The 57,671-nt window shown below is 41.8% G+C and carries 32 protein-coding genes and 1 pseudogene (2 of these 33 cut by a window edge); 5 read left to right on the forward strand and 28 right to left on the reverse strand.

Translation table 11 applies throughout. The features are described from left to right. From NBH01_RS13730 to NBH01_RS13770, 9 genes and pseudogenes are all read right to left on the reverse strand, one after another. Positions 1-575, reverse strand: the beginning of a protein-coding gene (locus NBH01_RS13730) for an alpha-L-rhamnosidase-related protein (protein WP_062695108.1). Its footprint begins 1,630 nt before the window's first position; the window shows 575 of its 2,205 coding nt (coding positions 1-575); the start codon lies at positions 573-575; its stop codon lies off the left edge, out of view. A 5-nt stretch (positions 576-580) separates the two neighbouring features. After that, positions 581-2,440 (reverse strand): right-handed parallel beta-helix repeat-containing protein, encoded by a 1,860-nt coding sequence (locus tag NBH01_RS13735; protein WP_011107562.1) that lies wholly within the window; start codon positions 2,438-2,440, stop codon positions 581-583. 19 nt (positions 2,441-2,459) lie between these two features. After that, positions 2,460-4,556, reverse strand: a complete 2,097-nt coding sequence (locus tag NBH01_RS13740) for an aceric acid hydrolase (protein ID WP_011107563.1) — start codon at positions 4,554-4,556, stop codon at positions 2,460-2,462. A gap of 135 nt (positions 4,557-4,691) precedes the next feature. Next, positions 4,692-5,426 (reverse strand): DUF5131 family protein, encoded by a 735-nt coding sequence (locus NBH01_RS13745; protein WP_062695943.1) that lies wholly within the window; start codon positions 5,424-5,426, stop codon positions 4,692-4,694. 539 nt (positions 5,427-5,965) lie between these two features. Beyond that, positions 5,966-6,155, reverse strand: a pseudogene (locus NBH01_RS13750) (PD-(D/E)XK nuclease domain-containing protein); the annotation flags it as partial. Between the two features lie 7 nt (positions 6,156-6,162). Then, on the reverse strand, positions 6,163-6,891 hold the full coding sequence (locus NBH01_RS13755; protein ID WP_011107566.1) for a nitroreductase family protein: 729 nt from the start codon (positions 6,889-6,891) through the stop codon (positions 6,163-6,165). Between the two features lie 233 nt (positions 6,892-7,124). Further along, a complete protein-coding gene (locus NBH01_RS13760) occupies positions 7,125-7,916 on the reverse strand; it encodes a head GIN domain-containing protein (RefSeq protein WP_011107567.1) in 792 nt (263 codons plus the stop codon). Positions 7,917-7,982: 66 nt separating this feature from the next. Then, on the reverse strand, positions 7,983-8,771 hold the full coding sequence (locus NBH01_RS13765; RefSeq protein WP_011107568.1) for an alpha/beta hydrolase: 789 nt from the start codon (positions 8,769-8,771) through the stop codon (positions 7,983-7,985). Positions 8,772-8,776: 5 nt separating this feature from the next. Next, positions 8,777-9,775, reverse strand: a complete 999-nt coding sequence (locus NBH01_RS13770; protein ID WP_062695115.1) for a quinone-dependent dihydroorotate dehydrogenase — start codon at positions 9,773-9,775, stop codon at positions 8,777-8,779. 228 nt (positions 9,776-10,003) lie between these two features. Here NBH01_RS13770 and NBH01_RS13775 point away from each other — a divergent pair, with 228 nt between their 5' ends. The 5 genes from NBH01_RS13775 (at position 10,004) to NBH01_RS13795 (ending at position 20,104) form a co-directional block, all read left to right on the forward strand. Next, positions 10,004-12,472 (forward strand): glycoside hydrolase family 95 protein, encoded by a 2,469-nt coding sequence (locus tag NBH01_RS13775; protein ID WP_225680188.1) that lies wholly within the window; start codon positions 10,004-10,006, stop codon positions 12,470-12,472. 13 nt (positions 12,473-12,485) lie between these two features. Beyond that, positions 12,486-13,688 (forward strand): glycoside hydrolase family 88/105 protein, encoded by a 1,203-nt coding sequence (locus NBH01_RS13780; protein WP_011107571.1) that lies wholly within the window; start codon positions 12,486-12,488, stop codon positions 13,686-13,688. A gap of 36 nt (positions 13,689-13,724) precedes the next feature. Beyond that, positions 13,725-15,176, forward strand: coding sequence for a glycoside hydrolase family 140 protein (locus NBH01_RS13785; protein WP_195567976.1), 1,452 nt, complete (start codon positions 13,725-13,727; stop codon positions 15,174-15,176). Next, the gene (locus tag NBH01_RS13790) at positions 15,169-19,041 is read left to right on the forward strand and encodes a family 78 glycoside hydrolase catalytic domain (RefSeq protein WP_195380431.1); all 3,873 of its coding nucleotides are present in this window, start codon (positions 15,169-15,171) and stop codon (positions 19,039-19,041) included. The genes NBH01_RS13785 and NBH01_RS13790 overlap by 8 nt, the downstream gene beginning before the upstream one ends. A 175-nt stretch (positions 19,042-19,216) precedes the next feature. Next, positions 19,217-20,104: an SDR family NAD(P)-dependent oxidoreductase gene (locus tag NBH01_RS13795; RefSeq protein ID WP_055217745.1), complete on the forward strand. Its 888-nt coding sequence runs from the start codon at positions 19,217-19,219 to the stop codon at positions 20,102-20,104. Here the strand turns inward: NBH01_RS13795 and NBH01_RS13800 are convergent. From NBH01_RS13800 to NBH01_RS13890, 19 genes are all read right to left on the reverse strand, one after another. Beyond that, positions 20,092-20,874: a patatin-like phospholipase family protein gene (locus NBH01_RS13800; protein ID WP_055217742.1), complete on the reverse strand. Its 783-nt coding sequence runs from the start codon at positions 20,872-20,874 to the stop codon at positions 20,092-20,094. The genes NBH01_RS13795 and NBH01_RS13800 overlap by 13 nt on opposite strands. A gap of 169 nt (positions 20,875-21,043) precedes the next feature. Then, a complete protein-coding gene (locus NBH01_RS13805) occupies positions 21,044-23,005 on the reverse strand; it encodes a 6-O-methylesterase (RefSeq protein WP_055217740.1) in 1,962 nt (653 codons plus the stop codon). 37 nt (positions 23,006-23,042) lie between these two features. Then, positions 23,043-24,380, reverse strand: coding sequence for a glycoside hydrolase family 28 protein (locus NBH01_RS13810; RefSeq protein ID WP_055217737.1), 1,338 nt, complete (start codon positions 24,378-24,380; stop codon positions 23,043-23,045). A gap of 36 nt (positions 24,381-24,416) precedes the next feature. Further along, on the reverse strand, positions 24,417-27,278 hold the full coding sequence (locus NBH01_RS13815) for a glycoside hydrolase family 78 protein (RefSeq protein WP_195380430.1): 2,862 nt from the start codon (positions 27,276-27,278) through the stop codon (positions 24,417-24,419). A gap of 32 nt (positions 27,279-27,310) precedes the next feature. Then, positions 27,311-30,640, reverse strand: a complete 3,330-nt coding sequence (locus NBH01_RS13820) for an MGH1-like glycoside hydrolase domain-containing protein (protein ID WP_195380429.1) — start codon at positions 30,638-30,640, stop codon at positions 27,311-27,313. A gap of 51 nt (positions 30,641-30,691) precedes the next feature. After that, positions 30,692-31,621: a glycoside hydrolase family 43 protein gene (locus NBH01_RS13825; RefSeq protein ID WP_055217731.1), complete on the reverse strand. Its 930-nt coding sequence runs from the start codon at positions 31,619-31,621 to the stop codon at positions 30,692-30,694. Between the two features lie 243 nt (positions 31,622-31,864). Continuing rightward, positions 31,865-32,533 (reverse strand): DUF3826 domain-containing protein, encoded by a 669-nt coding sequence (locus tag NBH01_RS13830; RefSeq protein WP_008765811.1) that lies wholly within the window; start codon positions 32,531-32,533, stop codon positions 31,865-31,867. Between the two features lie 73 nt (positions 32,534-32,606). Then, a complete protein-coding gene (locus NBH01_RS13835; protein ID WP_008765812.1) occupies positions 32,607-34,346 on the reverse strand; it encodes a thrombospondin type 3 repeat-containing protein in 1,740 nt (579 codons plus the stop codon). 226 nt (positions 34,347-34,572) lie between these two features. Beyond that, positions 34,573-36,840 (reverse strand): RagB/SusD family nutrient uptake outer membrane protein, encoded by a 2,268-nt coding sequence (locus NBH01_RS13840; protein WP_195380495.1) that lies wholly within the window; start codon positions 36,838-36,840, stop codon positions 34,573-34,575. A 16-nt stretch (positions 36,841-36,856) separates the two neighbouring features. After that, on the reverse strand, positions 36,857-40,165 hold the full coding sequence (locus tag NBH01_RS13845; protein ID WP_195380428.1) for a SusC/RagA family TonB-linked outer membrane protein: 3,309 nt from the start codon (positions 40,163-40,165) through the stop codon (positions 36,857-36,859). A 32-nt stretch (positions 40,166-40,197) separates the two neighbouring features. After that, entirely contained in the window at positions 40,198-41,643 is a 1,446-nt protein-coding gene (locus NBH01_RS13850) for a DUF4992 family lipoprotein (RefSeq protein WP_195380427.1), read from the reverse strand. A 503-nt stretch (positions 41,644-42,146) separates the two neighbouring features. Beyond that, positions 42,147-44,360: a RagB/SusD family nutrient uptake outer membrane protein gene (locus NBH01_RS13855; RefSeq protein WP_195380426.1), complete on the reverse strand. Its 2,214-nt coding sequence runs from the start codon at positions 44,358-44,360 to the stop codon at positions 42,147-42,149. Positions 44,361-44,374: 14 nt separating this feature from the next. Beyond that, positions 44,375-47,683 carry a SusC/RagA family TonB-linked outer membrane protein gene (locus tag NBH01_RS13860; protein WP_195380425.1) on the reverse strand — a complete coding sequence of 1,103 codons (3,309 nt, stop codon included), beginning with the start codon at positions 47,681-47,683 and terminating at the stop codon, positions 44,375-44,377. Positions 47,684-47,712: 29 nt separating this feature from the next. Beyond that, a complete protein-coding gene (locus tag NBH01_RS13865) occupies positions 47,713-49,188 on the reverse strand; it encodes a DUF4992 family lipoprotein (protein ID WP_195380424.1) in 1,476 nt (491 codons plus the stop codon). Positions 49,189-49,715: 527 nt separating this feature from the next. After that, positions 49,716-50,609, reverse strand: coding sequence for a sugar phosphate isomerase/epimerase family protein (locus NBH01_RS13870; RefSeq protein ID WP_195381092.1), 894 nt, complete (start codon positions 50,607-50,609; stop codon positions 49,716-49,718). A 299-nt stretch (positions 50,610-50,908) separates the two neighbouring features. After that, positions 50,909-53,179 (reverse strand): GH92 family glycosyl hydrolase, encoded by a 2,271-nt coding sequence (locus NBH01_RS13875; protein WP_195381075.1) that lies wholly within the window; start codon positions 53,177-53,179, stop codon positions 50,909-50,911. 7 nt (positions 53,180-53,186) lie between these two features. Continuing rightward, a complete protein-coding gene (locus NBH01_RS13880) occupies positions 53,187-54,155 on the reverse strand; it encodes a 1,4-beta-mannosyl-N-acetylglucosamine phosphorylase (RefSeq protein ID WP_195381076.1) in 969 nt (322 codons plus the stop codon). Positions 54,156-54,207: 52 nt separating this feature from the next. After that, the gene (locus NBH01_RS13885) at positions 54,208-55,539 is read right to left on the reverse strand and encodes an MFS transporter (protein ID WP_008765822.1); all 1,332 of its coding nucleotides are present in this window, start codon (positions 55,537-55,539) and stop codon (positions 54,208-54,210) included. Positions 55,540-55,637: 98 nt separating this feature from the next. Continuing rightward, positions 55,638-57,671, reverse strand: the 3' portion of a protein-coding gene (locus NBH01_RS13890; protein WP_250700156.1) for a DUF4838 domain-containing protein. 171 nt of this gene lie beyond the right edge of the window; only the last 2,034 of its 2,205 coding nucleotides appear in the window; its start codon lies off the right edge, out of view; it ends in the stop codon at positions 55,638-55,640.

Genomic DNA, 57,671 nt, shown 5'->3' on the forward strand with positions numbered 1-57,671 from the left:
TGTTCTGTTTTAGCGACAGGTTGCTGAGGTTCACGCATCAGGCTGAATTGGGAAGGACGTTGAGTGGCACCGTCAAAGTTCCAGCATCCGGCATCCATATAGATGGTGGCAGATGTGTCACTAGCCTTACCGCTTTCATCGATCCATTCCTTATCTTCATAAGTTACCCGCCAGGACGAATCAGAGTTTACCGTCTTTCCTTTCACATAGATAGTGGGAGGCGTTGCCTGATTCCATACTTTAATATTTAGGCTATGTTTTCCTGCCGGAAGCAGCAAGGTTTCAGGCATTCCGAACTGAAGTTTCCCGTCCAGCTTCACATTATATGTTCCCTCGGCAGCAATAAACACTTCTTCTGGTTCGGAAAGATTCAATACTTTGCTGAACTCTACGACTACATAATGACTGTCTGTTTTCCAAAAAGGAGGAAAAAAAGCACCACGTTCCGTACGTCGGTTGTTCATCTGGTTGCCCAACCAGATTTCATAGTCCCCCGGATACCATATCCAAGTTTGGGCAAAGGTGCTGCTTGCCAATGACAAGGCACCCAAAAGTATCATGCATTTCTTTTTCATTTTTCTTATTTCTTCAAGTCCCTATATTCGGCTTCCAACCCTGCACGTTCACGAATGACTGTATCTACCTGCGGACCATTGTTCTCCCATACATTTCCGGGACCGTTCGCATTTTGCAGATACTTCTCCCCTTCCGTCCAGTTATCGCGTACAGTGATAAAAGAAGAGCCTTCGTCCGTATAGAGATAAAACCAATGATTGGGATCGTGTACATAACCTGGCTTATAAATGCTATGTACGCAATTCTCAGTTACATAACTTTTCGGCTGCGAGCCCAGTGTATAAACTCCGGCTACGTCATACATATGCTTTGCATAGTGATGAATCAGATTCGCGTGCACTCTGTTGTTACGCATACAGTTCACTGTCTGCGTCCAGCCCCAGCCAAGGCTGATGCCGCTATAAGGAACTTCGCAGATTTCATTGTGTTCTATATTAATATCTTTCACATAGCCCGCAAGGATTGCAAGACATCCCCAATCTTCATTACCCACTTCGGTAAAGTAGCAATTACTGATTTGTTGATGCGCGCATACTTCCCGAAGGTCGGTAGGGTCATAAGGTAAATGTGTTTCATGGGCAGCCGGAGAGAAACTGCCGACCACCAGTCCGTTCCCCGCAATATCACGGAAAAGACAGCCACGAACGACACCGCCCTGCACGGCTTCTTCATAATCCAGCCCGGTTGAGCCTAAATGATCGAACCGACAGCGCTCAAAGTCGATCTGATTGGCAGCAGCCACGCTTACAGCCGCGGCAGGACGTCCCAGCCATCCTTGATTATCCAAGGGATGATTCAGATAGTCCCGTTCCATTTTCGGGTCAATACGATAACCGTCTGTCAGATACATTCCCGCCTGAAGAGGAACATGGCCTTTCTCAGACGGACGCATCCAAGTCGTATGAGAGAACGTGATTTTCTCAAAACGGATATGTGAAACAGGACGGTCGAACGTCCCTTTTACTTGTATCAATGTCTCTATGGCAGGCACTATCACTTCCGTGCCGGCATCCTGCAACTTCTCTCCTTCCCGAGGATAATAATAGACTTTACGGGCATCTATGTCGTGATACCATTCTCCCGCTACATCCAGTAGTTCACGGGCATTCGTCAGATAAAAAGCAGAATTATGCCCATCTGTCGTTACCATCGGACGTGGCCAGGGATGCTCAAACTGAATCCGGCTCTCCGGCTGATGAAAACGTATTGCGGCACTGTCTCCAGCCAGTTCGACAGAACGAATACGAAGATTGGCCACACACCACATCTGATGCAATACCATCTCTGCATATTTGGCCTTCAAAGCCCCTTTTCCGTCTACCAGTCTGCGTATGGCAACCGCAGGAACATAAAGAATCTCATTCTTCTCGTCCACACTGCAAATGCGGTTCATCTTCTCAAAATCCTCTACGTCACGGGCACGGACAGCTTTCTTACCATTCACCCATAACTGACGGAAATCCAGTGGCCGCCCGTTGAACATGGGCACATCCGCTACCCAGAGTTTTCCCTGCTTCTTCCATCCACCGATCCGGATGCCGCCACTCAATACCACTTTTTCATCAGCTACCGGGCGGATCACCGTGGGAGAATCCTCCGTCCCGCTGTCTTCCGGACGAATAAACACCGGTTCATAGAGTGCATACGTACCGCCTTCCATACAGATCGTAATTCCTCCCCGCACCCGTTCATCATCTGTCCGGCGCCATTCGCGTGCCTGACGCAAAGCAGAAGTCAACGTCGCTTTCGGAGATGGACGTGTACCGTCATTGAGATCATTCCCCTGCGGCGAAATCCAGATTTCACCTGCTGACAGCAGATGTGCACCCAGCAGGCATATAGTTGTTACCAATAACTTTTTCATTTTTCTTTTTTACAATGGGTTATCTTGCTAGCGGCATCCAGACTGTCATCTCTCCTTTACCTCTGTTTCCCCATGCATAATAAGGAATCAGACGAATATCCACAGTTTTCTCTGCTTGGACAACCGGACGATAAAGCACGCCTTCCCAAGACTCAGACGATGCCAGACGCGCTTTCCCTTCCAGGGCTACTATCGAACTGCCTTCAATCGTCGTTTTCTTCGGAATCAGCTTTATGTCGGCAGGAATCAAGATGTTATCGATCTTTTCTCCATTTGCAATGTCCATACTCTCCAAGCAGTAAACCAACGGACCACGTTTCACTACCACCTGATTACGGATTTCTTCTGCCAACGGATGAGCTTCGAGCAGACAAACAGGCATATCCATGACCAGTTCTACCACATCTCCTTTCTTCCATGTACGGTTCACTTCCGCATAGGTATTTGCCTTGGCATTCATGGATACCGGTTGACCGTTCACTGTCAACGCAGCTTTCCCGCACCATTCCGGAATACGGAAGAAGAGGGAGAAAGCACCTGCTTTACGGGGCACTTTGTTCAACGTTACACGTACATTGCCTTCCCAAGGATAGTCCGTTTCCTGCACCAAAGCAAGTTCCCCCTTGTCCTTCCAGTTTGTAGTCAATGTATTTGCACCGTACAGGTTGCAATAAATCCCTTCCGGACTCAATGTATAAGCATAATTCTGCGCCTGACAAAGCGTACGCAATGTATTGGGCGGACAACAGAAACAACTGATATATTCCGTCCGTTCTTTCGGCCAACGGAGTGTATAAGGCAGATCGGCACTGATACGAAGAGGATTCGTATAGAAATACTTCTTTCCATCCAGACTTATGCCACTCAATACACTATTATAAAGGCAAGTCTCCACAAGCTCCGCATACTTGGCATCTCCCGTCACTTCCAGCATACGCCAGTTGAACAGCATATTACCTATGTTGGCACAGGTTTCATTATGTGCCGTACTGTTCGGTAACTGATACGGACGACCATAGCTCTGATGCACTTTCTGAATGCTATCCGGTTCATAGCACGTTCCATCCGGTGAGGTGCCGTCATACAAAGCACCGCAAGCTCCGGTCACGTACATCTTTCGGGTGACAATATCGTTCCAGATACTAGTCAGGTTCTTCATCAGTTGTTGTTCACCCGTCTCCGCATACACATCTGCCACACCTGCATACAGGTAATTGGCACGTACGGCATGTCCCATTGCACGATATTGGTCACGGAAAGGGATACGGTCCTGATTATCATCCGTACCACTTTCTACCATACCGCGAATGTCAATCAGGTTTTTTGAAAGTTCCAGATAACGGGGATTTCCTGTAGCACGATACATCTCCACCACTCCCATATAGTGTGAAGGGCAAATAGCATTGCGTGCCAACTCGGCAGAAGCCGTCTCATAGAAGTGACAAAGGAAATCTGTAGCTTTCACGGCAGCATCAAAAAGAGTCGTTTTTCCGGTAGCACGGTGGTGAACGATACCTGCCATCATCAGGTGTCCCAAGTTATACGTTTCAAAATTCAACCGATTGGCAAATGCACCTTTTTCGTCCTCGGAGCCTACTTTCGTACCAATCACTGTCTGTTGTTGGGAATCAGCCAGCGTATGGCTGTCTATTCCCTTATTCAGTTCTTCTATAACAACCGGCGTATGTATATAACCATCTGCACGTTGGGCTTTTACGACACAAGCAATAAAGTTGTCCATTAACTTGTCCAATTCCGGATCTTTATTGACAGCATACACAGAAGCGACTCCTTCCATCCACTTGTACATATCTCCATCATGGAACGGAGGCCCCCAATGTTCTCCCTTGCATACACCGGCAGCAATCTCAAAATTACGGAAACCATGAGAAACTTCCGGCGTGTTCCATGTATTCCACATACTCTGCAAGGAAGTTCCGCTAAATACATTAAAACGCTCTCCCCAGAATCCATTCGTCCAGTGTACGGCATCAATTCCGGTATTTGCCATCTTTGCATAACGGCTCTGACTCATATCCGTCAGCCCATTGCTCTGCGCAAATGCTCCCGTGACGGAGGCGGAAGCTAAAAGAAATAACAGCTTTATCTGTTTCATTTAATATGGATAATTTTAAAATTTACACACTATCTCTTTAAGGAGAGACGTGATTATCCATATTTTGTACTCAATAAAGGGATGTGAAAGCTGTCCGACAGCCTTTGCATTCCCTTATTCCTGTTTGTTCTTTCGTTATTTTTCGGGAGTATAATTCAGTTCCGCTTTCCTCGCCTGTGAGTGCTGGAACTGTCGGGCGACTTTATACTCATGTCCGTCTTTCAACAGATAACTTCCTGTCTGCTTGAACCAGAAACCGACATGAGCTTCCACACATTGACGGCGAATGTCCAACACCCAGTCATAATTGCAAACGCGGGCTTCCTTACCGGACTCTCCTCCTGCCACTACCTGCTCTACCCATCCTTCCAATTCTCCTCTGAAATCAATCTGACTAAGAAGGGGTTCACAGATAATAATTTTATGTTTAATAGGACTTTCTTTATAAATAGGTAAGCGATAATCGACTCTGTCCTGATTCTCCATTGTACAACAAATTGTCACATTGTCGTATCCATCTCCCCAATCCGGTGGCAGGCACTGTTGCAGTCTGTCTATCCGCTTCGTAATAAACATAAAATGAAGGTCCTGCCGTATCCGCATCATTTCCCATGCTTCGGCACGCCATTCATCCACATCTTCAATCAGAAAATCAGAGGTAAAACAGGTATATACCAGATTTCCCGAGGGTATCTTATATTCTCCATTCTTTTTCTTCTGCAAAGGCAAACCGAACTTTTCCGTCTTTGTCACCACCGAACTGTCTTTTCCGTATTTGCCATCCGTACGATATACATAGCAGTGGCGGCAGCCTTCACTCCATTTGTGACAGCCGTGCCATAAGTTCCACATTGATGCTTTCCCGCCCATTTTCTTTTTTTCTTCAAATGTATGCTTTATCTGTTTCATAGGCAAATTTTCATTCAATATCCGATAGTCAGGGTAGATAGATATAAATAGTGCATCTTCTTTCTCGCTTGAAAAAAGATGCACCAAACACAAACAAAACAAACAATAGAGCTACCTTCACAGGCGGCCGGTCCGAAAGGACCAATACTTTTGATAGTGAAATCTCACTTCACAAATATCCGCATATTTGGGGACTAGCCAAACTCCATCCATGTCGGATACAAACAATAAATGTTTCGAAGGTGACTAATACTATGACACAAAGGATGAAATGTTGCGGAATATAAAAAACAAGACCAGACAAGAAGATTCTTTTGTACTATTTGTATAATCAGGAAAAAATAAATTTCATTTATTAAAAAACGATTAAATCACGTCGGTAAGCATCATTCATCCCTTTACTCCGGCGGATTATGTCAATTAAAACGGAGATATGCCAAGCATATCTCCGCACATCTGATTATCTAATAGGATTCACTTTAATATTAATTGTTATCTGGTTAAAGCAACCATCGTCCAATATTCCTTTTCTCCGCACTGAACTCCACTCCTACTTTCACGACTTCACGTCCGGCTGTCTGATAAGGAATCAGATAGCCTTTTTCATCAATCTGCTGCAAATCCTGCTCGGCAGTCCCATTCAGTTTGAATTCGAATACATATATATTTAGGCGTTTTTACTACTGCGTCCGTGCCATCAAATCTTACGATAAACTTCCTCAAACGGTACCCTGCACCGTTCTCCCCAAATTCCTTTATTTCCATTCCGGATTCCACAAGAAACTACCATATTTATTTCAGCACCATGAGGCAACTTAAGCAACCTTTTGAGCCGTCGGCTATCCAAGCCTTCCAAGGGACAGGTATCATATCCTTCGTTCGCCATAGCAATCATAAATGTTTGAGCAGCAAGCGCACAGGATTTATGTACTACCACACGCACATCACCTTCAGATACTTCGAGCATCATAGGGCGGAAAATGCTGATAACATTAGCAAGTAGTACTCTGAAAAGTCCTAAGATACCGCAGAAACGGGCATAAACAAACGGCATCAATATCCCATAGTACAGTTTTCTGTCTTTAATACGTTTCTCCTGCCTGTCTATAGGACTATTCCGCCGTATATTTCCTGTCTCGAAATCAAGAACGAATTTCGCCCGCTTCCGATACAAGTCACGACGTGTGACGAAAACAACAATCTGCGAAGCTGTGGAAGTTGCTTTTTGATCAAGACAAGCTCTTGATACCTTTGCCATCAATTCAGGCTGTGTGATGTGATAAAACTCCCATAGTTGCATATCAGAACTATTGGGAGCCAAAGTTGCCAATTCCAGGCAATGCTTTACTTTTTCTATATCTATTTCCTTTTCTTTATCATATACCCGTACAGAGCGACGATAATTTAAAACTTCATCTAAATTCATATACTACTTGACTTAATTGAATAATATTTCATAATGTGCAATATCAGAAAATACAGATAAGCCCATATAAATAAAACAGATCTGCAAGTTAATTGTATCTTGGCTAACTATATTTTTAACATATTGTCATTGCATATACTTCGATAGAGATCTATGAATGTCTAAATAAAAGCGGGCAAATATGTGATAAATAACATATTTGCCCGCTTTCTATAAAAAATAAGATTCGTATCTTACTTACCGGTAATCGAATTTTTCTTCCCCTGCTTATTTACAACTGAAGGGCTTCCTTTATATTCAATATCACCACTACCACTAACTCTCGCATCCAACTGTCTGGAAGCGTAGCATACTATATCACCCGAACCTGCAACTGTAGCAACGACATTAGTTGCAGCCAGTTTTTCAGCACTAATATCTCCGGAACCATTTACTGTCAGTGTCGCCTTCTGTGCAGAACCTTTAATATTGATATCACCGGAACCATTAACTTCTGACATCACAGTAGTCGCTTTCACATTTTTCAAATCAATGTCCCCGCTTCCTTTCACCAAAGCAAATATATTAGTATATTGCAGATTCTCCGCTTCGATATCTCCGGAACCGGCTATATTCAAATTCAGGTCATTCCCTTTGATTGCACCTTTCAGATATACATCTGCCGAACCTTTAATATTTACCTGATTCAATGAAGGGGAAGAGGCTATCACTTTCAAACGACGCTCTCCACTAAGAATCTTGACACCCTTTTTGATATTCACCTGCAATACTCCATTTACTGTAGAAACTTCCAGCAAGTCTACCAAATTATCCGAACCGTATATAGAAACTGTCGTTTTAGAACCATTACTCTGACGATACTCAACATCAGGACTGCCTAATACGCTGATTGAGCTGAAGTTGCTTACGTTATTCAGTTCTTTTGTGATATATTTCTTACTGGGAGTAACGGTCTGCGCCTGTATTCCTGTGACCAACAGAAACATTAGCACTACCAACATAGATGTAACCTTTGAATTTCTCATAATTTCTTTTCATTAAATATTTTAATGACAAATATAGGAAGTATATTTCGAATTACAAGAAAAGAATTACAATTTTGCCAACCATTCTCCAAGTTCCTGAAGCCACTCCTGCTTATACACAAAACTATCATTATAACCGAATCCATGTCCTCCCGCAGGATAGATGTGCAGAGAAATGGGGATATCTGCTTTCTGTAGTCTGGCAGCATACATAATACCATTCAGAGGGCTTACCACAGCATCATCTGCAGCTGCTACAATGAAAGCGGCAGGTGTGCCGGAAGTAATATGCTCAATCGGTGAATACTGCTCCATCTTATCCGGTGAATAGGAATGACCAAACATTCGTTCACGACAAGGAAAATGTGTCAAACGATCATCGACACTGACTACCGGATACATCAATATCTGAAAATCCGGCTTCTCATCATCAGGCAAAAGCGTAGCTGAAAAAGTTGCCAGATATCCTCCGATAGAAGCCCCCATCACTCCCAGTTTATCACAAAACTCCGGAAACTTTTCTCGCACAACCTTCAATGCCAACCGGGTATCTTGTTCGGGAACATCAGGATTACCATGAGGCATTCTATATTTAAAGACGATATATGTAATTCCCAGCTTCGTAAACCATTCGGCAAAATCAATACCTTCATTCTCCAGATTAGTCTTCAGAAATCCACCTCCGGGACACATAATAACACTGCTTCCATTGGGCCTGTCACAAGTAAAAACAAATAAAGTTCCTTCGGAAGCATTTTCTACGATTCCAATCAGTTCGGCATTGTCCACTTTCGACAAATCATAGGTCGTCATGGATAAGTCCTCATACAAGCTAATACAAATTAATTTCTTCATATCGATTAATGTTTAAGTTTCTTCCCTATTTTATGAACAACAGAAGGACCGGAATAAATAAATGCCGAATAAATCTGTACCATATCGGCCCCTTGGGAAATCATATCGGCTGCATCCTCTGCTGTCATTATTCCTCCTGCCCCGATAATCAGAAAGTGGCGGTCGGTGTGCTCGGACAGATAATGCACTACCTTCTGCGATTTCTTTCCGATACCCCGACCACTGACGCCACCGTTACCGATCTTTTCCAACTGTTTTGTTTTTGTCTGATGCAATTCTGAGCGGTCCATCGTCGGACCCGTGGCTATAAAGCCTTCTATGGAATATTTATATGCAAGGGAAATGACCAGATCCAATTCCTTCTCATCAATATCCGCCGGGAGCTTAATGAAAATACTGCACCGTTTGTTCACTGCCTCACGGAATGTTGTGAAGTTTTCTAAAACTTTAGCAAATGATTCTTTATCTATACTACCCCAGTTCAACGTAAAATAATCTACACTTTCATATAAACGAGTGAAAACCAGCTCAAAATCTTTGATGATCTGCTCACCGACAGAAAGCGGATTCTTATTGATATTTACTCCGAGTATGTAAGAATGTTTTCTGTGTCTTCTGATATGCGCCAGAGCTACATCGACACCGCAATTATTGAACCCTGTACGTGAGATCAGTGATTCGTCTTCTACCAGCCTGAAGATACGGGAAGAAGGATTTCCCGGTTGATAATCAGGAGTTACAGTCCCCACTTCCAGAAATCCGAAACCAAAATCTGCCAACTCATCAAATGTTTCCGCATTTTTATCGAATCCGGCAGACAAGCCTATCCGGTTTTTGAATCGCAGACTTCCGTATGAAAAAGGTTCGTCCACTTGATAGTGTCCTCTTACGCATGCACGAACCGGAAGCAGATAGCGATAGATTCTTAACCAGTTCAAGAGCATCCGATGTACTTTTTCAGGATCAATGAGAAATAATAACGGTCTAACGATTAAATTATACATTTTCAATTATCTGTTTTTTAGATTAAAGATATGAATCCACACTCAGGAAATAACTTCTTCCTAGTGCTCTTACGTATGCAAAGTAAGACCTTTTTGAGCAGATATTGAAGTTCATTTTTTTTATACCCGATAACTTTTGATTATCCCTGCTTCTTATTGCCTGTATATTGGGTACAAAATTCCTTTTTAATCGTCCTCCTATAAAAGTATAAAAGCGATTAGATGAAAATGAATAAAAAGAGATTAATCGGATATCTGTTTGTAATGGTCTCTGCAGGATGTATTCATGCGCAGGAGAAAAAAGTATCTGCACAGGAATATAAGCTATGGTATGACCGTCCCGCACAGGTATGGACCGAAGCTTTACCCTTGGGAAACGGGCGTCTGGGGGCAATGGTATATGGAACGCCGGGAACAGAACAAATACAACTAAACGAAGAAACCATTTGGGCAGGACGCCCCAACAACAACGCAAACCCGAACGCACTGAAGTATATTCCGAAGGTACGTGAACTTGTTTTTGCCGGAAAATATCTGGAAGCACAAACGCTCGCTACGGAGAAAGTGATGGCAAAAACAAATTCGGGAATGCCTTATCAGAGTTTCGGCGACCTGAGAATTGCTTTCCCCGGACATACCCGCTATTCCGATTATTATCGGGACCTGAGTCTGGACTCGGCACGTGCCATCGTCCGTTATGAAGTAGACGGAGTGCAATATCAACGTGAAACGATCACCTCATTTACCGATCAGGTAGTTATGGTACGACTGACCGCCAACCGTCCGGGACAAATTACCTTCAACGCACAGCTCACCTCCCCTCATCAGGATGTAATGATTCACTCTGAAGAAGGGAACTGTGTGACCCTTTCAGGGGTGTCTTCCTTGCATGAAGGACTGAAGGGAAAAGTAGAATTTCAGGGAAGGCTGACCGCCCGCAACCAAGGAGGAAAAATAGCTTGTACCGATGGCGTCCTCTCTGTAGAAGGAGCTGACGAAGCCACAATCTATGTGTCTATAGCCACTAACTTCAATAATTATCTGGACATCACAGGCAATCAGACAGAACGTGCAAAGAGCTATTTGTCCGAAGCGCTGGTTCGTCCATTCGCAGAAGCCAAAAAGAATCACGTAGAATTTTATCGTCGATATCTGACCAGAGTATCTCTGGATTTAGGGGAAGACCAATATAAAAATGTGACAACCGACAAACGTGTAGAGAATTTTAAGGACACACATGATGCGCATCTGGTTGCCACTTACTTCCAGTTCGGCCGTTATCTGTTAATCTGCTCGTCACAACCGGGCGGGCAACCCGCTAACTTGCAGGGTATCTGGAATGATAAACTTTTCCCTTCCTGGGATAGCAAATATACCTGTAATATCAATCTGGAAATGAATTACTGGCCATCGGAAGTGACTAATTTAAGTGACTTGAACGAACCACTTTTCCGGCTGATAAAAGAAGTGAGCGAAAGCGGAAAGGAAACGGCAAAAATCATGTATGGAGCCAACGGATGGGTATTGCATCATAACACGGATATATGGCGTATCACAGGAGCACTGGACAAAGCCCCTTCGGGTATGTGGCCGAGCGGCGGTGCATGGTTATGCCGTCATCTATGGGAACGATATCTGTACACCGGAGACACAGAGTTCCTGCGTTCCGTTTATCCGATATTGAAAGAATCCGGACTGTTCTTTGACGAGATTATGGTGAAAGAACCTGTACACAACTGGTTGGTAGTCTGCCCAAGCAACTCACCCGAAAATGTACATTCCGGCAGCGACGGCAAGGCAACTACAGCCGCCGGATGCACGATGGACAATCAGTTGATATTCGACCTTTGGACAGCTATTATTTCAGCTTCCCGAATTTTGGATACGGACAAAGAATTTGCCGCTCATCTGGAACAACGCCTCAAAGAAATGGCTCCTATGCAAGTAGGACATTGGGGACAATTGCAGGAATGGATGTTCGACTGGGATGATCCGAACGATGTACACCGCCATGTATCCCATCTATATGGATTATTCCCCAGCAACCAGATTTCTCCTTACCGCACTCCGGAACTATTTGACGCTGCACGCACTTCTCTGATTCACCGTGGAGATCCGTCCACCGGATGGAGCATGGGATGGAAGGTTTGCCTGTGGGCACGCCTCCTTGATGGTGACCATGCCTACAAACTGATAACCGACCAATTGACTCTGGTACGTAACGAAAAGAAAAAAGGAGGTACCTACCCTAACCTGTTCGATGCTCACCCGCCTTTCCAGATCGACGGAAACTTCGGTTGTGCTGCAGGTATAGTCGAAATGCTGATGCAAAGTTACGATGGCTTTATTTACCTGCTTCCGGCACTTCCGACTCTCTGGAAGGACGGTTCTGTCACAGGTATCATCGCCCGTGGAGGTTTCGAACTTGATTTAAACTGGAAGAATGGAAAAGTAAATCGCCTGGTCGTGAAATCTCATAAAGGTGGTAACTGCCGTCTGCGTTCACTCAACCCGCTGAACGGAAAGGGCTTGAAACGTGCCAAAGGAGAGAACCCGAACCCTCTCTATGCAGTCCCCACGATTCCCCAGCCATTGGTGAATGAAAAAGCCAGCCTAAATAAAGTGGAAATTGCAAAGACTTACTTGTATGACCTGCCTACCAAAGCAGGGCAAGAATATATATTGATTGGAAAATAATAACTCTACCTATATGAACAGAAACTTGTTAAAACTGATTGTTGCTTGCGGAGCTGCTTGCTTCATCGCCTGCACAGCACCTCAAAAAGCAGAAACAGAAAAATGGAGCGAACGTATGGCACGCTCTGAGATGAAACGTTTTCCCGAACCCTGGATGATTGAAAAAGCAAAAGTACCCCGTTGGGGATATACCCACGGACTTGTTGTAAAGTCTATGCTGGAAGAATGGAAACATACCGGAGACAGCACTTACTATGAATATGCCAAAATCTACGCAGACAGTCTGATCGATACGGACGGCCATATCAAAACGATGAAATATCTTTCATTCAACATTGATAACGTCAATGGCGGCAAGATTCTTTTTGATCTTTATGCACAATCAGGAGATGAACGCTATAAAATAGCTATGGATACCCTACGTAAACAGATGGCAGAACAACCCCGCACAAGTGAAGGAGGATTCTGGCATAAGCTAAGATATCCCCATCAGATGTGGCTGGATGGCATCTTCATGGCTTCTCCTTACTTGGTACAGTACGGCAGTACTTTCCAGGAACCGGCACTATACGATGAAGCTGTGAAACAGATTCTTCTGATAGCACGCAAAACTTACGACCCCACCACAGGACTTTACTATCACGGATGGGATGAAAGCCGCGAACAGAAATGGGCAAATCCCGAAACCGGTTGTTCTCCTAATTTCTGGAGCCGCAGTATCGGATGGTATGGAGCAGCCTTGGTAGACGTACTGGATTATCTCCCTCAGGAAACGACCGGACGAGACAGCGTAATGCAGATTCTTCAGGGATTGGCAAAAACTTTAATGAAATATCAGGACCCTCAGTCCGGCACCTGGTATCAGGTAACAGATCAGGGAGCGCGTGAAGGAAATTACCTGGAATCTTCGGCAACCGCCTTATTTATCTATACACTTGCCAAAGCTGTCAATAAGGGATATATCAGCAAGGATTACATCGAACCTACCCGCAAAGCTTTTGATGGAATGGTCAAGACATTTACCCGTCTTGAAGAAGACGGTAGCTATACCATTACGAATTGTTGTGCGGTAGCCGGACTGGGCGGAGACTCCAAAAGATACCGTGACGGTTCATTCGAATATTATATCAGCGAACCGGTTATAGAGAATGACCCGAAATCAGTAGGATCGTTTATTCTGGCGGCCATCGAATATGAGAAAATGACAGACAAATAAATGTAAAGATATGAACTCCAAAAACGATAAAGTACAATGAGAAAATTTAAGATTCTTCCTCTCTTATTGCTGCTGTTGACATTGGCAACTTCTGCCGCAGCACAAAAGAAAACACAAAAGACGTATATCCCATGGAGCAACGGCAAACTCGTCGTTTCTGAAGAAGGACGTTATCTGAAACACGAAAACGGCACTCCTTTCTTCTGGCTGGGAGAAACCGGCTGGCTGCTGCCTGAGCGTCTGAATCGTGACGAAGCCGAATATTATTTGGAACAATGCAAACGCCGCGGATATAACGTGATTCAGGTTCAGACATTGAATAATGTCCCGTCTATGAATATCTACGGACAGTATTCCATGACTGACGGCTACAACTTCAAGAATATCAATCAGAAAGGCGTATATGGTTATTGGGATCACATGGATTACATTATCCGTACCGCAGCAAAGAAAGGTCTTTATATCGGCATGGTCTGCATCTGGGGAAGTCCGGTAAGTCATGGCGAAATGAATGTAGATCAGGCAAAAGCATACGGCAAGTTCCTGGCAGAACGCTATAAAGACGAACCTAACATTATCTGGTTTATCGGTGGGGATATCCGTGGTGATGTGAAGACTGCCGAATGGGAAGCATTGGCAACCTCCATCAAAGCAATCGACAAGAACCATCTGATGACATTCCACCCGCGTGGCAGAACGACTTCTGCTACTTGGTTCAACAATGCACCGTGGCTGGATTTCAATATGTTCCAGAGCGGACACCGCCGTTATGGACAACGTTTCGGTGACGGAGATTATCCCATCGAAGAAAATACGGAAGAAGATAACTGGCGTTTTGTAGAACGCAGTATGGCTATGAAACCGATGAAGCCCGTTATAGACGGTGAACCCATCTACGAAGAAATACCGCACGGTCTGCATGATGAGAACGAATTACTTTGGAAAGATTATGATGTACGCCGGTACGCTTACTGGTCTGTATTTGCCGGTTCTTTCGGACATACGTATGGTCATAACTCCATCATGCAGTTTATCAAACCGGGTGTAGGCGGTGCTTATGGTGCTAAAAAGCCTTGGTATGATGCTCTGAATGATCCCGGATACAATCAAATGAAATATCTGAAGAATCTGATGCTGACCTTCCCATTCTTCGAACGAGTACCGGATCAGTCTGTCATCACCGGACAGAATGGCGAACGTTATGACCGTGCCATCGCAACACGCGGCAATGACTATCTGATGGTATATAACTACACCGGACGCCCGATGGAAGTTGATTTCAGCAAAATCAGCGGTGCCAAGAAGAACGCATGGTGGTACACAACCAAGGATGGTAAACTGGAATATATCGGTGAATTTGACAACGGTGTGCACAAATTCCAGCACGACAGCGGCTACAGCAGCGGAAACGATCATGTCTTGATTGTAGTAGACAGTAGTAAGGATTATGTGAAGAAAGACTGCTATCAAATTGACACTCATGAATAAAAAGATACTTATATTATCATTCTTATCTGTTCTGTTTCTTGCAGCAGGTCCGATACGTGCAGCCATAGACGTAACCAACCTGCGGACAGAGCAGCTAAAGAATCCGTCGGGTATCGATACGCGCCAACCCCGTCTGGGTTGGCGTATCGAATCGGACGAACAGAATGTGATGCAAACCGCGTATCACATTCTTGTTGCATCTTCCCCCGAGCTATTGGCACAAGGGAAAGGAGATATGTGGGATTCCGGAAAAGTAGAAACAGATGCTTCCCAATGGATAACCTACCAGGGAGAAACTTTGAAACGCAATGCTCCCTACTTCTGGAAGGTGAAGGTTTACACCAATAAAGGTGAAAGTGATTGGAGTAGTCCGGCTTTCTGGAGCATGGGACTATTCAATGAAGCAGACTGGCAAGGTCAGTGGATCGGTCTGGACCGTGCAGCTCCGGGGGACAGTGAAACTCAATGGAGCCGCCTGGCAGCCCGTTATCTTCGCAAGGAATTTGCCTTGAAGAAAGAAATAAAGCGTGCCACAGTGCACATTGCCGGAATGGGATTGTATGAACTGTTCATCAACGGACAACGCATAGGTGATCAGGTACTGGCCCCCGCTCCTACCGATTACCGGAAGACAATCTTGTATAACACATATGATGTCACTTCCCAACTTCAGCAAGAGAACGCCATCGGTGTTACTTTAGGTAATGGTCGTTTTTATACCATGCGTCAGAATTACAAGCCATACAAGATTCCGACCTTCGGATATCCCAAACTGCGCCTGAATCTGATCGTTGAATATGCTGATGGCAGTAAGGAGACAATCGCGACGAATACTTCATGGAAACTGACAACCGAAGGTCCTGTCCGCAGCAATAACGAATATGACGGCGAAGAATATGACGCCCGCAAAGAACTGGGAAACTGGACGCAGACAGATTATGACGATACAAAATGGATGCCGGCAGAACGCGTCAGTATTCCTTCGGGTACACTTCGTGCCCAAATGATGCCGGGGATGAAAGTAACGGAAACGCTGAAACCTGTTTCTATCCAAAAAATGGGTGACAAATACATTATGGATACCGGTCAGAATCTGGCAGGATGGGTACGTTTCCGCATCAAAGGTCAGGCAGGCGACAGCATTCGTCTTCATTTTGCAGAACGTCTGGAATCAGATGGAGAAATCTTCACGAAAAATCTGCGCGACGCACATTGTACGGATATATATGTAGTTAGCGGACGTGAACCGCAAGGTGCCACCTGGGCTCCCCGTTTTGTGTATCATGGTTTCCGTTATGTGGAAATCAGCGGATATCCGGATGCCAAAACCGAGGATTTCGTAGTGGAAGTCGTAGAAGATGAGATGGATCATACAGGCTCTTTTTCCTGTTCGGACAAAACATTGAACCAAGTTGTACGTAATGCATTCTGGGGGATTCGGAGTAACTATAAAGGTATGCCGGTAGACTGTCCCCAGCGTAACGAACGTCAGCCCTGGCTGGGAGATCATGCAATGGGCTCTTGGGGAGAAAGTATGTTCTTCGACAATCATGCCATGTACAACAAATGGGCACGTGATATCCGCGAAGCACAGCGCGAAGACGGCTGTATTCCTGATGTAGCTCCGGCTTACTGGAACTATTATTCGGATAATGTCACATGGCCTGCTACCCTGCCCTTAGTCTGCGATATGCTCTTCACTAATTATGGAGACATACGTCCGATAGAAGATAATTATCCGGCTATCAAGAAATGGATATCGCACATCCGTGAGTATTATATGACAAAGGACTACATCATCACCAAAGATAAATATGGAGACTGGTGTGTTCCACCCGAATCGTTGGAAATGATTCACAGTCAAGATCCTGCCCGCAAAACGGATGGTGCCTTGATCGCTACCGCCTATTACCTGAAAGTGTTGCAACTGATGCATCGCTTCGCCAGTCTTCAGGGATTGACTGCGGATGCAAAAGAGTGGGAAGACCTGGAACATAAAATGAAGGATGCATTCAATGCACATTTCCTGCATATAAAGGAAGGTACTTCACTTGTACCCGGTCATACTCTGTATCCGGATAGTGTTTTCTACGGGAATAATACTGTAACAGCTAATATTCTGCCACTTGCCTTCGGTCTCGTGCCCAAAGCGCATATCAAAGAAGTAGCAAAGAATGCAGTAACCACCATTATTACAACGAACAAAGGGCATATCAGTACCGGAGTAATCGGTACGCAATGGCTGATGCGTGAATTGAGTCGTCGGGGGCATGCAGATGTAGCTTATCTGTTGGTCACCAATGATACATATCCTTCATGGGGATATATGGCAGCACAAGGTGCCACCACTATTTGGGAACTTTGGAACGGTGACACGGCAAATCCCGGAATGAACAGCGGAAATCATGTTATGTTATTAGGAGACTTACTTCCCTGGTGTTTCAACAATCTGGCAGGTATCCGTGCCGACCGTTGGAAATCCGGTTACAAACATATTGTTTTCCAGCCTGCTTTCGAAATTCAGGAATTGAGTAATGTGGATGCTTCTTATATGAGTATCTACGGAAAGATTACCAGCCGATGGAAAAAGACTCCTATGCATTTGGAATGGGATATCGAACTTCCTGCCAATACTACAGGAGAAGTACATCTGCCGGATGGACGAAAAGAAAAAATAGGTTCCGGCAAATATCATTTCAGCGTAGATATACCGACACGGAATGCTGCCATCATCAGCGATGAATTTCTATACGAGAAAGCTTCTTTCCCGGAATGTCACGGGGCGACCATTGTAGAACTGAAAAACGGTGACCTCGTTGCTTCTTTCTTCGGTGGAACCAAAGAACGTAATCCGGATTGCTGCATCTGGGTTTGCCGCAAGCCCAAAGGTGCCAAAGAATGGACGGCTCCCAAGCTGGCTGCCGACGGAGTTTTTTCACTCAAAGATTCGCAGGCTGCTTTAGCCGGCATAGATTCGACCTGCACTCCTGTAGTGGATGCCAAAGGAAAACTGACTGCCCGCCGGAAAGCTTGCTGGAATCCTGTACTTTTCCAGATACCGGGAGGAGATTTAATTCTGTTCTACAAAATAGGATTAAATGTAGGCGACTGGACCGGCTGGCTGGTTCGTTCAAAAGACGGTGGGAAAACTTGGGGCAAACGCGAAGTCTTGCCGGAAGGATTTCTCGGTCCTATCAAGAACAAACCGGAATACATCAACGGTCGCATCATCTGCCCGTCAAGCAGAGAGGGCAAAGGGGGATGGCGTATTCATTTTGAATATTCGGATGATAAAGGCAAAACCTGGAAAACGACAGAGTCGGTACCTGCCGAACTGTCTGTCCCGACTCAGAACCGTAAAAAAGGTGGTATTAACGTAGATGATCAGGAAGCGGGAGAAGCTATTCAGGGAGAAGGGGCACAACCGATTCTTGCCATCCAACCCAGTATCCTAAAGCATAAGGATGGAAGATTGCAGGTACTTTGCCGTACACGCAATGCAAAGATTGCAACATCATGGAGCAGTGACAATGGTGAAACATGGAGTAAAGTGACATTAAGCAATGTTCCGAACAACAATTCCGGAACAGATGCCGTGACAATGAGTGACGGACGTCACATTCTCATTTACAATCATTTCTCCACATTGTCAGGTACACCAAAAGGTCCCCGTACTCCTCTCTGCGTAGCCATATCAGAAGATGGAATCAACTGGAAACCTATTCTCACATTAGAAGACAGCCCTATCAGACAATATTCTTATCCAAGCATTATTCAAGGAAAAGATGGAAAGTTACATGCAATCTATACCTGGCGTCGCCAACGGATCAAGTATACGGAGATAGATCTCTCAAAGATTAAGTAGTAGCTGAATAAAAGAAAAACAGATTCTCTGTTATCATTATACCGCACTGACAATGATCGTATCAGTGCGGTATTTTGTTGTTTACAGGTTTATCAATACTCCTAATTGCTGTATAAATTGCATAGACCACATAAATATATTATTTTTGTTCCTCAGATTTAAAAGTAAAACAATCATGGCAGATAATTATATAGAAAGACAACAAGAGCAATACGAGGCCAGAAAAGCAGCTTGGAAACAGGCACAGAAATATGGGAAAAAGAAAACGACTACCAGCAGTCAAGTCAAAACGGAGGTAGCAGGTGAAATAGTTTCAAAACCGGACAGCCTGAAAAAAAGAGTATTCGTGACAGGCGGAGCGGAAGGCATAGGGAGAGCAATAGTAGAAGCATTCTGTAAAGACGGACATCAAGTAGCCTTCTGTGACATTAATGCTGTGTCCGGTCAACAAACGGCAAGAGATACCGGAGCCATATTTCATCCTGTTGACGTTAGTGATAAAGAAGCACTTGAAAGCTGTATGCAACAGATATTGGATGAATGGAAGGACATTGACATCCTCATCAACAATGTCGGTATCAGCAAATTTTCTTCCATTACAGAAACAAGTGTCGAAGATTTCGACAAGATTCTTTCTGTCAATCTTCGTCCTGTATTTATTACTTCACGGTTATTTGCCATTCATCGTAAGGGACAGTCTGATTCTAATCCTTATGGAAGAATCATTAATATCTGCTCAACACGTTATTTGATGAGTGAACCGGGAAGTGAAGGTTATGCAGCTTCCAAAGGTGGTATCTATTCTCTGACTCATGCATTAGCTTTATCATTATCCGAATGGAATATCACAGTAAACTCCATTGCTCCAGGATGGATACAAACACAAGATTATGATCAACTCCGACCGGAAGACCATTCTCAGCACCCTTCCCGACGAGTGGGCAAACCGGAAGATATTGCCCGTATGTGTTTATTTCTCTGCCGGGATGAGAATGATTTTATCAATGGTGAGAATATAACCATTGACGGAGGTATGACGAAAAAGATGATTTATACGGAATAAAGTTCTGTATTCAACGCATCCCGTGTAATCTCTATTCCCGTCTCCACAATAGAAGCTGCATGATGGAACTCCAGCATATCATAAGCATTGCCGGACATCTGAATTAAGATATCCGGCTGACAACGTTCTATTTGATAACGGGTAATTTGCTGCATCATCATTCTTGAAGATTCTGTCAACAAGTTATAAGGACTCATTTTCTTTTTCTTACCGCAATCAATCGGAGCATTGACATCGACTGCTATCAGAATATCTCCTTCCGTACGATGCACCTGATTCAGCGGAAGGGGATTCAGTATTCCTCCGTCAATCAGAACCATACCATCTTTCCGTAAAGGCCGGAAGAGCATCGGTATAGAAATAGTAGCACGGATAGCATCATACAAATTACCACTATCGAACCTCACTTCCTGATCGCAAACAATATCAGTAGCCATTGCTACGTACGGTATAGGCAATTCTTCAATATTCATAACGGGAATAATCTGCTTCAGTTCTTTGATAAAACGATCCCCCTTCACCAAGCCGTCCCGACTTAATGTCAGATCCGCCAGTTCCCACATCTTACGTTTATCCCAGCTATAGAGCCATTCTTTACATTCCTCCAGCTTTCCCGAAGCATACATTGCGCCTACCATCGCTCCCATCGAGCTTCCGGCAATAGAAGTTATCTCGAAATTATGACGTAACAATTCTTCAATAACTCCAATATGCGCAATACCACGTGCGCCACCCATAGAAAGGACTAATGCTACTTTTTGCTTATCCATATAATATACGTTTTTATTAGCTGTCCACAATATAACACATTTTCCGCAATAAAAGATGTCCGACCAGCTCTATTATTCTAGAAGCAAATGAAGCAAAAAGCAGCAATCCTCTCTATGTCAGAGATATTGCTGCTTATAGTATGCATTAATAAAAAGTATCTTTGAGGCTCTATTTCCTTTCCTTTGCTTTTTCCGCCTTTCGCTTTTCTGCATAGTCTTTATACATTTGGCGCCAGTTACGGCCATGCTCATAGAAATACAGTTCGATCTTCGTTTTATAAGCTTTAAAGATAGCAGATATCTGTTTCATGCTTTTGTAATCAACAGCTTGTTCGCGAGCCAGTTTCAGCTGTTCAAGTATAAAGGCTGTTTCTTCCTCCGTCATATCAGGAACAATCTCCTGATACCCTTTCATGGTAAATGCTACCTTGCCAACTGTATATTTATCTAAAATCTGCTCAACTTGTTCTTCCGTCAGTACTCTGCGCAACCCTTTCATCAGTCTTTCATGAACCTCCTTGGGCATAGCTGAGTCTGCTATTATCTCACGTTCGAGCTGAGTTAACGGTTTGCCCGTTGTAGGATTGATACCCGCAGGTATTGTCGTATATGGATGATCATTATGCCAGTCTCGAACCTGGCGAAGATGATTATAAATAGTCGTCACCGCAAAACCTGATTTCTTTTCATCATCCAGATTGAGTGAAGCTACCCATTCCATTGCTTTCTTTTCAAGAGAAGCATCCGATTTCAATTTGGCAAAAGCCTTCTTATCAAAATAAGCAGCCACTTTGTCGAACGAACGAATTGCATTTTCCGGTAGTAACTCCCCTTTCTCTCCAAAACTGTACATGGCAGACTCCGGTTCGATAGTTACTTTACTCTCATCCAACATCTTTTTATCTAAATCGAAGACTTCGGCAAAGAAATCATAGACTGCATTTCTTTTATTCGGACCGAAATCATGTTTTTCTTTGGGAAGATGAACGTTCGTCACGTTGTCTTTCGCATCATAGAATCCATAGATACGCTGCAAATACGGAAATTCAAGTGCAGGAACACTTGCTGTCCAGTCCCCGCCATCAGAAACCACTAATTGCGGACGGGGAGCGAATGTTGCAGCCAGTTCGGCATTACAAGTACCTCCTGCCGATAGCTGAATAGGCATACCGCTTTCACAAGGACAACCACCATCGAAATGAGAAGCCAGACTAACCACCGGGGCAGAAGCAGTAAAACGGTCATCCAACGTTGTCAGTAGTACAGTATGCGTTCCACCACCGGAACCACCGTTGGCACCAATACGCTTGGTATCGATATCTTTACGGGAAGCAAGCATATAATCGAGAATCAACAATCCATTCATTGCCTGAATAGTATGTGCCGCACTACTGCGATGCGCCGCACTTCCCACCTGGAGAATTGATTCTCCCCAGCCAAACAAATCATAATCGACACAAACAGCTCCCATACGAGCTAATGTGCCCATACGCTGCTGCTGATCTTCCCGATAACGACCGCCACCAAAATGTCCGTTCGGACAAATAATCAGAGCGTGTTTCCCTTTCGATTGAGGCGTATAAACAGACCCGCAAACATACAGTCCCGGAAGTGTTTCAAGTGCAAAATTCTGCACAGTATAGCCATCAAACTTCCGTATTTTCGATAGAATGGGGGTTGAGTTTACACATTGGGCCAATAAAGTATCGATCCCCAAACGTTGACGGACCTCTTTTCTCAGTGAATCGGCACGAAGTTCAAAAGCCTGCTTATCCGCATAAAGCGTATTGAGATAAGCCAGCATTTTTTCTCCGTCAGCATCTGTACGACGAGGATATTCATAAGCCTTCAACTTATATAGATTACCGCTCTGTCTGACAAATTTATAATCGAATGGTGACAACACATTCGTCAAAGATTCTTCTACAGAATAAGGGCGGATACGGAAATCAGCATAAGGTAAAATCTTTCCTACCGTATCAATATCATATTTCAGACGGACTCCGAAACGATTTTGAATATCTGTCAATACTTCATTCAAGGGACGGGCAAATTCCGTCTCGTATGTCTGCGTCTGTGCTTCTGCCGAAAGAGATGCAGCGAGAAGCAATGAGAAAAGGATTCGTTTCATTTTCTTATATTTATAAATATGTAACCTTCCAAGAGGTTTATTTCAGTTTTATTTCTTCACCGTTAATGATTACGTTATCCATAGTGATACGTTCACAATCTTCAAAGATACACTTCTGTCTGGCTCCCTGAATATGGATGTCACGCAATACAATGTCAGAAATCGGAGCTTCTTCCAGTCCTACTATTTTAATCGGAGTCTTTACATCCGTCACAGTCATACCACTGATATGAACATTACGAAATATCGGAGTACGCTCACTCTTTGCTTCTGCAGGCATTTGGCTGTATTTCAGATTCAAGACGACAGCCTCCTGCTTGATGTTACTCATTACGATATTGCTGACACGGATATCCTCTACGACTCCTCCCCTTCCACGGGTTGACTTGATGCGGATACCACGGTCGGTTCCGTCAAATACACAGTTAGAGATTGTGACCTTACGTACACTGCCACTCATTTCACTGCCGATCACTACACCACCATGACCGGCAAGCATCGTACAATTGGTAATAGTAATATTCTCACACGGCACTCCCAAGCGGCGGGCTTGTGCGTCTCTTCCGGATTTAATCGTAATGCAGTCATCGCCTACAGAAATATGGCAATCACTGATATGTACATTCCGGCAGGATTCAGGATTGATTCCATCCGTGTTGGGAGAAGGGACATTATTTATTGTGATCCCTTTGATGGTCACATTATCACAAAACTCCGGATTAACAGTCCAGAAAGGAGAATTGACAATTTTCACTCCTTCAATCTTCACCTTCTTGCAACGAACAGGCTGAATGAACGGAGGGCGGAAAAAACGACGCTGCAAAGTGCTGACATAATCTTTATTCGTCTCTGCATAGATGGCAGTCGTATCATTCTGAGCATCCCACATCGGCTGATATTTATTAATATCACGCATACCATTATCTTTTAGGTCAATCATTACACGAAAGAACTCCATCCACCACTTCTTACCTTGACCATCCAGTGTACCTTCTCCCTTAATAGTAATATTTTCCGCATCAACCGCATAGATTAACGGCTGGAAACTTTTCATCATGACTCCTTCGTGACGTACTTCTACAAAAGGAAGATAATCATCAAAGTTGTCTGAAAAAAGCAGGGTAGCTCCGGCTTCCAGTTCCAGTGTAATGTTACTTTTCAGATGGATACTTCCCGTCAGATACGTTCCGGCAGGAAAAAAGAGCGTACCTCCGCCTCCACGATTCAAACGGTCAATCGTTGAATTTATCAGCTTTGTATTGAGAGCTTTCCCATTTGCTTTTGCACCCGCTTTCAACATATCAACGCGTTCGGCACGAAGGATCGCTGTTGCGCAAAGGCAAAGAAAAGCCAAAAGAGTGATTCGTAAATTCATATTCTATATTATTAAATAGTTCTTCTTTTTTATATCTTATTCGGCAGCAACAAACTTATATGTCCCGCTTTGTACTTCTTTCGGTTCTTTTTCACCCGGAAGATAAACGATAGCAGTGGTATTCACCGGTACAGATACATTCAGAGTAAAAGTACCGCTCTGACGAGTCCAGTCTACCAGAATCGTACCGTAAAGAGTCTCATAAGTTGATTTAACGTATTTCAAGTCTCCTACCGGCTTCGGAGCAATGACAAATTTCTGATAACCTTGCATTGGCTCATCCTTTTCATTTACAGAAGCTGATAATGTTGTAGACGGACGAATACCAATCAATGAATTAAAGAACCATTCATCAATCTGTCCCATCATGAAATGATTCCATGAAGAACCCTGACGCGGGTCCCACTGCTCCGTCAATGTAGTTGCACCAAACTTCAACTGGAAGCCATATCCGGGAGCTTCTTCATGATTGAACATCTTATAAATAAGCTCATGCTGTCCATTACGTGCCAATGTCTGAATCAGATAGCGGTTTCCCACATCTCCCGTGGTCAAACGATTGCCGTGCGATTCCACATCTTTAATCAGATTCGTCAACACTTTGGCAGCCAGACTTGCATCCGGCGTGTAATCTCCTTTATCTCCTGTACTTTGAATCATCTGAAGGAAGATGGGAAGTGCATTACTAGCTTGACTCCCTGTACCATATTGTGCTGTATTACTATCCAGGAACCGTTTGTTAAACGCTACCATTATATCGTATGCCAATGAACTGTAATAACGAACGTCAAATTCATTGCCTACCATTCGGGCAGCCTTTATCAGATACATGACAGTCATATAATAATGTGCCGTAGCCACCAACGGAACAGGTGTATTACGGGAGAATCCGGCGCGGAAATCTCCATAATCATACCAGTCACCCAATCCGAAAGAAAGAATACCGTTATCTGCCCGAGTCTTAAGATAGTCAGTGTAACGACGCATATGCTGATAATACTTCTTAATCAAAGAATCATCCCCGTAAGTTTCATAGTACATAAACGGGAAAATAACCAGTGAACCTCCCCACTCCGGGGATTCGGCAAAAGCATCCATTCCGGGACCTTCAAAGACTACATACTCCGGAGCCGTTGTGGGCATTGCCCCATTCGGATGCTGGGCGTCTGCCATATTCTGCATAATCTGTGGAGCATAGGCTGTCAGATCATAATTATAGAGCAGTCCCGGTCCATTAAGGTGCACCTGTTCCAGCCATCCGAGTTTCTCCCGATGCGGACAATCAGTAAATACGGATTGCATATTACTGCGAACCGCCTTCTCAATCAATCGATGAGCTGCATTGAATATTCGGTTGGAAGATTCGAATGTAGAGACTTTCTTTGCCGAATTATAGATAAAACAGGATTGAATGTTTTTAAGGACAGGCAGTTTCTGAGGATTTTTCTGCCCTTTCAATACAGCACCTTCTACCTGAATGTACCGAAAACCATAATATGAAAAACGAGGATGCCAGATTTCGTCACCTTCACCTTTCAGTGTATATTCATAATAATGCTGACGCCCTGTCTGACGCTGATTACAAGCTCCTTCATCCGTCAATGCTTCCGCTACTATCAAGGTGACTTTCTGTCCTCGTTTACCACGTACGGTTATCTCCGGAAAACCGGCCAGATTCTGTCCCATATCCAACACAACTGCAGAAGGGTCTACTGTTCGTTTGGTAGATTTGGAAGCAGCCATCACCTGTTCTGAATTCAACTTGGTTACTTTCTGAATATCATACCGTTCCATAATCTTCACCGGAGGTGCCATCTGCGAACGGAGCACTCCTTTCGGCGCTTCCTGAACCACTACCGGACGCCAATGACTATCATTGAAACCAACTTGATTCCATCCTTTCTGTTCGCGACGGGCATCATAATCTTCCCCTCCATAAATACAATTAAAGGTTATCGGACTCAGATCATATTTCCACTCATGATCCGAACGGATCGTCTCGCGTGTTCCATCCTCATAATTGATTACTAATTCAAATAAAAGTGTGGGAGGACCAAAACTAATCTGCAATTTGCGATAGCGCCCTCCCTGTACATTGTAGAATCCATTCCCCAATAAGATTCCTACAACATTCTCACCATCCTGTAACTGCTCCGTTACATCGTATGTATTATAATAAACACTCTTATCATAATCGCTCCAAAGCGGAGCAAATTCACTATCTCCTATTTTTTTGCCATTCAGAGAAAACTCATAGAATCCCAGGCCACAAACATACGCAGTAGCTTCCACGATTTTCTTTCCGGATTTCCGATTCGCATTCTTCCCTTTTGCCTCTCCTGTCTGAAACGTTCTTCGCAAGCAAATACTTTTCTTTGCCAAAGTATCTACCGCTTCCCAAGCAGCTTTCACCTCCGGTTTCTTCAATTCGCCACCATGAAACTTTCGCCCTTCGGGAAGGTGAGAATCCTTACGAGTGATGGCGCCGATCCATTTCCCTGAAGAAAGGTCATCGGATGCCAAACGGAATTTTGCTTCCTGACTCCATTCGGAAGGAGTATCCGTCTCATCCCAGACACGCACACGCCAACTATAATTAAATGGATTATTCAGACATATATCCGCTCCTTCAGTCGGAACCAGCTGACTCTGTGAAGAAGTAACCTTTCCACTATTCCAGACGGAACGTCCGGTAAAAGCCTCCCTAATCTCTATTTCATAAGCAGTCTGTCTCGTGCCATTCTCCGGTGATTCCATTGCCCATCCCAAACGGGGACAGCTTTCAACGACTACCAGCCCTTCCTGCATTTCGCAGGTAAGGCGGCTGATCGTTATATTCTTTGCCTGTACGAAGCATGGCAGACAAAGTAGAAGAAGAAGATATTTCTTAAAAGTCATTATTGCTCTGTCTCTTATCTGTTATAAATATATCACTTTAATGCATTCTCGCAAACAAGTCTTGTCAACGTATCTGCATGTCCTGCTTCTTTTCCATTCACAAAGATACGCAATCCCTTTCCACAATGATAACGATCGCCATTCTTATCCCAAAGAATCGTCAGATTATGACCATGATATAAAACATTATCCAGACAGAACCAATCCCATTTATCTGCCGGAATCAGCGGATTAATCTCTATCGTATCATCCAGACGCGGACGAAGTCCGATCAATCCGGTAATCATCAAATCATTGAAAGTAGAATGATTGTAATAGCGACTACGCTCCTGATCGCCTTTCAGCCAATATCCGGTTACTTCGTCCAGATACTCGCCAATATATGGACGTCCACGATGATACTGCGACTCTACATACAATTCCATCTGACGGAAATATACGCTGTCAGACAAAACGGTCTGAGGATAATTATTCATGAAATTAGCCATTGCAGTTAACGTCTGTGCAGAAGCAAACGGCCAGATAGCCCCGTCCCATTCACATTTACCGACTCCGCGTGTGCGGAATTCCGGATGACGGCGTTCTGCCGTAGTCAATCCATAAGGAGCAGAAAATCCTTTCTCGCCCATAATTTCTTTCCAGGCAACTTCATATTTCTTTGTTGTATCCGGTAAATTGAAATACCATGGGATATATCCGATTGCCTCGCGCACATTGGCGGAAGAGTCACTACGCATCGTTTCAAAGAACTGATGGCGTGTATTCCATAAATCGTTTTCTACGAGACTCTTTAATGTATCCGCTCTCATACCATACCTCATAGCCATTCCTTCATCACCGGAAAGGATTCCCATTATCGAAAGGGCTTTTGCATTACCATACATATAGCTGTTAATCGTCGGACGGGCATATTTCTTTTTTCGGCCGCCACTGATGGATTCCTCCATACCATCCTGTACATCACCCTGCCAATACAGTCCGTTCTTCAAGCGGTTGGTACGTTCCCAACGCTGATATTCCGTTTCCAGATCCTTCGTCATATCCAGCATGAAATCTTTATCGCCATCTACCATATAGCGTGCCAGTACAGCATCTGCATTCCATGAACTGAACTTATCCATCTTCTTCATCGGTCCTCCATCATTGCCACGATACCATGTATGGATAATCTGATCCAGATATTTCGGATCACGCAGCCAACGACTTTCATAAATATGATGTCCGATAGCACAGGCAATCAGGTTATACTTATCCGAATAAGAACGCTGAACCAGAAACTCGGTCATACCATATCCGACGGGAGTCTCCTTGATATGCTTACGCAATGACCACCAACGATAATAATACATTTCTTCAAAATTACGCTGCGGACATTCAAACAAAGGGATATTTTCTTCCATCCATTCCGAAGCCTTGGCATTGGGAATAGCCTGAACAATATTTTCATCTTCCATGCCATTGAAAGATTCTGCATAATGACTAAAGTCTGCATATTTCAAAAAAGCGGAAGAAGCGTCCTTATCGGTGGACGAAGTCTTCACATTGGCTATACGATATTCTGCCAATGGTTCCTGTCCGCCTGCATCGGGCAAATCATAGGTTTGGTCAGCAGGAGTATCCACAGTCGGGAATGTACGCATTTCTCCGGTACGGAAAACAATCCGTTCAATCGTTGCTACCGGAGCATAGAACATACGCAGCCCTACCCTCTTACCATCCACATACACTTGAATATTACGATCGGCAGTCGAAAGAACAGCTTCTACATGATAAGTCTTTCCTGCTTCATAGTTCATCATATTTGCAAAACGTGAACCACCTTTCATACGGAAAATACCGTCCGGAGTGAGTTCCAATCGTGAACAGGCAATGCTGTTCTCATCCAGGAAATCAATCTGAAGTATACCTTTATCATTCTGTCCTGCCGACAAATCAAATGAGACTTTCAATTCCTTCGAAGCCGGAATCTTACGTTCTACCTTCGCATAGTCGAAGGGATCTTTATCTTGTAGCTTCAACCATTCTCCTTCTAAAGAAACGGGTGCCCAAACCGGAGAATAAATATTCCAATTGGTCAACTCAGCTATTGATCCCGACTTTGAAAAATCATCATCCGCGTGTGCAGAAGCATTAATCTCTACCGGAACAGGAATGCGGGAAATCCACATATCTTCTTTATTCACGCTATATGAAACCCATAAATCACCATCTGCAGGCACTCCGTTTCCTTCCTGAATGCCACGGGGATATTGAGGACCATATGATTTGTAATTTCCTCCATAGCGCATCGGAGTAATTTCACCATGTACCAAGTTTAATGTAGTATACTCCAATCCGTCCTTACTCAATGAGATAGCCAACGGCCAGCGGAATTCCGACGGATTATAAACCGTAGCATAGGTTCCATCGCTCAGACGTTGTCCCCAGATTTTCGCATTACTGTTGACAAATCCTTTTGCACGAAGCACAGGTTCTGCCCAGGTATGTCCCCCATCTTCACTGATCGAAGTCAAAGCGTGTTTCCAAAGACTCGCAATGCGTCCATCGGGCAATGTATAGCAATTGAATGCTTTATATCCTTTTTTCAGTGGAATGATCGGATCTTCACGGTCAGCTTCTTCTACCCATTGCATCATATAAAGCGGATTATCCAGTATTTCCTGGCAAGCCTTTACGAATTCCCGGTCTTTGCTCTTTTTAAAATAGGGATAATCGGTATTCTTTTCGTTGAATCCATGATTGTAATAAATGAAATAAATCGGTCCGAACGAACCGTCCTTCTTTATCTCACGTACTACCCGACCGATACCGTTCCCATCGTTCGGGTCGTCTTTCTTATCCAAAGCTACTCCGTAATTTCCCATCGTAATCAATCTGCCCGACTTAGATACATAAAAGCCTACACGCTGGTGCATGATAGCAATCAAGTCTTTTGCCTGCATACCCGGACGGGATTCTTTGGTATATCCGTCCGGCACTTTGTAAGGAGGAAACACTATTTCCGGATTTGTCCATTGATAACCGTCTTTCGAGGTCATGAGGAACGTTTGGGAAGGTGGTACATGTTCATCTGACGGATCTGCCAGATACTGATAATAAAACTGACCGTTCCAGTAAGCCAGCATAGGCTGATGGTTGTAAGTCCATCCATTGCCGTTCGACGCTTCCGGATGCTCGCGGTTGGCACGCACCAGTTGAATATTATGCACTCCCACTACCGGAGACAATTGTCCGTCGTGATAGGTGGGATTCGATAATTCTTTTCCTGTGTAATGGATTCTGTCCTGCGGAGTCTGCGCCTGAATGGTAGTCGCCATCCATCCGGCAGCCAATACAAGAAGAATCTTCGTTGAGTTGTTCATGATTTATTTCAGGTTTTAGTTTATTCCGGATTCAACTTATCTAGTTTAAGTTTATTTCTTCTTGCTTTCTTCCAGCAATGTTTTAACATCTGATTCTGAAGCTCTAAAGATGGTTCCGTGTTTATGCCCGACAGGCACACTCACACTTTCTGTGATATCCGTGAAGTTCTTAAAATCACGGGTACGCATGGCACCGTATATTTTCTTTTTATAAACATCAAAATAGATCAGATAATCATCACCTAATTTCTCGACAGTCGGTCCCTCTACAAACGATTCGGTAAATGGTTGTGATGACGGCGAATAAGGTCCTGTCAGAGAGTCAGAAAAAGCAATTTTCAGATTACGTTCGGGACGTGTATTATCTTTGAGCACCATTACATAATCATTTTTTGCCCGCTTCACAATGACAGCGTCAATCGAGCTGAAACCGGGATCATATAATACTTTCGCCTTGGATACTGTCTTAAAATCCTTTGTAGTGATGTAGTATAAACGATGATTATTCTCTTCTTCTTCGATTCCCTTTTCAAAACGACCTGGTACACATGAAGCCCATACTACCATAAACTGTTCGCTCTCGTCATCATAAAAAATCTCCGGAGCCCATACATTGACAGTGGTCGGTTCGTCTGCCATTACAGGAATCATTTGTTGCTCCGACCAGTGAATCAAGTCTTTGGAATTTGCATAACCAAAGCCTAAATCCCCTTTCCAGCTGGTGGTCCATACCAAATGATAAGTACCATCCGGCGTACGCACCATGGAAGGGTCGCGCATCAGGCGATGTTGTCCCAATTCCGGCTTCAGCCAAACACCGGGAATACTGTCCCAGTGCATTCCGTCTTCACTATACAGATATCTCAAACCTTCATCAGCCGGCTCATGAAATGAAGTGAACATATAATAATCTTTATTCCCTCCACAAGAAGCTAAAAGCAGGATGCTTATTGCAGCTAATGTATTTCTTAACTTTCCCATTTCTATGATTCTTTTACACTATACTAATATCCTTTATACAGAGACGATGAAAAGCCGGATTTGTACTCAAATAGATTGGAAGATTCGTCAGAATCAAAATTTAGAGACGATAAAAAGGGCGACTCTCCGAGCCACCCTTTTCCTCCATCAAACAAACTAACCATTTAATAATGGGAAAGAATTCCACTTTTTTTTATAGTATCTCATTGGTTACCAATCCTTTTTTTACCGGATTCTATACTTTTACAGCGTTCCTCCCCGTGCTTTCACACGTTTGGCCCACTCTTCACGTTCTTTCGTCAAATTATATCCCCTCTTGGCCAGATAATTGTTGATACGTCCTTTGTACTTGCCGAAAGCCGCATGTTTCTTATTTGAATTTTCCGCATCCATGGCAAACTCACGCGCTTCCACCAACCAGGCATAGATTTGTACCTTTTCTTCTTCTTTCAAAGAAGGAATCATATCAAGCGTAGCTTCATAAGTCACTTTCACCACACCATAAGTCATTCCATCTTTCACCGCTTCTATCTGTTCTTCATTCAAGAAGAGAGACAAGCTGGCCGGAAAGGCAAAATGAGAACGGTACAAAGCCGCATCTTTTTCGTTTTCAGCAGCCTTCAATGCTTCATTTTTCGCATCACCGGTCAACCCCGATTCTTTGACTGCCTTCACCTTTGCATCCCGTATTTCATAAATATCATTCAATTCGAAATAGCGATTGGCAATCACATTACAAACATCTTCAGCCACTTTTGCATCCGTCAGTCCGAGTTTATCTACAATCTTTTGCGAACGGTTGACGATAGACTCCACATATTTCGGATCACGATTCTCTTTGTTCAAATCGACTGCTCCAGCAGATATCCAACCGCAAAGAAACAACAGAGACATTAAAACTATCTTTTTCATTTCATCTTATTTTTTATACCATATGCCAAAAGGAAACCCAGTCCCGGTATCTTATACCGATACCGGTTGCAGATTACATTAATTTTCCTTTCTCAGCCAATGTATCGTAGTTATTTTTTAAATCTCTCCAGTCTACTTTGTGTTTTGTACTGATTCCATTGATATACTTTTCAATATTCGTATATCCATCACCTGTACAATCTTTATTAGCATCACTTGGATCATTCGGATTCAATCCATTAGCAATTTCCCATTCATCCGGCATACCGTCACCATCAGTATCTACATACGGAGTCCCTTTGTATTCGGGGAAACCACCCATCTGACGAATATCAGTAATGATACCTATCTTATAAGAATCTTTGGGTAAACGACGATATTTAAACTGACCGTCCTCTCCCATTGACTTAGGAGACAGGCCTGTAAGATCACCATTAGCATCCTTCGCAAGTTTCTTATCATAATAAGGAATACCTGTTTTTACTTCTTCTATGATGCGTTCGTCCACGATATCACGGCAGGGTATATTGGCACCGACATGTTTTGTCACATAATCATAAGCATCATTAGCTGATGTAATTTTGATATAAGGCATTGCAAACGGCTCATAGCTCCGCATATTCTCAGTATATCCGGCTGTATTTGGCTGACTCTCGATTTGGATACCACCATTCCAGTTATCTTTCGTGATTTCCGGATAGCCTTCCATAACGTTACCATCAGCATACACGCGACCGTATACCTTATAATTCAGTTTACTGCGTCCGGCTTCCGGTTTCAGAATACGGCAGCCTACCGTATTATTCTTTGGAGTAGCAGGACCGGGTTTATAATAGTTATTGATCATATTGAACATGGCGGTATAATCGCCACCATCAGAAGAACGATGCACCCAATTAAATACTACATTATTAACGAAGTTGAATACTCCATTCCAGCCTACAGACGGATTGCGACCAGAGTTGCTGGCCCAAAGGTTACGCATAAATGCACAGTTCTCACCTCCCAGTGTGCTACCGAATGCATGATTATAGGTATCCAGAGCTTTTGCAGAAATTGTATTCTGAATAGTCACATTGACTGTCGGAAGTTTCAAGTCCTTGCTTTCATATTGGCCTTCACTCGGATCGTACATATGACGATAGAAAGAAATATTTTCGTCCAGTCCCCATGTACATGAACAGTGGTCTATCATGATATTACCAATCGGATTACCACCGAAAGAGTCGTCACGATGCCATACTTTTGTTTCTCCACGACGGAATCTCATATGACGTACAACTACGTCGTGTGTATCCACCCAAAATGATTCTCCGGCAATGCAGACACCATCACCCGGTGCTGTCTGTCCGGCAATAGTAACGTAAGGTGCTCGAACAATAATCGGAGATTCCAGACGAATGATACCAGCCACATTGAATACAATAATACGTGCACCACCTGTCTCACAAGCTTCGCGGAATGAACCCGGACCACGATCATTCAGATTAGTAACCGTAATTACTTTACCTCCACGACCACCAAAACTATACATTCCACCTCCTTCAGCACCCGGAAACGAGGGAATTCTAGCTTGTGGCAAATCATAGGGACGACCAGCCCATGAGATATAAGGACGTCCTTCTTTTGCTTCTTTCAGTACTATAGGTAACGCTTTCTCCCATGCTTCATCAGAACGTTTCCGTTCCTCGGTCATCATCTTTGTATAATTCGCTTTGGCTTCGTCAGTTATCTGCGGGTATTGTGCCCATACAACGGTCGGAGTCAACATTGCAGCCGCAAAAGCTACTAAAAGTACATGTTTCTTCTTCATTTTTATTAGGTTTTGTGAGATTGATCATTCTAAAATACAATAATAAGACGTAAAACAAGGAAATATGTAATCAGAAAATATAATATATTTTTCTATTCTAACTTTAAATACAAAAGGACCACTTATTCCTTAATATTCTTTTCAAAAGATCAAAGTGATAAATGGTCCTTAGGTTTATTTCAGAATGAACATTCTTCAGATCAAGTAATTATTTTGATAAACGAATTCACTCTGCCAAAGGATCAAAGGTACCATCAGCTCCACCTCTCCAATAGTCGCCCCATCCTATATTTTGTTCTAATGACACATTGTTTTGCATCGCATTCTTCTTAAAACCTAAGATATAATAATAAGGTTTAAATGTTGGAAGAATAGTTTCATCATTACCGTCAGTACTAAGATTTTTACGTTTAAAATGTTCTTGATAAAACTGAGCCAATGCCTTTACCTTTGCATCTGCATATGTTATTTCATCATCGGCTGATTCTGTACAAGTTATATCTTCAGTCAAACTTAATGCTGTCGGACGTTTATTCCATAATTCATCATAGGTTTCTTTTATTGTTTTATCTTCATTGTAGACATTATTACTTTTAGCAGCAATAAAATTTTTTGCATAAACCTCAATCCGATGTCTTCTCTGACCATTCAATGGTTCAACTCCTAAATAGTTACATGTATTGCCATTAAAACCTGTAAGTTTCCAAGTCGATTTCAGTGCTTCTTGGCCCACTCCACCATCAAATAACATCCAACGTCGCACATCGTGGAAACGTTTACCTTCATAAGCAAGTTCTATTTGACGTTCATAAAGTATAGCCTCAAATAGTTTGGCACGATCATTAAAAATAGCTGGATCTAATCCACAATTATCTGTATATCCTACACGCTTACGAATTCGTTTAAGAGCATTCACTGCCTCGTCAAAATGATTTGCCCCACAAGCAGCCTCCGCATAATTCAATAATACTTCGGCAAAACGTATTTCCATATATGGAGCAGCAGACTGTCTGAATCCATTACCTGAAGTCTTTTCAAAGATATATAAAGGATTAGAATTGAGTGCTAAATCATCTGTACGCTTACGCAAATAAATCCCCGTATTTTTGGTACCTAGACAATCAGCTGCATAGCCTGACTTAGAGTTACTATTACGATCATCTACATTATCATACCAACAATAATTCCACAACTTGTAATTATTCCCTGTAGTATACCCATTAATGCCATAAGGTAATTGACCTTTTTCACCAAAAGATTTCAAGTCATCACTATCAAACTTCCATTCTACACCAGGGAACGCAAAAGTGCGATAAAATCTTGGATCGCGGTTTAAAAAGAAAAGTTCTTGATTATAATCATAAGATCCATTCATGTCATTTGGTTTCTTCCCATCCGCCATTGGAAAAAGATCAACCATTTCTGCAGTGGGAGTCATACCACCCCCACCTCCAGCATTAGCTGGGCGAAGAGAATGTTCCCATCCATTCCATTTTTCAAGCTGTAAGTGTTCGGCTGGCGATACATTATTATATAAAGTTACTAATACTGCCTCAGAAACAGTTCCTCCACCACCTTCTGAGCCAATATAATCGGAGAATATCTTTCCCCAACCCGCTGCATTCTTTCCTGAATTATTTTCATAAGCCAATCCAAAATTACCTTCTTCCAGTTTCTTCACAGCAGCTAAATTAGTTTGATATGCGGCTTCCCACCGTGTTACATCATCTGCCCGGTTAAATAGTGGGCTAGCATATAATAATTCTACACGACCTTTTAATGCCAATGCTGCTCCTGCCGTTATGCGACCAAAGTTTTTATTTTCTGAGTCCCAACGTGCTGGCAAATAATTGGCAGCAGTCTGCAGATCCTTACAAATAAAATCAATACATTCTTTTGTTGACGATCGTGGAACAACCAAATGAATACCTTCACTGTCTCCTATTATTGGATTTTGCACATTATCAATAATAGGTACGCCACCATACATCATTACCATTAAATAATAACGCCATGCACGAAAGAAATATGCTTGTCCCAACAATAATTGCTTTTGTTGTTCAGTCAGACTTTCACTGCCAATCACCCCTTCAATCATGTCGTTACACTCACGAATACGTACCCAAGGAGAATAATTGTTATCTATATTGAAATAATCAGTAACAGTCTCATAATCAAGAGGAGAATTGGGATCCATCAAACCTGATATACCTCCATATTCTTCTGTACATTTCGAATATTGATCACTTGTTCCCGTACTTGGCATATCACCCATAGAACCAGTCAGATCAGATCCGCCTGTAGCACTTGGCAGCATGATGTAATATAAGTAAGCTATACGGTTATCAGCCGACTCATAGTTTTCGTAAATGGTAGTACCATTAAAACTTCCATATAATTTTTTGTCTTCCAAAAATTGATCGCTACAACCTGTAAAGATGGCAGCTGTTATGGTCAGTAATGCAATTGAACCATACTTATTTATTTTCTTCATCATTGTATTCAAATTATTAAAATGAAACATTAACACCTAACGTAAATTTACGTAAGTTCGGATAATATCCATAGCTTCCCGCCCAAGAAGCCCATGCTCCTTCTGGATAAGGGTTTAGGAAGTTAAATACATTCTGGCAAGTAAGATTGAAACGACAACTACTAATACCAATTATTCTTAGCCATTCTTTAGGCAATGAATAAGCTACTGTCATATTACGTAACTGCAATGTTGCTGCACTTACTTTCCAAAAAGTAGAGGGTGCACCATTTACGCTGCTATAGCGAATATTCGGGTATTTTGCATTTCTGTTTTGTGCTACAGTTACTACATTATTAGCGTCATAAATATCCTCATATACAAACATATCTTTCCACATTGCCGACACATTACTATATTCAGAGTAACTTTCTTTACGCATAGTTGTAGGAACTAAGGAATATGCTCCCCAACTTGCACCAAACTGCGCACTAATAGAAAAATCTTTATAAGAGAAACCGAAATTTAAAGTTCCACCGTAAGGATTACTAGCACGGTGAGAAATTTTTATATAATCTTGTTCATCAACAATACCATCTGCCGGACCAAAAGTTCCAGTTGATTCATCATATTGTCCACGTACATCCTTATAAATCAGCATACCAGGATGTACATTTTCTTTTGTATTTCCTAAATATTTAGTAATACTATATTTATCAAAGTACTCATTAATTTCCTGATAACTACGGAACATACCTATACATTCATAACCCCATAGTCCTCTATCAGAACGTTCATTTCTCACTAATTTATCAAAATCATATGCAGCCTTCCAACCTGTCTCTCTGATTTTATTATCATTGTATCCTGTTGTAAGTTTTACCCAATATGACATGTCTTTTCCAATTTTATCCTTCCATCCTAATGACAATTCAACACCATATGTATCTACCTCACCAAAGTTTTCTGGAGCAGGTTGTATTCCTACCGTATTCGGATAATAAGAAGTTCCTTGATGTGAAGCAAACATTTCACGGCCCATATCATAATAGAAGTCCAAATTAGCGCTCATTCGATTCTTCAAAAAGGCCATATCAATACCAAAATTAGTTTTATAAGTCTTATCCCAATGTACATCAGGATTTACTCCTTGTTTCGGCATACGAATCGTAGCACTTGTATTTGTACTAGAATTAGTTCCAAAGATCGGTCCTTTGTCTGGATTACGGGTGTAAAGCTGAGTCCAAAGCCAAGCATTCACATTATCTTTACCAAGAATACCAAACGAACCACGTATCTTCAAAAAGTCGATTTTTGTCTTGTCTTTATCAAACCATTTTTCATCTGAAATAACCCAGCCGGCAGACCATGAAGGGAACATTCCCCAATAATTCTGAGGAGCAAATTTGGCAGAGGCATCAGAACGGAGCATAAACTCAAACAAATATTTATCATCATATGAATAATTCACACGACCAACATAAGAAAGCATACCAGACTCACTGCGGTTAAACGTCACAGTTTGAGCAAAACCTTCTGCATTGGAATCCACAGAACTAGATTGGCCATCTGTAAAAGGTAATGGGTCTGTAAGACTACCATTCAAATCTTCCCATTCTGATTCTGCTTTTTCAATAGAGAACAAACCACTGACATAATGCTTACCAAACTGACGTGCATAGCTTACTGTTAAGTTCATTTGATAACTATCTGAGCGATTCATACTACGCCCCAAAGAGTTGCCATTATTCAACTCATACAATCCCAATGTATTAGCATTGTATTCAATCTCGTCACCAACATAAAGGTGACCACCACTGCCACCACGGGATATAAGGCGATATACATCGATTTTTGTACCGATAGTATTTGTTTTCCCTGTACTTATATTTTTTGAATAAGAAGCTTTTACCTTCAAACCACGTAAGTATTTACTCCAACCAAAATCATACTCTAATGAACCGTTAAGAGAAAAATTCTGATTCTGATTCTCAACATTATCTGACGCATTCTGTACTGCTGCAAAATTATACTTCTGCTGATCACTTGGATTAGTTATATTTTCCATACCTGAATGAAAAATATAATATCCATTTACTTGATCAGGCACATAAGGTACATGTAACATTAAAGATTCAAAATCACCATCAGAGCCACCACCTTTTACATTTTTAGGTTTATTTGTCTCTCCATAATTACCAGATACCTGCAAAGAAGCTTTCATCCATTTTGAAATATTAGCATTTACACCAGCACGATAGTTCCAACGATTATAGTCCAAGCGCCCTATATTACCTTCTTGCTGATAATACGAAACACCACCGAAATAAGTTGCTTTTTCTGTTCCCCCGCTAATGTTGACACTATGACGCTGCGTCAAAGCCGCACTCCATTCTTTATCTAATAAATTATAATTCATACCCTTCATTGCCTCCAATTCATCAGATTGAAAAAGTTGTACCCTCAAGTCATCGGATTCTTGATCCTTAGTAGCAGTATTAGCAGCACGAGCAGCATTGTATATACGACCGTAATCATAGGCATTTAGCATCTTCGGTAACATCAATGCATCTGTATAACCAAACTGTCCTGAATAAGAAATTTTGGGAGCGCCGACTTTTCCTTGTTTAGTCTTAACCAGCACAACACCATACGCAGCACGTGCTCCATATACAGCCGCTGCAGCATCCTTTAAAACAGTCACATTTTCTACTTCATTTATATCTAAATTATTGAAAGCACCTTCATCTGCAATAAAGCCATCAATAACATATAGTGGAGTAGGGCTTGCATTACCTCCTAAATCAGAACTTGGAGTAATGGTAGTATTCACTGAACTTTGACGAATCTGTAAGCTTGGTGTACTACCTGGGCGCCCACCACTAAGTGATACATGTAAACCATTTATTTTACCAGCTAACGCGTCACCCAAACTACCCACTGACAAATCTTTCAATTCTTCGGTGGAAATCGTTTCAATGGCACCTGTTGCATTACGTAATTTCTGAGAACCATAATCACCAAGTACTACAACTTCATCTAATTTCAGTTGATCTTCTAAAAGTACAATCCTAGGATTTTTTAAATCAGATATAATTTGTGAAGTATATCCAACAAAGGAAACTTTCAATTTGCTTTTTGGAGCAACCTTTATATTAAATTTCCCATCAATATCTGTCACTGTACCTACTGTCCCATTTACCACCATGACAGTAGCACCTATTATCGGTTCACCACTTACATCTACAACAAGTCCAGTTACTGTCTGATTCTGGGCACACAATGGCATAACAAAAGTCAACAGTGTACCGATGAATAAACTGAGAATAATATTTTTCTTATTCATTGCATTTAATTTTTATTATCATACTACTTTACTTACTCTTCAACAAGTGGAAGCCACCGTGGATCACCAGTTCTCTTTTCAAGCTGGCTTGCTCCAGTTACAGTAAAATCACCATTCGCAGCATTAATGAAGCCAGGATCTGTATCAAGAGTATTTGTATCATATTTATCATTACTTTGACTACCATTATACCAATAAGTATTATATTCAAAATTTCTAGACATATTTGCATTACCCATTATTTTATTCGTCATATCTCCTTTACCACAATCTACAAAAATAGTTCTGGAGAAATTTAGTGTTAAGCATGCTTGTCCTCTATAGCTATTCCAATTAGTAAAGTCTTTGCTATAAGCAAGATTGTATACTGTACAATTATAAAAATTAAAAGTTCCATTTGAATATCCAGTAATCTTGTTAGGTCTATTACCATTTACCTGTGCAAAATAACTTCCATTCTGTACAGTACTACAAAGAGTACTCTCTTTAAATGTTATATTAATAAAACTACCTTTATTAAAATACACAATCGTATTAGACTGATTACATCTAATAAAAGAAGCTTTTACTGTAAAGTTTTCCACACAATATTTTTTCCCTGAATCATATAATAAATGCCTATTAAGGTCATATACATTACAAGACTGAATAACGATGGGATCTTTAATAACGTATTCTCCAGAAGATACTTTTAATTGTTCATTTGGAGTCTTACTTAATCCAATTAATGAAGCATCAGAAGAACCTTTCTCCATTGCATTACAATAGAAATCCATAAACTTTATCTTCAAACCATTCTGTGTTAATATTCTACCACTTTGACCAAATGTAATTTTCGAATGATTAATTTTATTTCCACGAATTGTAACTTTACGTGCTCCAAAATCTATTGGACCTGATATAGTATATTCACCGTTAGCCTCTAATTCATATGCCAACTCTTTTAAAGTACCATCTTCATTAGGTTCCATATCAGTCTCTGGAAGCGGATTATCAATAAACCATTGAGTCAAATCTACTCCACTAGGAATGGATGCATATGTTTCAAGTAAAGTTGAAAAACTTATTTCACAAGCTTTTTCTGCATCTTTGTTATTAAACTGTTTATTTCCAATGGTTTTAATTAAGAATTTATATTTTGTATCTTCTTCTACTTCCAATTCAACGCTACAACCATCGATAAATTCTCCTTCAACTATAGCTATCGGATTTTCAGGATCATCAACTACATACCAAGAAAACTCATAACCTTCTGCTCCATGCACTACAGGCCATTCAATAGTTGCATTTTCTCCTGTGGCATCAAGTTCCACTTTTACTTTCTCCAATTGGGGAGATTCTAGTGTAGCATTTTTCACATCCGACTCAAAAGATTCGTCTTCGTGATACCCTATGGTACAGCTACTTAAAAGAAATAATGACGTAGCGAATAACAGTCCACGTGTTTTTCTTCGTAAAAATAAACGATTACTTTTCATACATTAAATTTAAATTAAACAATACGTTCTTATGTTATCAATATTTAAGTTGAATATTATATACAATAGTCCGTTAAACATTTCATTCACATTTATGCAGTAATGGCTGCAAAACTAATGGCTTCTTTCTACAGTCTTCGATTTATTTCTTTGTTCGGTTTGATTCCTATTATTCAGTTCCCTACTTTGACAGTCAGTTAATCTTGTGAATTGCTTTCCATCTCAATAAAAATTATAAGAAGCTTCCCATGAACTCTTGAATGAAGACATGTTAGTAAACTACTTAAATAATCATAAAATACATATATCACTCTTCTTTTTCTTCATACATAAAAAGGACGTATGATTTAAAGATATGTAATCACATAAAAAGAACAAAAATGAAGTTAATTGGAAATTATATGCAAAAAAAGGCCTCAAGACACTTTTCCTATTAAAAGGAAAGTGCCTTGAGGCCACCTTTTTATATTAAATTACTTTTTTCCGGGAATCAGAAAAATCTTTTATTCTGCCAATGGGTCGAAAGTACCCATACCACCGTGAGCATAATCTTCCCAACCAATGGTCTGATACAATGTCGCATTAGTTTGCTGTGCACTTTGACGCAATCCAAAGAAATAATATCTGGGTTGGAAATAAGGATTAATGTCCAGCACATTACCATCAAGACTGATATCTTTACGTGAGAAATAGGTATCATAGAATGTACATATACTTGACACAGCAGGATCAAGAATCGTTTCTCCGTCTGCTTCCGTAGCAATCTTCTCATTCAATGTCAGTGCTGCTGGTCGCTCTACGTTTTTAATCGGATCACTGTCATTATTTGCAGACCCGGTACCTTCAACATTGATTTCTATGCGATATCTCTTACCACGTTCATTCATTGGAGTCACACCCAAATAAGTACAAGTATTACCTCCAAAGCCACTCAATGCCCAACTTGCATTCAAAGCACCTTGTCCTACACCTCCGTCAAATAGCATCCAACGACGCATATCATACGCACGTTTACCTTCAAAAGCCAACTCTACCTGACGTTCATACAATATAGCTTCAAACAATTTAGCACGGTCAGTTTCAATCGCCGCATCCAGACCATAATTATTTGCACTCGTATAGCCTACTCTGCCACGTACGGCTTTCAGTGCCTTGACCCCTTCCGCATGATAAGTGCCGCCCGCACCACAAGCTGATTCTGCCAGATTCAGCAATACTTCCGCATACCGTATCTCCATGTAAGGAGCTGCCGATCGTCTGAATCCCTGCTGATCACCACTGTTGTTATCAGTAAACACATAAAGACTAGTGCCAAAATCAAAATCATCCGAACGTTTACGAACATAGACTCCTCTATTCTTAGTTCCCAACATATCGGCTGCAAAACCGCTTCTACTCGGATTATTACGCTCATCAGCCGTAGTATACCAACAATAATTCCAAAGTTCATAGTTCGCACCACTGGTATAACGGGTCGGGCATAAACCAGACATCGTTGCTCCTGAAAAATCGACATTGCCACTGTTGAATTTCCACTCTACCCCCGGAAATGCAAATGTACGGTAGAAACGCGGGTCACGATTTAGAAAGAACTTTTTAGGGTCATAATGAACTCCCGATTCCATCGGTTTCTTACCGTCAATCATCGGGAAGATGTCTATTATTTCCGCTGTAGGAGTCTTTCCTCCGCCTCCGTTTATATTTCCTGGTCGGATTCCCTGCTCCCACAAGTTGTATCGGTTGATGTTTTGTGAAGCAATAGGAGACACATTATTATATAAGGTAACAAATACGGCTTCGCTTCCACCTGTATAGGTGGCGAACATTCTGGCCCAATTCTTGGCATTGTCTTCTCCGCCATTGCCTTCATAAGCAAGTCCGAAGTTACCTTCATTCAGTTTAGCGATGGCAGCAAAATTGGCATCGTAAGCATCTTTCCAACGAGATGCGTCATCGGCACGGTTAAAAAGTGGACTGGCATAAAGCAACAATGTACGCCCTTTTAGAGCAAGTGCTGCACCGGCGGTTATGCGTCCGTAATCCTGCCCTTCATTCTGCCAACGTGCAGGAAGATAGCTGGCTGCCAGTTCCAAGTCATCGCATATAAAATCTATACAAGCCTTAGTCGAGGAACGAGGAATGACCAGATTCTCACCATTACCATCACCTATCACCGGATTCTGGACGTGGTCTACAATGGGAACACCACCATACATTTTTACCAACAGATAATAACGCCATGCACGAAAAAAGTAAGCTTGTCCGAGTAACTGTTCTTTCTCTGTCTGCGAAAGAGTCGCACTTCCCGTCACACCTTCAATCACATTATTACATTCGCGGATACGTCCCCAAGGGCTTCTTTCACTGTTGATTACATAAAAATAATCGGGAACAGTCTGAATAGTAAGAGATGCCGTAGGATCATTGAAAATAGAGTAGTCTCCATATTCCTCCGTACATTTGGAAAAATCGTCATCAATACCCGCACTGGTTATATCGGTCAAAGCATTGGAACCTCCGGTAGAACTAGGCAATAAAGACTGATATAAAAAGTCCACACGACTTTTGGCTGTTTCATAATTTTCGTACACAACCGAAGCGTCATAGCTTCCATATACTTTCTTGTCTTTCAGAAAATCATCGCTGCATCCAGTAAAACAGATTAGCCCTGCCACCATCGATGCTGTCAAACATATTTTATTTATCTTTTCTTTCATAATCTTCTTTGATATTAGAATGAGACATTAACACCTAAAGTTACTTTACGCAAATTAGGATATCTTCCATAAGTGCCTCCCCATGTACTCCAAACACCATCAGGATAAGGATTGTAAAAGTTTAAAAGGTTCTGAGCAGTCAAATTCAGACGGCAACTGCTAATGCCGATCCGATTTGTCCATTCCTTCGGAAGGCTATAAGCAACTGTCAAATTACGTAATCGAACGCTGGCTGCGCTAACTTTCCAAAATGTAGAAGCCTGACCGTTTATGGCACTATATCTTAAGTTTGGATATTTAGCACTCCGGTTCATTGGCGCCACTACATTACCACCGGCATCCAATACATCTTCATACACATACATATCTTTCCACATGGCAGATACATTTTTATATTCCAGATCATCGTATTTTTCCTGACGTAAGTCTGTCTGTACAAGAGCATAAGCACCCCAGCTTGCACCAAATTGAGCACTGAATGAGAAGTTCTTATACGAAGCACCAAAATTAAAGGTCAATCCATAAGGATTATTAGCACGATTGGAAATCTTCACATAGTCATTCTGATCAATCACGCCATCTGCTTCACCATAAGTGCCATCGGCATTACGCTGACCACGTACATCACGATAGATCAACATACCCGGATGAATGTTATCTTTCGTATTTCCAAGATAAGAAGTGATCTTATTCACTGCGAAATACTCTTCGATATCCTGATAGGTGCGGAACATGCCAATACATTCGTATCCCCACACACCACGGTCGGAGCGTTCACCCCGAACAATGTCATCAAAACCGGGAGTAGCCTGGAATCCGGCTTCTTTAATCTTGTTATCACTGTAACCGGTAGTCATTTTTACCCAATAAGAAAAATCTTTACCGATTTTATCTTTCCAATTCAAAGTAAGTTCTAAACCATACGTATCAACTTCTCCAAAGTTCTCAGGAGTAGCCTGCGTACCTACAGTAGTCGGATAGAAAGAAGTACCCGTGAAAGTTGTGAACAACTCACGTCCCATATCATAGTAAGCATCTAATGTAATACCCAGTCTACTATCCAGCATCCTGACATCGATACCTAAATTGGTCTTGTAGGTTTTATCCCAATGTACATCTGCGTTGACCCCTCTTTGCGGCATTTGGAATGTTGCACCACTATAGGTATTGGTGGCTGTACCAAATATAGGACCTCCATCTGCATTTCGGCTATAAAGTTGTGTCCACAACCAAGGTTGTATATTATCTCTTCCCAAAATACCGAATGAACCACGAATTTTCAAGAAATCAATACCTAGTTTTTCTTTATTAAACCAGCTTTCTTCCGAGATAACCCAACCTGCTGACCATGAAGGGAACATTCCCCAGTAGTTACTAGGAGCAAATTTGGTAGATGCATCCGAACGAAGCAGGAACTCAAACAAATACTTGTCTGCATACGAGTAGTTCAGACGACCGATATAAGAGAGCATACCCGATTCCGTACGACCGAACGTAGTCGTTTGATCCGCACCGGTAGCTGTCGAATTAGATTGTCCATCGGTAAAGCTGAAAGGATCAGTTACAGTACCGGTCAGATATTCATATTCCGATTCTGCCTTTTCAATAGAAAACAATCCATTCACATTATGCAAACCAAACTGACGTGCGTAGCTGACTGTCAAGTTCATCTGGTAGTTATCCGTTTTATTCATCGCACGGCTCAATAAATTACCATTATCCAAAGTAAAAGTACCAAAATTGCTATCATCTATATTTATATCATCGCCAGTATAAAGGTGATTTCCACTGCCACCACGTTCCAGCAGCCTGTAGACATTCATTTTAGTACCGATATTATTACTCTTATTATTGATAATGCTCCTCGAATAAGAACCTTTCACTTTTAGCCCCTTCAACCATTTGCTCCAACCAAAATCATATTCCAATGAACCGTTTATGGACATATTATTTGTCTGATTTTGAGTATTGTCAGGAGAATCCTGAACTGCTCCAAAATGGAATAGTCGTACAGCACTTAAGCCCGAAGACACATTTTCCATACCTGTATATACAACAGGACGTCCACCTACATATCCGGGCACAAAAGGCAAATGTGTCATTAGAGAATTAAAATCAGCATCTGTCCCACCACTGGTTATACCATTACGTGAGTTATTCTGTTCACCCATGTCACCTGAGAACTGTAAGGAGGCTTTAATCCACTTACCGATATTAGCATTAACACCCGCACGGAAGTTCCAACGATCATAATCTAAACGTCCCATATTACCTTCTTGATTATAGTAAGATGCACCCGCAAAATAAGTAGCCTTCTCTGTACCGCCATTAATACTGAGACTGTGGCGTTGCGTCCAAGCCGCACTCCACTCATCATCCAGCAAATCGTAGTTCAGTCCTCTCATTGCTTCCAATTCGTCAGCCTGGAAATATTGCATTCTTCTATTATCCGATTCCGATTCACCGGTAGAAGTTCCAGCTCCACGTGCGGCATTATAAATACGTCCATAATCATAAGCACTTAGCATCTTAGGTTTTTTCAAAGCATCAGTAAAACCGAATTGCCCTGTATAAGATATGGAAGGTGTACCTACCTTACCGCGCTTGGTTTTCACCAATATGACACCGTAAGCCGCACGTGCCCCATATACAGCTGCCGAAGCATCTTTCAAAACCGTAATACTTTCTACTTCACTCACATCCAAATTATTAAATGCATCCTCTGTAGAAATAAAATCGTCAATTACATATAATGGGCTAGGATCTGCATCACCTCCACGCGTTGAATTGGGAGTAATGCTGGTATTGATATTACTTTGGCGTATTTGTAGACTTGGGGTACTACCCGGACGACCACCACCCGAATTTACATGCAAACCACTCATCATTCCGCTCAATGCATCACCTAAGTTACCCACCGAAAGATCTTTAATCTCATCCGGAGTAATGGTTTCAATCGCCCCCGTTATGTTTTTCATTTTTTGTGTACCATAACCTACAATAACCACCTCATCCAGATTAGCTACATCTTCTTTCAGTACAATCTTTGGATTATTCAAATCCGTTATTGTTTGAGAAACGTATCCTACAAATGAAACAGCCAATCTTCCCCCTTCCGGGACGGGAAGGCTAAATTTACCATCAATATCACTTATCGTGCCTACCGTAGAATCTACAATCTTAATTGCAGCCCCAATAATTGGGTCACCAAATTCGTCCACAACAACCCCGGTCACCGTACGTGCATTTTGGGCATAGACGATTTGCGCAAAGGCTTGTATAAAAAGCATACATAAGCCTAAAATGAAATATCTTTTACTCATAGTATTCTGTTATTGTTTATACATTGTATTCATTCTGTTGTCGGAAGCCAACGTGGATCTCCACAACGATTCGCAATATGCTCCGAGCTACTCAAAGTAAAATCACCGTTAGCAGCATTCACAAACTTTGGCTCTACCTTAATAGCTGTTCCCGAATGGTCTCGTCCATTCTCATCACTAGTATCATAATCAAGGAATCCTCCCGGAACAGCACTATAATAATAAGTATTATATCCAAGTGTATAATTTACATTACCATAATTTCCCGCATTACAGATCCGTCTGAAAACACCTTCAGTTCCTGTGGCCGAACTTACGACACAGTCTGCAAAAATAGTATTCTGAATTTCCAAAAAGAACACAGCACTATTACTGTTTATTACATTATTAAAGAAACGATTGTTAGTGCCAATTTGATAGAACGTACAATTACTCATTTTCCGAAGCGATGTACTCCAGCCAGATCCGCTAAAGTTTGACGGAGTACGTCCTCGCATCTGAACAAAATAGGCAGATCCGGGAACCGTATAATAAATAGTACTGTTTGAAAAGCTCAAATCTTTGATCCAACCTTGACCGTTGAATGCTATAAATATAGTACTTGCTGTATTAATGCTAACCAAGCAATCAGTAATAGACAATGACGACAAAGCATAACCATTATTACAGTAATATAATGGTACGGGAAGATCTTTTATAGTACAAGATTGGAAAACATAAGGCTGCTGCACTATACCGGCTTCTGTGCTATTGAACATAACGACACCTCTACTATTAGAAGTACTGTAAGTATCAGCATCAAAATCAAAATCTATAAACTTAATTTTTAGACCAGCTCCGCGATTTATAAAAGAAGCATTTCTTTTCATTGTCAGTTTGGCATGATTTACTTTGTCGCCACGAATAGTCAATGTAGTCGTTCCTAAATCAATATTACCATCCATTTCATATACACCACCTGCCACTAATTCATAAGCTATTTCTTCTTCTCCTTCTGCAAGAGGCTCAATCGGATTTGCCGTAAAATATTCGGTCAGATTAGTTCCTGTTGGTATTGTTTCACGTACTCGAACCAATGTATTATAAGTCATTTCCGTAGCTGCAACAGCATCAGCGTTATTATACTTCTGATTTCCTAATGCTCTGACTGCAACCTTATACTTTGTATCTTCAGTAATATCACGCGTAATCGTACATTTATCTACGACTTCATTCTCTTCGCCTATAACAACTGGATTGTCAGGATCATCAATATTATAAAATGTCACTTGGTACCCACCGGCTCCTAGCACTACCGGCCATTTAATTTCCAGAGACGTAATATCTACGTTTCTGGTAAAAGTCCAACCTTCAGTCGACGGTGATTCCAAGGTTACCCCCTGAACTTCCGATGAGAAGGTCCAATCATCCTTGTATCCATCGACACAAGAACTAAAAAGAAGTATAGCTGCCGCAAATGCCAAACTATCCCTTTTTACTCGCAAGAATAAATGTTTACTCTTCATAGATTAAATTTTAATTTATATAAAATGATATATTACATCATCAGACATCTATTCACATAAATAAAAAGACACAACTAAAAGAATCGTAATCTCTTAAAAAGAATAAAAAATAGAATCTGAAGTTTTTTCTCTTAGTTTTATTAAACTATATCATAATTCCCCTCCCTATCATTGTTGAAAATTTTCTTTTAAATATTTTATATTCCAATCATCGTTCTTCTCCACATCTTCACATCGTTTTAACTTCCACTTTAACCGATTCATATAAAGGACGAATGGATAAGATCATTGTAATCCACCAAAATTCTGCTGATTGATACCATAACGGAAACAGTGAATTAAATAAAAAACAAAATGGTTACAAGCATCCGAAATAAAGGATGAGAAAGCATCAATATCTCTATAGGATTAGGATTTGATTCGCATAGTGAAAAAAAAGTCCGAACTTTTTTAAGTTCGGACTTTTAATATAGTAAGAGGACATATAATGTTTGAAGTCCCTCCTACCTATTATCTCAATTACTATATTACTCTTGAAACACCTTTTTCAAATACTTTATATTCGTTCCATAATTCTTCTTCACGTTCCTCACATCATCCTTGTCCCGTGAGCGTTCCACAACCAGCCAGCCACTCCAGCCCATTTTGTCAAGCGTCTTTTTCACCTTATTCATATCCAGCCGCTCATTGAAAGGAAGAGTCACTCCATCTGTATCTGTACAGTGAATCTGGCAAATTCTATTTTTTCCAAGAATCTTGAGTTCCTTACATAGATCCCTTCCATTCTCTAATGCATTCTGAAATTTAAAATAGATCTTGATACCGGGAGAATTAATCTCTTTCAATAGTTTCACTTCTTCTCTTGCGTCCAATTGAGTTTCAATGCCAATTACGACTTCTTCCGAAACAGCCATATCCCCTACTTCCTTCAACCGTTTTATTAAAGCTGTCCGAAGTTCCGGAACATCCTGCCAGTCTGCTTTCACCCCACCCAAAGGGAGAAAAGCGACCTTGGCATCCATTACTTTCATTGCATCCAGACAATCCCGGACTAATTCTTTATAATTAGCACGATCTAAAAAGGACTGTCCATAAAAACCGGACATAGCAATGGAAGGAACCTCTAAATTATAGTTCTGAGCTGTTTCACGAAATAGCTGCTGGAAATGGGGCTCACGCAATTTGTTATCGAACATTTCTCTTTTACCGAGACTGCCCATATCCAACTCGACTCCATCTCCTTTCAACTCATGCACCAATTGGAACGAACCAATCTTCTGACGTTTCAATATCATCCAATCACATACGGCGATCTTGTAACGTTGTTCTTTTTGTTTCGATGCGGCAACAGCCAGCATTGGAAAACATTCTGCTACGATTAATATCCAAAGGATATGTTGAAATAATTTCTTTCTATTCATCATCTTAATTATACGCTGATCGTATAAAAGACGGATGAAAGGAAACTTTGTAATCGGCTACATTCCAAATATTTAATACTAAAATGGAAAAGGGGATATTTATAAAAATAAGATAATGACACTATATCAGGTAAATGGTGTCACTATACCACTGATATAGTGTCATTATCACAGGCATATAGTGACACTATCTTTTTGAAAGGATTATTCAGGTAAGATGTAAAAAAAATAGGCTGCCGAACCCTGAAAAGTTCGACAGCCTTGTCAACCCAAAAACGATACCTATGAAACACTGTGTGTTATTTCAAATCAAATATCAAGCGTTTACCATGAACAAGTTCATCGTGGGTAATGCGGTATTTATTGAACTTCTTACCATCCAATAACACCTTATTTATATAAAGAGTTTCCGATCCGGTACGATTACTCTCAATTACCAGCTCATTTTCCTTATACCATTTAGGATCCAAGCGGATCGTTACTTTATTAAATACCGGAGTAGTCAATGTATATTCCGGCAATCCCGGACAGTCGGGATAAAAACCTATCATATTGAAAATAGCCCATGCAGACATCGTACCTGTGTCATCATTTCCGGGGATACCGTCTGGTTTGGTCGTAAAGTACTTATCCAGCAGTCGCTGTGTCTCTTTCTGTGTACGCCATTCTTCACCTTTAAAGTAAGAGAACAGATGAGCGTAAGCAATATCTGGTTCGTTAGCCGGATCATATAGTCCTTCATCAAACACCATTTGCAGCTTATTGACAAAAGGTTTCTTTCCACCCATCAGTTTGGCCAATCCATATACATCATGTGGTACATAGAAAGTATAATTCCAAGAATTACCTTCGTGGAAACCGGGATTCGGTTCAAAGTTCTCTCCCTGCCTCGGATTGAATGGACTGTAGAAAGTTCCGTCCGGAAGAATAGGTCGGAATGTACCGAACTCCTTACTATAATAATGCTTATATCCCAAAGAGCGTTTATAGAACATTTCCGCATCTTTCTTCTTTCCTAAAGCATCCGCAAAACGGGAAAGGGCAAAGTCTGCGATATAATATTCCAGTGCATGAGATACGGAGTTATCATATTGTTCACGAAGCGGCACGTATCCTTTTGACATATAGTCATCATTGTCCGGACGCATCAGATTTTCCGCTCCGGGTAATGTAGCCGACTTGTACATTGCTTCATAAGCCAGATCTACGTCAAAGTCACGCAATCCTTTCATCCATGTATCCACAATCACCGGGATACTTGGATCACCTTCCATCGTAAGAGTCTCTCTTCCATACAATTCCCATTTAGGGAACCAACCATGTTCACGATACATATCGAGCATGGTACGTACCATTTCCATCTGACGTTCGGGATAAACCAAAGTCAAAAGCTGGTGTACGTTGCGATATGTATCCCACAGAGAGAATACAGTATATCGGGTACCTTTCGTTGTCAGTATCTGGTCGCTCTCCATAGCCGGGTATTCGCCATTTACATCCTGCAGGATGTTCGGATGAATCAGCAAATGATAAAGTGCCGTATAAAAAACTATTTTCTGCGCATCCGTTCCTCCTTCTACAGTGATACGTGACAAGTCATCGTTCCACTGCGCACAGGCATCGGAAAGCACCTGTTCAAAGTTTTTTCCCGACTGTTCTTTATCCAGATTTAAACGGGCATTCTCTATACTTACAAAGGAAACTCCCATCTGTACTTCGACCTGTTCTCCTTCTTCTGTTTCAAAAGTGAAGTAAGCGCCCACATCGTCACCTGCTATTTCTTTTCCATAGCGGGTATACAATTTATATTTGCCTTGGTCGCGATCCCATTCTGCTTCCACACCTGTCATCGGACGTTGCTTTTTCCAATATCCGGTTGTCGCAGGAACTTTATTCACTCTCATCACAAAATAGATAGGAAATACAGCTTGGGGATTATAACAGAAAGTACCCAATAGTTTCATTCCCTCTATTTCGCTGTCACTTACACGGCGAAGCATGGCTCCACTCTCATTGGTCAAGCCTTCGCCCAAATTCAGAAGTATATGACTCTTTCCTTTAGGAAATGTGAAACGGGCAATACCCGTACGAGGAGTAGCAGAGACTTCTGTCTTTACGTTATATTTCGTCAGATAATTGGAATAATAGCCGGGAGAAGCCTGTTCGTCCTTATACTTGCTCCCGTATTCCTTATAGTCTACATTCAGTTCTCCGGTAGTAGGCATCAGCAATAAAGAACCCAGTTCGGGACAACCGACACCACTTAGATTTACATGAGAATATCCTGTAAAGAAACAATTGGTATATTCATAAGGCGTGGACCACCAACGTGCATCTTTATCGTATGTATTATCGGCAGAACCCATCACATTAAAAGGTACTACGGACATCATTCCATTCGGACAAACAGCTCCGGGATTAGTGGTACCGAAATTTGTCGTTCCAATAAAAGGATCTACATAGTCTATCAACAGACTCTTTTCCTTATTCATAGGGGGGGCCTTACCCTCTCCCCCAAATACGGGGAGAAGGGTGAAAGCCAGTGTGCAAGTTAATAATATACGTCTCATATCCTTCTTAGATAATGCTCGTTCGTTTTGTAAAATCAATTATTTCCTGAATATAGCCGAAAGCCATTCCTACAACAGTATCTGCAGCTCCATAATAAACAGCTACACGCTCACCATCCTGCAATGCCGCACATGGGAATACCACATTGGGCACATCACCTTGAAGTTCATAAGGTGCAGCCGGACCTATCAGATATTCACGGGTACGATAAAGTACCTTTTCGGGATGATCCTTATCGAGTATCGCTGAACCCATTGCATAACGGAAACCGTTGCAAGTAGTGATAACACCATGATAGAAAAGCAACCAGCCTTCATCAGTAAGGAAAGGTACCGAACCCGCACCAATCTTGGTACATTGCCAGGCACTTTCAGGGAAAGGGGTCACTTTCATGACACAACGGTGTTCACCCCAGTATTTCATATCCGGACTGTAGCTGATATAAATATCACCGAACGGTGTATGTCCATTGTCGCTGGGGCGACTTAACATAGCATATTTGCCATCTATCTTTTGCGGGAAAAGTACTCCATTACGATTGAAAGGCAGGAAGGCATTCTCGCATTGGAAGAAATCTACAAAATCAAATGTATAGGCAATACCGATAGTAGGTCCATGATAGCCGTTACACCAAGTAATCCAATATCGGTCTTCAATCCATGTAACACGTGGGTCATATTTATATTCGGATTCGATCATTTCCGTGTTACCGGCTTTGAACTGAATCGGTTCATGACTAATATCCCAATGAATACCATCTTTACTGAATCCTGTAAAGATATTCATCTGTACAGCTTTGTTGTCACAACGGAATACGCCGGCGAATCCATCTTTGAAAGGTACGACAGCACTATTGAAAATACTATTGGATGAAGGAATATGATAGCGTCCGATGACCGGATTTTGCGAGTAACGCCACATGACATCTGTACATCCGACAGGACGTTCTTCCCAGGGAATTTGAATCTTATTCATAATAATTATTTATTTAGTAATTGGTTATCTATTATCACTCAAAAATAGCAATTTATTTTTTCTTTTTTGAATCATCATACGTAAAAGGTATAAAATAGGTCATCAAAAAAGCAGGAATTGTTGCGATCAGTACATAGATAAAGAAACTACGGTATCCCAGTAAATCACTAAAATAGCCGCTGATCATTCCCGGAAGCATAACTCCCAGATTCATGATTCCCGAAGCAAATGCATAATGTGACATCTGATGTTTGCCAGGAGCAATCTGCTGCATCATGAACAAGGTCAGTCCGACAAATCCGAAACCATAGCCGAAATACTCCATTGTGATACATGTTCCGATCAGATAAAGACTGGTCGGCTGGACTACAGCAAGGAAAGTATAAGCAAGGAAAGGAAGGTTGAACACGCAACAAAGCATGAATAAAGTTTTCTTCAATCCATATCTGGCCACAAATATTCCACCCAGCAATGAACCGATAACAAAGGCGGCAGAACCAAAGACGCCATTCAATGTTCCGATTTCTGTCAATGACAACCCCAGACCTCCGACCTCTCTGGAGGCACGCAGAAACAAAGGAGCAACCTTCATTATAAATCCTTCCGCCAATCGGTAGAGAATAATGAAGAAGATATAATATACTATATGTTTTTTAGTAAAAAAGTTCCCAATCACATTTACCAAATCCTGCATGATTTCTGAAGTAGTTTTTTTTCCGGTAGCAGGAACTTGTGTAGAAGGCAACATCTTTATATGATAAAGACCGAGCAATACCATTACTGCAGCAATTACGGCAAAAATAATCATCCACGCAGATGAATATGCACCCTTATTGGCATCTATCGAAGCTCCTTCTATTGCCCCGAAGTGTTCGGCCAACATACCTGCCAAAGCAACTAATCCACCATTGGCTACCAATTTTGCCACATTATAGAAAGCTCCCTGTACTCCAATATATTTAGCCTGATCCTCTTTATTCAGTTCCGCCATATATACACCATCGCAGGCGATATCATGTGTGGCTCCACTGAACGCAATCACCGCCATAGTGGAAATACTGATAGCAAAGAAATAATCAAAGAATAACGAAAAAGCTACTACTCCAAACAATATACCACTCAACAGTTCGGTTACCAGTACAAAAAACTTTTTGGTCCGATACATTTCAAGAAAAGGGCTCCATAAGAATTTGAGTGTCCAGGGCATCATGATAAGAGAAGTCCAAAACGTTATCTGAGTATCAGAAATACCCAAATCCTTAAACATGAATACGGAAACCAGATTGATAGCAATAAAGGGAAGTCCCATTGCAAAATAAGCGGTAGGTACCCAATAAATCGGGTTGATAGTTTTTCCTTGAGAAGCAGTTTTATTCTGTTGCATAGTTCAATAGTATATAGATGAAAGGGTCGTTTTTCTGACCCATCTATATATAATACAACTAAGAAGGGCAAACTACTAACGCTTGCCCCTACTTTTTTTTATTTTATTGTTACTTCGTCGATAAAGAACCACGAAGGATGCCCTACACCATAATGCCATTCGGGACATTCTTTCGTACCGGTGACCTCAACTTTCACATAACGGGCATGCACTGGCATTTCCGATTCAGTCTTCACTCCGCGGAACTCCACTTTCCCCGAACGGTTTTCCGGCATATCATGTGTTCCCCAATGTGTATAATTCTCTCCATCTTCAGAATAGGAATAAACCACCTTCAGAGGGAAAAGAATCCAGGCTCCGATCTGATGCAGGAAATCCGTCTCTATACTATGTATTTCTTTCTCTTTACCCAAATCTATAACAAAAGCACCGTCTGTTCCTTCCCAGCCAACCCAGCTTTCAACGAAAGTAGATCCTCCGAATAATCCGTCCACTAATGCCGTTTTTCCGATCTCTGCATATTTACCGGTAGGAGGAATAAGATAAGTAACCTTTGCTCCTATCGCAACGCTTTTTTCTGCACGGGGCATATATCTCTCCCGATACAACTGGCAATATTCCACAGGAGAATTGGAACGTTCATTCAATGTCGGTACATTAAATTCTTTCACCCGTTCTTCAAAAAGTGCCAATTTCGGACTGATCTCATTCATATCCGTACCAGTCTCAGTACGGGCAATTTCCAATTCCGAATACTGAATGGGCAAGCGGGCACGCTGTACACGCTTTAGGAATTTATTATCTTCAGCCACCGCTTTCTCTGCATCATCAAACAGTTGATTATAACGTCGCATCAGTTGTGGTTTCAGCATTCCGTATTTATGGGAAACAGGAGAATCATAAATCCACAATCTTTGTCCGCTGCCTATCAACGCTCCCTCCATCACCTTGATATACTGATAAAGGTATGGCGCAGCCTCTCCATAGTATCCATGCAGGAAATGCTGCATCAAAGAATCAACATTCGCTTCGGGGTTCCACATTAACTTAGATACCAGATAGGCACGTAACTCAGCGAAGTCTCCTCCCCTGCTTCCTGCAATCTGTGAGAAATGCATAGTGGCATGATTCTTTTTGAACAGACGAATATTATCCTGCAAGATATGAAAATTAGGGAACGGAGCCAGATAATTATCAAAATTAATGCCATAATCCCACACGAAAATATTATTAGTGATAGCGGACCAGCCTTCCATTGCTTTCACAAACTCTTTACCTGAAGCATTTTCCGTCAAAGTCACTTCACGGTCACAATCTATATCACAAAGCATGATATTCACATTCGGCAATGGCTTCACATGTTTCGGAGGATTCATCGTATACAGATAGGCAAGCGTGGAAAATTCCTTATCGGGAAAACGGGCAGCCAGCTTATTCAAAAAAGTAATGATACTTCCTGAGAGTGCTCCTTCATAATCATCTATCGCTTTGCAGGCATCACATGTACAATTGGTATAATTACCATCATTCTGACTCACAGACATAATATGCTTATCCGGATTTGCCTTAAAAATAGAATCAATCCGCTGAGCCACGATTTCAAAAACTTCCGGGTTACTCAGACACCATTGGCTTGCTTTCCCGGGATGGCGTTTGCCTTTAAAATAAGAATAATATTCCGGATGGTCTTTTCCATATACGGAAGCAGGAAGCAACTTATCAAAAGTATGCACCCAATAACCGGCAGCAAACACTTCGTTTGGCTCTTCCAGCCTGTTCCACCATTTATATATGGAGTCTGTACGAATAGCATAACATTGTGCCTGGCGGTAACGGAAAGCCGGATTATCTATTTTATCGATAAGCGGCAGTTCGATTGTCTTCGCAGGGTTAAAAGAGTATTCGTTTTCTCCCCAGTAATCCACTCCAAGATATTGTTCGAGTAAAGTTACAACTCCGTAGACTGTCCCATTCCCACTGCCTGAGATACGTAAGATTCTATCTTTCGTAGATAGGCTAAAACCGTCTTCTGTCACTCCAGCTGGGGTTTTGCTACTGATTATAATATCTCCCTTTTTTACATTCTGCCCTTTTACAATGGGAAATGTACAACCTGAAATTCTCTGAAGGAA

The sequence above is a fragment of the Bacteroides sp. B1-V-101 genome, assembly GCF_023656585.1.
GTDB classification, from domain to species: Bacteria; Bacteroidota; Bacteroidia; order Bacteroidales; family Bacteroidaceae; genus Bacteroides; species Bacteroides thetaiotaomicron.

What these genes read in the sequence shown, in the direction of transcription:
- NBH01_RS13845 (WP_195380428.1), bottom strand. Translation starts at nt 40,165, where the DNA reads ATGAATAAGAAAAATATTATTCTCAGTTTATTCATCGGTACACTGTTG.
- NBH01_RS13880 (WP_195381076.1), bottom strand. Translation starts at nt 54,155, where the DNA reads ATGAATAAGATTCAAATTCCCTGGGAAGAACGTCCTGTCGGATGTACA.
- NBH01_RS13795 (WP_055217745.1), top strand. Translation starts at nt 19,217, where the DNA reads ATGGCAGATAATTATATAGAAAGACAACAAGAGCAATACGAGGCCAGA.
- NBH01_RS13760 (WP_011107567.1), bottom strand. Translation starts at nt 7,916, where the DNA reads ATGAGAAATTCAAAGGTTACATCTATGTTGGTAGTGCTAATGTTTCTG.
- NBH01_RS13885 (WP_008765822.1), bottom strand. Translation starts at nt 55,539, where the DNA reads ATGCAACAGAATAAAACTGCTTCTCAAGGAAAAACTATCAACCCGATT.
- NBH01_RS13820 (WP_195380429.1), bottom strand. Translation starts at nt 30,640, where the DNA reads ATGAACAACTCAACGAAGATTCTTCTTGTATTGGCTGCCGGATGGATG.
- NBH01_RS13805 (WP_055217740.1), bottom strand. Translation starts at nt 23,005, where the DNA reads ATGAAACGAATCCTTTTCTCATTGCTTCTCGCTGCATCTCTTTCGGCA.
- NBH01_RS13785 (WP_195567976.1), top strand. Translation starts at nt 13,725, where the DNA reads ATGAGAAAATTTAAGATTCTTCCTCTCTTATTGCTGCTGTTGACATTG.
- NBH01_RS13790 (WP_195380431.1), top strand. Translation starts at nt 15,169, where the DNA reads ATGAATAAAAAGATACTTATATTATCATTCTTATCTGTTCTGTTTCTT.
- NBH01_RS13765 (WP_011107568.1), bottom strand. Translation starts at nt 8,771, where the DNA reads ATGAAGAAATTAATTTGTATTAGCTTGTATGAGGACTTATCCATGACG.
- NBH01_RS13850 (WP_195380427.1), bottom strand. Translation starts at nt 41,643, where the DNA reads ATGAAAAGTAATCGTTTATTTTTACGAAGAAAAACACGTGGACTGTTA.
- NBH01_RS13755 (WP_011107566.1), bottom strand. Translation starts at nt 6,891, where the DNA reads ATGAATTTAGATGAAGTTTTAAATTATCGTCGCTCTGTACGGGTATAT.
- NBH01_RS13735 (WP_011107562.1), bottom strand. Translation starts at nt 2,440, where the DNA reads ATGAAAAAGTTATTGGTAACAACTATATGCCTGCTGGGTGCACATCTG.
- NBH01_RS13875 (WP_195381075.1), bottom strand. Translation starts at nt 53,179, where the DNA reads ATGAGACGTATATTATTAACTTGCACACTGGCTTTCACCCTTCTCCCC.
- NBH01_RS13865 (WP_195380424.1), bottom strand. Translation starts at nt 49,188, where the DNA reads ATGAAGAGTAAACATTTATTCTTGCGAGTAAAAAGGGATAGTTTGGCA.
- NBH01_RS13815 (WP_195380430.1), bottom strand. Translation starts at nt 27,278, where the DNA reads ATGACTTTTAAGAAATATCTTCTTCTTCTACTTTGTCTGCCATGCTTC.
- NBH01_RS13780 (WP_011107571.1), top strand. Translation starts at nt 12,486, where the DNA reads ATGAACAGAAACTTGTTAAAACTGATTGTTGCTTGCGGAGCTGCTTGC.
- NBH01_RS13835 (WP_008765812.1), bottom strand. Translation starts at nt 34,346, where the DNA reads ATGAAGAAGAAACATGTACTTTTAGTAGCTTTTGCGGCTGCAATGTTG.
- NBH01_RS13740 (WP_011107563.1), bottom strand. Translation starts at nt 4,556, where the DNA reads ATGAAACAGATAAAGCTGTTATTTCTTTTAGCTTCCGCCTCCGTCACG.
- NBH01_RS13745 (WP_062695943.1), bottom strand. Translation starts at nt 5,426, where the DNA reads ATGGGCGGGAAAGCATCAATGTGGAACTTATGGCACGGCTGTCACAAA.
- NBH01_RS13870 (WP_195381092.1), bottom strand. Translation starts at nt 50,609, where the DNA reads ATGAATAGAAAGAAATTATTTCAACATATCCTTTGGATATTAATCGTA.
- NBH01_RS13855 (WP_195380426.1), bottom strand. Translation starts at nt 44,360, where the DNA reads ATGAAAGAAAAGATAAATAAAATATGTTTGACAGCATCGATGGTGGCA.
- NBH01_RS13775 (WP_225680188.1), top strand. Translation starts at nt 10,004, where the DNA reads ATGAATAAAAAGAGATTAATCGGATATCTGTTTGTAATGGTCTCTGCA.
- NBH01_RS13800 (WP_055217742.1), bottom strand. Translation starts at nt 20,874, where the DNA reads ATGGATAAGCAAAAAGTAGCATTAGTCCTTTCTATGGGTGGCGCACGT.
- NBH01_RS13825 (WP_055217731.1), bottom strand. Translation starts at nt 31,621, where the DNA reads ATGGGAAAGTTAAGAAATACATTAGCTGCAATAAGCATCCTGCTTTTA.
- NBH01_RS13770 (WP_062695115.1), bottom strand. Translation starts at nt 9,775, where the DNA reads ATGTATAATTTAATCGTTAGACCGTTATTATTTCTCATTGATCCTGAA.
- NBH01_RS13810 (WP_055217737.1), bottom strand. Translation starts at nt 24,380, where the DNA reads ATGAATTTACGAATCACTCTTTTGGCTTTTCTTTGCCTTTGCGCAACA.
- NBH01_RS13840 (WP_195380495.1), bottom strand. Translation starts at nt 36,840, where the DNA reads ATGAAGAAAATAAATAAGTATGGTTCAATTGCATTACTGACCATAACA.
- NBH01_RS13830 (WP_008765811.1), bottom strand. Translation starts at nt 32,533, where the DNA reads ATGAAAAAGATAGTTTTAATGTCTCTGTTGTTTCTTTGCGGTTGGATA.
- NBH01_RS13860 (WP_195380425.1), bottom strand. Translation starts at nt 47,683, where the DNA reads ATGAGTAAAAGATATTTCATTTTAGGCTTATGTATGCTTTTTATACAA.